The sequence below is a fragment of the Psychrosphaera haliotis genome (genome assembly GCF_039523615.1).
In the GTDB taxonomy this organism is placed as follows: domain Bacteria; phylum Pseudomonadota; class Gammaproteobacteria; order Enterobacterales; family Alteromonadaceae; genus Psychrosphaera; species Psychrosphaera haliotis.
On sequence record NZ_BAAAFQ010000001.1, the window covers coordinates 230,687 to 288,357 of the forward strand.

The following is a 57,671-nucleotide window of genomic DNA, read 5'->3' on the forward strand; positions in this document are numbered from 1 at the left end:
TCAGAAACACGGATGTAACCTTCAACGTCTGTACCTAAAGTAACAGTAGCGCCTTTAGCGTCAACGTCTTTGATTTCACCTTTAACTAGAGAACCTTTTTTGTTGTTTTCTAAGTATTCAGAGAACGGGTCAGAATCCATTTGCTTAACGCCTAATGAAATACGCTCACGCTCTGGGTCTACTTGAAGAACTACAGCTTCAATCTCGTCACCTTTCTTGAATTCGCGTACTGCGTCTTCGCCTGAAACATTCCAAGAAATGTCAGATAAGTGAACAAGACCGTCGATGCCGCCATCAAGACCGATGAAGATACCGAAGTCAGTGATTGACTTGATGTTACCTGAAACGCGGTCACCTTTGTTGTGTGACTTAGCGAATACTTCCCATGGGTTGTCTTTACATTGCTTAAGACCAAGAGAAATACGACGACGTTCTTCATCAATTTCAAGAACTAGTACTTCAACTTCATCACCTAAGCTAACAACTTTAGATGGGTGGATATTTTTGTTAGTCCAGTCCATTTCTGAAACGTGAACAAGACCTTCGATGCCGTCTTCGATTTCAACGAAACAACCGTAGTCTGTAAGGTTAGTAACACGACCTTTAAGACGTGAAGACTCTGGGTAACGACCAGCGATGTCGCCCCAAGGATCTGAACCAAGTTGCTTAAGACCAAGAGAAACACGGTTTTTCTCTTTATCAAACTTAAGAACTTTAACATCGATTTCATCGCCAACTGCAACGATTTCACTTGGGTGCTTAACGCGTTTCCAAGCCATGTCAGTGATGTGAAGTAGACCGTCTAAGCCACCTAAGTCTACGAATGCACCGTAGTCTGTAAGGTTCTTAACGATACCTTTAACTTCTGAACCTTCTTCAAGGTTAGCAAGTAATTGTTCGCGCTCTGCTGAGTTTTCAGTTTCGATAACAGCACGACGAGAAACAACAACGTTGTTGCGCTTCTGGTCTAACTTAATTACTTTAAATTCTAATTCTTTGCCTTCCAAGTGAGACGTGTCACGGATAGGACGAACGTCAACAAGTGAACCAGGTAGGAATGCTCTGATGCCTTCAACTTCAACAGTGAAACCACCTTTAACTTTACCAGAGATAAGACCTTTAACGATCTCTTCTTCTTCACATGCTTTTTCAAGACGAACCCAAGCTTCATAACGCTTAGCTTTTTCACGAGAAAGAATAGTCTCACCGAAGCCATCTTCGATTGAGTCTAGTGCAACGTCAACTTGATCACCAACGGCTACTTCTAGTTCACCAGCGTGGTTTTTAAATTGTGATGCAGGGATAGCAGATTCTGACTTAAGGCCAGCGTCAACTAATACAAGGTCACGTTCGATAGATACGATAGTACCTTTAACGATTGAACCAGGGCGTGTTTCTATAGTTTGAAGGCTTTCTTCAAATAATTGAGCAAAATTTTCTGTCATGATTTATCTTCATTAGTACCAATGTTGCGTTCCTGCGACAAAGGGGTTGGAGTTTAACTTGTTACATCCTGCTAACAAGGCTGTCTAAATTTAAATGTTGAACGTCTTTTCAATAACTTGAATAAGCTGTTCGTATACTTCTTGCGCTGAAACAGTAGTAGAGTCGATGCAAATCGCACCTTCTGCAGCTACCATTGGCGCTACACTTCTGTTCGTATCACGCTCATCACGAGCCTTGATATCGTTCAAAAGGTCGCCGATTTTAACATCGTGGCCTTTTTCTTTCAACTCTTTAAAACGTCTATCTGCACGTTCTTCTGCACTTGCAGTTAAGAACACTTTTACTTCAGCGTCAGGGAAAACAACGGTGCCCATATCTCTTCCGTCGGCAATGAGCCCTGGAAGTTGTTTAAAAGCTCTTTGCCTGCGCAATAAAGCTTCTCTAACCCTAGGTAAAGAAGCAATCTTCGACGCCACGCCACCTACTTCTTCATTTCTAATAGATAAAGTAACTTCTTCACCTTCTAGAATGATCTGTGAACTGTTGTCTGTGGACTGAAATTGAACATCAAGATGTGCAGCCAATGGGATTAAGCTTTCTTCATCACTAGGGTCAACTTGGTGATGAATTGAAGCTAATGCCAGAACTCGGTAGATAGCACCACTGTCAAGGATTTCCCACCCTAACCTTTGGGCTAATAATCGACAGACAGTGCCTTTACCTGCGCCACTAGGACCATCGATTGTGATAACCGGTATAGATTGTTCCATAAATACTCCACTCGCTGAAATTGCGGGCGGTATTATACTCTAATAAAACTGAAATTGAATTAATTTAATTTTAAGCTTTTGCCGTTAATCTTTTTTAATGCATTAACAAGCGGCTAAAACGATCGAAATAGTCGGGAAAAGTCTTACTAGTAACTTTAGGGTCAAGAATAGTTACGCCGCTGCTTGCAAACGTTAATAATGAAAAGCACATAGCGATACGGTGGTCGTCATAGGTTTCTATCTCTGCATGTAAAACATTAGCCGGCGGAGTAACTTTAATGTAGTCATTGCCTTCCTCTACTTCTGCTCCTACTTTCTTAAGCTCCGTGGCCATTGCGTGAAGTCTGTCCGTTTCTTTTACTCGCCAGTTATAAATATTTGATATTGTCGTTGTCCCTTCTGCAAACAACGCTGTTGTTGCAATGGTCATGGCGGCGTCAGGTATATGATTCATGTCTTGATTAACAGCTTTAAGGCTACCGTTTGACTTAACGCTAATGTGATCGTCGAAATATGAAATATCAGCACCCATGTCCGCTAACACTTGTGCAAACTGTATATCGCCTTGAACACTATTTTTACCAATGCCATAAACGTCAACAGGGCCACCTGTTATCGCTCCTGCCGCCAAGAAATAAGATGCTGAAGATGCGTCGCCTTCAACCATAAAATGACCCGGGCTCTTATATTGTTCAGTTCCATCAAGTGAAAAGGTTTGGTAGTTATCATTGCTAAACGTAATACCAAACGACTCTATGATTGACAGCGTAAGCTTTATGTAAGGTTTAGAAACCAATTCGCCTTTTACCGTAATCTTGACTGGCTTTTTGATAAGTGGCGCGGCCATCAATAAAGCAGACAAAAATTGACTAGAAACACTACCATCAATAGTGAGCTCTAGAACTTCACTTGTAACACCTGCAAACGGTTTGATATTTAATGGTGGATAGCCTTCTTCACCACCATATTCAAGATTTGAACAAGTACCTGCCAGTGAGTCAACTAAGTGCCCTATTGGCCTTTCATACATGCGAGGCTCGCCCGTTAACTCTGCAGTCACCTGACTAAACGCCAATACCGCTGCTAAAGGTCGCATCGCCGTGCCTGCATTGCCTAGAAACAATTCTGATTCAGGTGAATTAAATCTTCCGCCTTGGCCATGAACTATGCATGTGGTTTTATCTTCACTTAGCTGTGTTTTAATACCCAGTAGGTTTAAAGCGTTAAGCATATGACGTATATCGTCACTGTCTAATAAGTTGGTAATTTTTGTTGTACCTTCGCAAAGCGCGGCAAGCAACAGTGCTCTATTTGATAAGCTTTTAGAACCAGGTACGGTTACCTTGCCAGTGCAAGATGTTTTAAAATCGAGTGTTAATTTGTTGTTCATTTATATCTTTTACCCTACTACTGGTATTTAGTTTCAAACGCTTGCATAAATCTAGAAAGTGCTTCTACACCCTCGTATGGCATCGCATTATAAATGCTCGCTCGCATACCACCTACGCTTCGGTGACCTTTAAGTGCGACTAAGCCATTTGCCTTTGCTTCTTCCAAAAAGCTTTCATTTAAGGCTTCATTCTTTAAGAAAAACGTAACGTTCATTTTAGATCGGTTATCAAAGTGCACGCGACTTTCATAAAAGCTAGATTCGTCTATTGTTTTATATAACAACTCTGCTTTTTTGGTATTCTCTAGTTCTATTTTTTCCACGCCGCCCTGAGAAAGTAACCAATCAAAAACCAATTTAGATAAATAGATAGCGAATGTAGGCGGTGTGTTAAACATGCTCTCTTTTTCCGCTGTTACTTTGTAATTAAGCAGAGACGGTATATTTGAAGGGCTTCTTTTTAGTAACGCGTTATTAATGATAACGATACCCATGCCCGATGGCCCTATGTTTTTTTGTGCACCTGCATAAATTAAGTCATAGTCTTCAATATTAATTCGTCTTGAAAGAATATTTGACGACATGTCCGCTACGATAACTTGACTGCCATTCACTTTAAGTGCATTCGGCGATTCAAATATTTCTATACCATCAACAGTTTCATTCGGGCAATAATGGAGAAAGTCTGACTTGCTCGGTATAGACCAATCAGACATTGGTTTTACTCTTTTCAAACCATTTTCAACAACTGTACATTGCTGCTCTCTAGCATCTATAAATTTATTAGCCTCATCGACTGCATCTGCTGACCAAGCTCCGGTTGTATAATAACTACCAACATTACCTAGTGTTAAATTCATTGGAACTGCAGCAAATTGCCCCCTGCCACCACCTTGCATAAATAAGATACTATAATTATCAGGTACACTGAGGAGTTGCTTTAAACCCGAAACTGCACTTTTGTATACGTCTATAAACTCGCTACTTCTGTGGCTCATTTCAATAACAGAACAGCCGGTTTCTTGCCAATTAAGAAATTCAGCTTGTGCTTTTTTCATTACGTCTTTTGGTAAAGTTGCAGGTCCCGCGCAGAAATTATATACCGTCATTATTTACTCTGTTTCTATAAGGGTTTAGGGCTTTATTGAACAAATACTCTAACCTTTGAGTTACGGTTTAACAAGCTTAAATGTGTCTAAATTAGAATAACGAAAACTGGCTTTTGTTTAGCTTGTCGTTGCTTTTCGTCTTAGGCTTATTTGTTGTTCGTTTTCTGCTGGCGTGAGTTTTTATGACTCTTTGTTTTTCATTTGGATCGGCGTGTGTTGCTAAATACTCTTTGATTTTAAGTCGAGAGTTTTTTACCAGAATTTCTGGTGATTCACTTTTAGGGTAAATATCTTCTTTTAGCCCTGGGTATAACCATGGTTGTTGTACAAAAGTGTTGGGAACATGGGCTAGCTCAGGAATCCATTTTCTTACAAACTCATTTTTAGGGTCATACTTTTCTGCTTGTTTTACAGGATTGTACATTCTAAATGGGTTAATGCCCGTTACACCTGATTGCATTTGAATTTGAGGGTAATGAATGCCTGGCTCATAATCGATAAACATTTGCGCTAAGTGACTTGCTGGCTTTTGCCAATGTAACCATAAGTGGTAACTGGAAAATGCCGTTAACATGGCTCTCATTCGAAAGTTAATCCAACCGGTATGGTTCAACATCCTCATACACGCGTCTACAAAAGGTACGCCTGTGTTTCCCATTCTCCACGAGTTAAATCTATCTTGGTCAAATTCATTACGGCGCATCAAATCAAAACTTTTGTTTACCGCTTGGAATTCGTGTGATGGTTCAGTTTCAAACTTTTGAATAAAATGACTATGCCAAAATAATCGAGACACAAACCCACTTTTGTTACGGGACCCTAGTTCATCGCTTATTTGCCAGGCTTTTTGCATTACGTCTTTTAAAGACAATACTCCATGGGCCAAATATGGGCTAAGTCTAGAACTCGATCTTACACTTTTTAATGGACTTGAAATACCATATAGATAGTCTTTGACTCGACTCTCTAAAAAACTGTTTAATACTGTGTGCGCAGATTCTATTCCGCCAGTTTGGCAGTCATTTGCAAAAAAGTTGTCATTTCCACAATAGCAGTCTAACAACTCTAAACCCGTGGTTCTGGGTAAAAAAGAATGCCCACTGGGTATTGATAAGGTATTGTCATCAAAAAATTCTATCGCGCTTTCTTGCCATTTGTCCCTATTTAGGTTGCCTCGTATAACTGGTTTCTGTTTAAACTCTTTCCAAACAACGTTGTTTTCTCTTGCCCATTTTTTTACTTCTATGTCTCTTTTAAAAGTCCAACTATTACCTGTTTCTTCATGGCTTAATAATTTATTAATGGCAACATGCTTCATGATGTTTGAAAGGATTTCAGTAACGCTGCCTTTGCGAACCGTTAAGTTAAACTGCCTAGATTCTAAGTTTTTTGCCAGGCTTTTTAATGACTCTTTTATAAAAGTAAACTGCCTAGCGCTCGTATCTTCTAGATTCCAATAGTCTGGTTCTACTACATACAGAACAATAATAGGCAGGCCATCGTTAGCTGCATAATGTAACGCGTTATGGTCGTTTACCCTCAAATCTCGCTTTAACCAAACAATATTCACACTCATTTACGGCAGACACTCTTAATCTTTGAACAGGTAGTTAAAACATACTTTGTTACTTTGTTACTTTTTTAAAATTTAACTTTTAAACCTTTTTCTATTTTTACGTGACTTACGATAAAACTAGTCAAAAAAGAATGGAATTTATGAAAACTATTTTTAAGGACATAATTGGTTTTGTAGCAACAATGAGCTTTTGTTCATACGGAGCAGATTTTTAGTGAAGTACACAGATATAGAAAGAAACACAAATTTAACAGAACATAGATTCGAACAACGGATACTAAAAAGGCCCCTAACTAGGAGCCTTTTCTATATTTTTTTGTAACGAGTATTAACTACTAATTACGCGTCGTCTTCAGCATTATCTTCTGCGTCATCACTTTTATCTTGTGACTCTTCAGCTTCAGACGTTGTTTCTTCAGAAGTGTTTGCCTCACTTACAATTGGAGTGCCGTCTTCATTTAGCGCCTCAACAATAATTGGGTTACCATCTTCATCTAGTTCAACTTCGTCTTCAATTTCTTCAACACGAGCTAGACCAACAACAAGTTCACCTTCAATCGTTCTTATTAGTCGAACACCTTGAGTATTACGACCTACAACTGAAACTTCTTCAACTCGAGTTCGAACTAACGTGCCTTTATCACTAATAATCATGATTTCATGTGTATCAGCAACTTGGGTTGCACCAACAACAAGGCCGTTACGCTCACTAACTTTAATTGAAACAACACCCTGAGTAGCACGGCTCTTCGCTGGATACTCATGTTGTGGCGTTCTCTTACCAAAGCCATTTTCTGTGATCGTTAAAATGTTGTCGTCATGGTTAGGAATAATTAATGAAACAACTTTAGCGTCGTCCGTTAACTTAATACCGCGTACACCTGTTGCTGTACGGCCCATGCCTCTTACTTGGTTTTCATGGAAACGAACCACTTTACCGTTTTGAGAGAACAACATGATTTCGTCTTCACCGTTAGTGATATCTACACCAATCAGCTTGTCACCATCGTTAAGATTTACAGCGATGATACCGTTTGAACGAGGACGAGAGTATTCAGTAAGCGCTGTCTTTTTAACAGTACCATTAGCCGTTGCCATAAAGACAAACTTGCCTTCTTCAAACTCACGCACTGGTAATATAGCAGTGATTTTCTCATCTGGGTCTAACGGTAAGATATTTACAATTGGACGACCACGAGATTGACGACTTGCCAGTGGTAATTGGTAAACCTTCAACCAATACAAACGACCAAAGTCTGAGAAGCAAAGAATAGTGTCATGCGTGTTAGCAATAAGTAGCTTTTCAATGAAATCTTCGTCTTTCATCTTAGTTGCTGACTTACCACGGCCACCACGGCGCTGCGCTTGATAATCCGTTAACGGTTGATATTTTGTGTAACCTTCGTGAGAAAGTGTAACAACTACATCTTCTTCGTTAATCAAATCTTCTAAATTGATGTCATGAGACGCATCTCGAATTTCTGTACAGCGATCATCACCGTAGGTAACTCGGATTAAATCAAGTTCTTCGCGAATTACTTCCATTAAGCGCTCTGGGCTGCCTAAAATCTCTAGTAGTTCTGCGATTAGTTCTAGTAACTCGGCATATTCGCCAAGGATTTTCTCATGTTCTAAACCGGTTAGTTTGTGAAGACGTAGTTCTAATATCGCTTGAGCTTGTTGCTCGGTCATGAAGTATTGACCATCGCGAATACCATACTCATCTTCTAACCATTCAGGACGCGCTGCATCATCACCGGCACGTTCTAACATTGCTGCTACAGAACCTAGGTTCCATCCACGCGCAGTTAAACGCGTTTTTGCTTCCGCAGGTGTAGGCGATGTTTTGATTAATTCTATGATTTCATCAATGTTTGCTAACGCAATCGCTAAAGCTTCAAGAATATGAGCACGGTCTCTGGCTTTACGTAAATCAAATACGGTTCTACGAGTTACAACTTCACGTCTATGCGACAGAAACGCTTCTAGCATTTCTTTTAGGTTGAATATTTTAGGCTGACCGTGGTCTAGCGCTACCATATTCATACCAAATACTGTCTGCATTTGAGTTAAAGCAAATAAGTGATTAAGAATTACTTCTGTCGGTTCACCACGCTTAAGCTCAATAACGATACGCATGCCGTCTTTATCAGACTCATCGCGCAACGCTGAAATGCCTTCAAGTTTTTTGTCTTTAACTAACTCAGCAATTTTTTCAATTAACCGAGCTTTGTTTACTTGGTATGGAATTTCGTCAACAACAATAGTGTCTTTACCCGTTTTCTCATCAGTTTCGATATGAGTTTGAGCACGGATATAAACTTTACCACGGCCAGTACGGTAAGCTTCTTCTATACCTTTACGTCCATTAATGATTGCCCCTGTAGGGAAATCAGGACCTGGTATATGAGTCATTAACTCTTCTAAATCAATATCTTCATTATGCGAAAGTGCTAACGTAGCATCAATAACTTCACGTAATGAATGAGGTGGAATGTTTGTTGCCATACCTACGGCGATACCAGAAGAACCATTTACTAATAAAGCGGGTACTTTAGTTGGTAATACAGCAGGAATATGCTCAGTACCATCATAGTTCGGAACAAAGTCTACAGTTTCTTTCTCAAGGTCAGCTAGAAGTTCATGCGCAATTTTTTCCATACGGACTTCCGTATAACGCATTGCGGCTGCTGAGTCTCCGTCGATAGAACCAAAGTTACCTTGGCCGTCTACTAATGTATAACGAAGGGAAAATGGTTGAGCCATACGTACGATTGTATCGTAAACGGCGCTATCACCATGTGGATGGTATTTACCTATTACATCACCTACTACACGAGCAGATTTTTTGTAAGGTTTGTTCCAGTCATTGCGCAATTCATTCATTGCGAATAATACACGTCGATGTACTGGTTTTAATCCATCACGAACATCTGGTAATGCACGACCTACAATTACGCTCATCGCATAATCTAGGTAACTGGTTTTTAATTCTTCTTCAATATTAATCGGGCTAATATTGTTGGCAAGATCTGTCATAAACGCACTGTTCCCTGCAACTACTTTAATGAAGTTTTATTGTTATAAAGTCAGCTCGCGATTGTAACACAATGACGATTACTGGCTAGTTTAAATTAGTAATTTGTACTACTTCCATTTAAATATCAATCTATAAGTTTATACAAAAACAAAACTTTTCTACTTCAAAGATCCTTTTAGGATCTTTATAATAAATTTTAGATATGCCATCGTACGTCTGTGGCGACTAATTATATGGATCAAAATGAAGTCTGAACAAATTCCTCAAAATGATATTAACGTTGATGACAACGAAATCAACAAGTTTAACTCTATTGCAGCCGCTTGGTGGGATACTGAAGGTGAATTTAAACCTCTTCATTTGTTAAACCCTACTCGCGTTGCCTATATCCAAGAAAAAACCGGCGGCGTCCAACACAATAAAATTTTAGACATAGGTTGTGGTGGTGGAATTTTCGCAGAGCAATTAGCTAAATTGGGCGCAGAAGTAACTGGCATTGATTTAGCTGAAGACTCTTTGAGTGTTGCGAAACTGCACGCATTAGAGTCTGGTATCAATAATGTAGCTTACATAAAAGCTAACTCTGAAGAATACTCAGAAGCAAACGCCAATGCATATGATGTTGTTACGTGTTTGGAAATGTTAGAACACGTCCCTGACCCAGAATCAGTTGTTGCTTCCGCAATTAGAGCCTGTAAGCCCGGTGGTAAAGTCTTCTTTTCTACATTAGATAAATCATTTAAAAGCTATTTACTAGCGATAGTTGCAGCAGAAAAAGTATTAAAAATTGTGCCGGACGGTACGCATGACTTTAATAAGTTTATAAAGCCTGCAGAGTTAGTAGGTTGGGCTGAGAAACATGGTGTTAAAGTGAGAGATGCCGTAGGTATCCATTTTAACCCATTTACAGAACAGTTTAAGATTAAACCAGGTGTTGGTGTTAATTACTTATTGTACTGTGAAAAGTTATAAATGGTGTTGCACGTTTAGCACCAATTTATGAATTTTTTCGAATAAAAAAAAAGAATATATTTTAATTTTAAGCTAGATTTTTTCTGTCGGTAATTGATAGTAAATGTCATAGCGTTAGGGAACACTTACCCATTAAATAAACGCCTATTTTTGCCCCAACATTTAGGGTTGCATTGAAGGTCAACACACCTTATCTTGTGTCACTGTAATATTTCAAACACTATATGATGTGTTTTTATCCAATGGGTAAAAAAGTTGGTTAATGTTAATACAATTAGCTTAAACCGTGCGCATACAATAAAAATAAAGGACAAGCAGGCCAGATGAATACCAGCCTTTCTGTTAGCAAACGAGACGGTTCAAAAGAACTTCTCGACTTAGATAAGATTCACAGAGTTATTACGTGGGCAGCCAAAGGCCTAGATAATGTTTCTGTATCTGAAGTTGAAATTCGTTCACACATTCAATTTTATGATGGTATTAAAACAGAAGACATTCATGAGACGATCATTAAAGCTGCTGCTGATCTAATATCTGAAACTTCTCCAGATTATCAGTACATGTCTGCTCGTTTAGCGGTTTTCCATTTGCGCAAAAAAGCATATGGCCAGTTTGAGCCACCTCGCCTGTTCGACCATGTTAAAAAAATGGTGGGTGATAAGCGTTATGATGAGCACTTATTGTCTGACTTTACAGAAGCCGAATTTGACGCAATGGACCAGTTTATTGTTCACAATCGTGACTTAGACTTTAGCTATGCCGCGGTAAAACAACTTGAAGGTAAGTACTTGGTACAAAACCGAGTAACCGGCGAAATTTATGAAAGCGCACAGTTTCTATATGTCCTTGTAGCAGCGTGCTTATTCGCAAAGTATCCCGCAGATACCCGTTTAGATTACATCAAACGTTTTTATGATGCGGCTTCACAATTTAAAATTTCATTACCTACACCTATAATGTCAGGTGTTCGTACCCCGACTCGTCAATTTAGCTCTTGCGTATTAATTGAAGCTGGCGATAACCTAGACTCTATTAATGCAACATCATCTGCGATTGTTAAATACGTTAGTCAACGTGCAGGTATTGGTATTAACGCAGGCCGTATTAGAGCTTTAGGTAGCTCAATTAGAAATGGCGAAGCATTCCATACTGGTTGTATTCCGTTTTATAAACACTTCCAAACGGCAGTAAAAAGTTGTTCACAAGGTGGTGTTCGTGGCGGCGCTGCAACATTGTTTTACCCTCTTTGGCATTTAGAAGTTGAATCTTTACTGGTTCTTAAAAATAACCGCGGTGTTGAAGAAAACCGTGTTCGCCATCTAGATTATGGTGTGCAGTTCAACAGAACTATGTACTCACGTTTAATTAAAGATGACTACATTACCTTATTCAGTCCTTCTGACGTACCAGGTCTTTATGATGCTTACTTTGAAGATCAAGACAAGTTTGAAGAGCTTTACGTTAAATATGAAAACGATGACAGCATTCGTAAGAAGCGCATAAAAGCCATCGAGTTATTTAGCTTGTTCCTTAATGAACGTGCAAGTACTGGCCGTATCTATCTACAGAACGTTGACCACTGTAATACGCACAGTCCATTTAACCCTAAGTTTGCACCGGTTAGACAAAGCAACCTTTGTTTGGAAATTGCATTGCCAACTAAGCCACTTCAACATATTAATGATGAAGAAGGTGAGATTGCATTATGTACATTGTCGGCCTTTAACCTTGGTGCTATTAAGTCTTTAGATGAGTTAGATGAATTAGCGGAATTAGCAGTAAGAGCTCTAGATAGCCTACTGGATTACCAAGATTACCCAGTAATAGCAGCTAAAAATGCAACTATGGGTCGTCGTACGTTGGGTATAGGCGTAATCAATATGGCCTACTACCTAGCTAAAAATGGTGCAAAATACTCAGATGGTTCAGGTAACAATTTAACGCACAGAACTTTTGAAGCAATTCAATATTACCTATTAAAAGCATCAAATGTGTTAGCGAAAGAGCAAGGCGCGTGTCCTAAGTTTAACGAAACCACCTACTCTCAAGGTATCTTACCAATAGATACTTACAAAAAAGCGGTCGATGAGTTTTGTGATGAACCTTTACATTTAGATTGGGAAGGCTTGCGTGCAGACATGGTTAAGTATGGTTTACGTAACTCTACGCTTTCTGCATTGATGCCTTCTGAAACATCATCTCAAATATCAAATGCGACAAATGGTATTGAGCCACCTCGTGGTTTAATCAGTATAAAAGCAAGTAAAGACGGTATTCTTAAGCAAGTAGTACCAGAAATTGCTACGTTACGTGACCAATATGAATTGTTGTGGAGCCTAGAAAATAACACTGGTTATTTGCAGCTTGTCGGTATTATGCAGAAGTTTATTGACCAAACAATTTCAGCTAATACAAACTATGACCCAAGCAACTACCCTGATCACCGAGTGCCTATGCAGCAGTTATTAAAAGACTTGCTGATGGCTTATAAATATGGCGTAAAAACACTTTACTACCATAACACTCGTGACCAAGCTGGTACGGTAACTGAAGGTGGCAAAACAAAATCGGTAGAGCCTCCAACAACAGTTGTAATTGAAGACGATGAAGACTGTGAAGGCGGTGCGTGCAAAATTTAATTGCACGCCATTCATAACCTAATTTAAGTAGAGTAAAGATAATGCGTTATACCACTTTTAATCAACACGATGTTAATCCGTTAGAGCAACCAATGTTCTTTGGCGAAACTGTAAACGTTGCTCGTTATGATCAACAACGTCACTCAATTTTTGAAAAACTCATAGAAAAACAATTATCATTTTTTTGGAGACCAGAAGAAATTGATGTAAGTCGCGACCGCGCAGACTTCCAGTCAATGACGGAAAGTGAAAAGCATATTTTTATCTCTAATTTAAAGTATCAAACTTTATTGGACTCTATTCAAGGTCGTAGCCCTAACGTTGCTTTGCTACCAATTACCTCTCTACCAGAGTTAGAAACTTGGATTGAAACTTGGTCATTCAGTGAAACTATTCACTCACGTTCGTATACGCATATTTTACGTAACTTATTTAATGACCCTAGTCCAATTTTTGATGACATTGTTAGAAACGAAGAGATTCTTAAACGTGCATCAGATATTTCACAATATTACGACGACCTTATTTTCCATACGCAACTTTTCCAAACACTTGGCGAAGGCAAGCATACTGTTGAAGGTGTTGAATATACGGTAACAATGCGTGAGCTTAAGAAAAAGCTGTACTTGGCAGTAAACTCAATCAATGCTTTAGAAGCAATTCGCTTCTACGTAAGTTTTGCTTGTACTTTTGCTTTCGCAGAACGTGAGATTATGGAAGGTAACTCTAAAATTATCCGCCTAATCGCCCGTGATGAAAATCTTCATTTAACTTCTACGCAGCACATCATTAATTTGTGGGCTGACGGTCAAGATGATCCAGAAATGCAAGAAATTAGCATGGAATGTTTTGCTGAAGCACAAGAAATTTTCTTAAAAGCTGTTGAACAAGAAAAAGAATGGGCGACCTACTTGTTTAAAGACGGTTCTATGATTGGTCTTAATGAAGAAATTCTTTGCCAATATGTAGAGTATATTGCTAACCATAGAATGGCGGCAATTGGTATGCCTACTATGTTTGATGTAAAGAGCAACCCTCTTCCGTGGATGAACAAATACTTAGAGTCTGACAACGTTCAAGTTGCACCGCAAGAAGCTGAAATTAGCTCGTACCTTGTTGGTCAAATAGATTCTGAAGTTAATGCCGCAGCATTTGATGGATTTGAACTGTAATTGTTTAGACAATTACTTTTCAACCTATGGCCAAAGTTAACGTAATACAAAGTGAAAAATCATTAGCTAAGTTCGAGTTTCAAGACTCAGAAGCTAGTTTGTTAGATTCACTGCAACACAATGGTGTAGAGATGCTTTATCATTGCCGAGAAGGTTTTTGTGGGGCATGTCGTTGTAAAATTAAAAGTGGCTCTGTTACCTACTTAAATGAGCCACTTGCCTTTGTAAGAAAAGGCGAAATATTAACTTGCTGTAGTAAACCTGCAGGCGATATAGAAATAGAGCTTTTATAAGCTCTATTTTTGTATGTAAGGCAATGCTTTTGTTGGTTTTATTGAAAACTCAACATGTTCTATATTATTTTCAAAACTACTTTTGGTGATCGTACAGCCTAAATCGTTACATTCACCTTTTGCTCCACTTACTATTTCCATACTACTGCCTTCAGGAGCTAAAAACGTAGCTCCAATGACTTCTGGTGCAAGGAATGACAACATACCAGTTTGCTTTTCAAGCGCGGCATCAAACGTATCGATAAGATCAATAATCTCATTCGCCTTTATGTTTGTGGAAAACAAACTGATACTTTCTATTCGCATATCTAAACCACAGTTATCATCATTTACTTTTTCGATTACAACTTGGGCTTTATCTAAATCGTACTGCTTGTCAAAAGGCAAAATAACTTCACCTGACTCATAGAAATACACTTTCTTTGATTTAAGTTTAGTTTTTAGCTGAACCGACTTGATGCCACAAGGTTTGCCAGTAGTCATTTCTTTTAAATAAAAAGCTAACTTAACATTTTGAAATTCAGGCTTGTCCAATTTCTCTATACGATCAAAAAAACCATCGTAACTTAATGACATAACATTTTCAGTAGCAAAAACAGAACTGCATACTAGGGTCGGTATAACCAACCCAAAGAGTTTTAATATTTTCATCAATTAATCTATATACTTATTATTTACTCGGATCATAGTTTGAATTTCTTCAACGTAAGCTTCTCTTCTAATGGAGTATTTTAACAAACCAGTTGCTAAAACTTGAGGGTCTAACTCTTCTTGTTCAGCACGCAACTCTTCTCTAACATCTCTAAGCATTACATAAGCATGACCAGTATTTAGGTTATTAAAATAACTTCTTATAGATGCGATTGGGTGATGGAACATTCTAACTTCATAAGTTTCACCAGCTGGGCGTCCTGTAGGAACAACGCCACAACCTTTTTTAAAACACCATTGCCCAAATAGATTATTTGCTTCAAGCGCAAACCTAGACGTGCCCCAGGCACTTTCATTTGCGGCCTGCATTAAAACTAAAGCGACAGGCAATGTATCTGCCCTTCTTAATACTTTTGTTTTTAATTCTTCAAACGGAACATCATTTTTTAAACTGTAACGTTTTAGTATTTTATTAAAACGCTGCTTTTCGTTTTTTGCAGTGGGTATTGCTGTTAAATTTGAAATAAAATCGCGCTGTTGTTCAACTTCAGAATTTACTTGCTCTACTAATGGTTGTAAATACGAAAAAAACGCTCTTTTCTTTTCCTTTACATCGTTATATTCCGCGAAGTTAGGTAGGAATTCATTTGCGTAGGTAACCGTTTGCTCTTCTTCTGTCATTACTTCTTGATCAAACGTTGTTGTTTGTTTACTAACAAATGGGTACGCTCCAAATAGAAGGACGATAATGATAGCTAGAGCACTAGTTGCTTTTGATGATACTGATTGGTTTTGCATAAACACCTGATTTAAAACGGTTGAATTAATAATGATTTTAGCACAGCGGTTAAACGCGTTATACCTTAACTTTGTCCCAGTATATATCTTGCTTACTAATCTGAGCGATTAAACTATTAAGATCAGAAAATAAGGTTACGCCTTTGTTTTTAGTTGAGATACAACTGGCAATAAAATTATGGCAGTTATTACGCTGTAAATCGTAGTCCTTGTAAGTATAGATTCGGCTAATAGCTCGTTCTACAATTCCGTCGATAATAATTGATTTTCCATTTCTGTTGTTTGCTACATAAATATTGTTACCAGAACGTTCTTTTAAAAAACGAGAAGCAGAAACCGATTTAGTTAAGCCAGTATTACTAAACTCTATAATCGTGTCTTCATCTATCCAAACACCCGTATGGTCCAATACCCCAAATACTTCACAGCATACAATGCTTCCTTCTTCTGGGTTAAACGTATTGGCCCTTTGACAATATTCTGACGGAGACTTTACTAGCTTATTTGAGTTGCAAAGGCTGTTTGAAGATTCTCGGTTACGACGAAGCTCTAGATTTCGATAGTATTGCTTAGTACTTTGATTACTCACTACAGCCCCGAGTACCAAACCTGCAACAATAATGGGTAACGGCATAATGTACCTATATTATAAATGTTAAATTATCTTATTTAATTTTAGACTAAAAATTGACTAAATCATGTTACGTATTGAAACAAAATGTAAGTAAGGTAATCGACTTGTTTTTAATAGCTGTTATGCTAGACACAAGTAAATTAGTTAGAAGTAAACATATGGAAACCAGTCATTTTTTTGCAAATATCTCTAGGCTAAAGCTTATTTTTAGATGGCCGCTTATGCGAACAGTAACCGCTGAAAATGTTCAAGAACATAGCCATCAAGTCGCCACCGTTGCTCACATGTTAGCAGTCATCAAGAATAAAAAGTTTGGTGGTCGCCTTGATGTAAATCAGGTTGCTATTGTTGCTCTTTATCATGATGCCAGTGAAGTTTTGACGGGAGACCTTCCTAGTCCTATTAAGTACCATAATGAAGAAATAGCAAGAGCCTATAAAAAAATTGAGAATATAGCAGAGCAGTCACTTTTAGACATGCTACCAGAGGAATTCAAAGAAGACTTTGCTGATGTTATCGACCATCATAAAATACCAGAAGACATTGCCTTAATTGTTAAGTCTGCAGATGTAGTCTGTGGTTATATAAAAGCCATAGAAGAAATTGCAGCGGGCAATCACGAATTTGAAAAGGCGAAAAAGAATATCGAAAAATCTTTAGAAAAATATCAAACTGAAGAGTTACAGTATTTTATGAAGGTGTTTTTGCCAAGTTTTTCGCTTAGTTTTGATGAAATATCACGTCCGCTATAACGTACTTTTAAAATTGAAGCAGAGAGAATTCATATGGAACTATCCCAGCGCCGTTCAAATCTATCAACAAAACGGCCAAATGATCATAGGGAGCCTTATCAACGAGATAAGGCTAGAATTCTTCACTCTGCAGCTTTTAGGCGACTTCAAGCGAAAACTCAGATATTAGGAGTAGGCCAAGACGATTTCTATAGAACCCGACTAACACATTCTCTAGAAGTTGCACAAATTGGTACAGGTTTATTGGCGCAATTAAGGCAAAGCCATCAAGTTACCAACAACCCAATATTTCAAAAGCTTCTCCCTCCTGACTCTTTAATTGAATCATTATGTTTAGCCCATGATATTGGCCATCCACCTTTTGGTCACGGAGGAGAAGTAGCACTAAATTATATGATGCATAACTTTGGCGGGTTTGAAGCCAACGGGCAAACATTGCGAATCGTCTCAAAACTGGAACCATACACTGAATCACATGGTATGGATTTAACACGACGAACATTTTTAGGCCTAATAAAATATCCGCAATTTATAAGGGCAAATCCTAAGTATATTGCGTCACAAACTAATCACGAATTTATAAATGCAAAACAGTGGAAACCAACAAAAGGCTTATTCGAAGTAGATAAAGATGTTTATTCTTGGGTAATGGAAACCGCAACTACAAACGACGCTAAGCTATTTACCAGTTCAGTTAGCGAAGACAATCAATCAAATACACCATATATTAAATCAAAAACAAATTATAAATCTTTTGACGCTTCTATAATGGAGTTGGCAGATGATATAGCCTATGCCGTCCATGATCTTGAAGACGCAATAGTTTTAAACAACGTGACAGAGTCTGTTTGGCGCTCACAAGTTTTAGTTTCATTTAAAGCTTTAGATAATAAATGGGCCAAAACGCACTCAGAACAACTAACTGTAATGTTATTTAGTTCAAAACACTTTGAACGTAAAAATGCAATTGGCGCTTTAGTTAACCATCTAATTACTAACATCGCCATTACAGAACAACATAGCGGTTTTGAGCATCCCATTTTACGTTACAACGTAAAACTAGAGAGTTCAGCAGAATCCGTTCTTAACCTCTTAAAAGACTTTGTATACCAGAACGTTATTTTGTCAGCTCCACTACAACAAGCAGAGTTTCGAGGTCAACAAATGTTAGTGTCTCTATTTAAAGCGATTCAATCAGATCCCTTTAGATTGTTACCTACAGACTTATCACTTGTTTATCAAAATGCCGGGTCACTCGACCTTCAAAACCGGCTTATTTGTGACTTTTTAGCGAACATGTCAGACGTTCAAGCTACCCGTTTGTACAATACAATGTTTGTAGGTTAAACAATAATGCAGCCCAATATGTAACCCAACACGTAACATTACAAAACAACTTTCATTTTGTTCGCTTTTAATTTAGTATTCCTTTTATAATCTGAGATTGGTTAAAAAGGAGTCTGTTATGAACGAAGAGTACAAACAAGAGCCTACTTGGCTACCCTACTACCTGCTTAAGTAACAATTAGTAACCTTTAAACAGCCATGTTAAATGGCTTTTTTTTTGCTTTGCAATTATAGTTACGTCATAAATTATTTTTTGTTACATAGCCTATACAAGCGATTATATGACTGACAAATCAATTTCAGAAGTAATTAAACTTCGCGAAATCAATACTCGTATTGAGACAAACCTTAGTAGCACTTTTAAAGTAATTGACCGATTTGGTGTTATTTTGAAGGGCAATCACAAAGAGCTTGATCATAAACTCGCTGAATTACGCAAAGGCATAAAAAAAGCGGAAGATTCTTCTGAATTAGAACCTTTTATTACCGCTACAAACCAATCACTAAAATCATTCGAAGCAGAGTTTGCAAATAGCCTCAGAGAACTCAAATCTGATGTATTGGAAATTGGAGAATCCCTTCAGTCTACAAAGGGAATGGATTCTACCGTTCGTAGAAATTTAAGGATGATTTTAAATAAAATAAAGTCCACCGACTCTAATATTATTACGGAAATCCAGCCTAATATAGCCAATTTAATGAAGTTACTGGTAGCGGTAAAATTTAGTGATGTTACCAACGACGACGCTCCAAGTAACCAGCCCAACAATATCGCCGAAACGTTCAATTCCAATATGATGGAAAGCCTAGTCTCTGGGTTAATCAAACTGTCTAAAAGTGATGTGATAAAACCAAGTTTAGATACGTTCAGTGACCGCATAAAAATAGCCGATAGCGATGACCAAAAGCTAGATATTTGCCTAAGCTTTTTCGAAGACGTGGTTGGACGCTTTAGTGAAGAGTTTTCGCAGACACAACGCTTAATTTTAAATATAAATAAAGCACTTGCTGATGTTCACGCTACGCTTCTCGATTCCCTAAAAAGCTCTAAAAACTATGACAAACAACTAAAGTCATTAAATAGCCAAATCGATAAGCAAATCAAGGAACTCTCTGATAGCACGAACTCTGCAACTTCATTAAGTGAACTGCAGGTTGTGATAGATAAGAAGTTATCTGTTATAAACACTTCAATCCGCAAACGCGACGATATAGAACAAGAACGGTCTGATAAATTACAGTCGGCATTAAATGCCATGGAAGCAAAGCTAGGTGGATTAGAGCAGCGGACTGACTACTATAGAAATAAATGGCTCGAAGAAAAGGTAAGGAACGGAATTGATACTTTAACCAGTTTACCTAATCGCGGCGCCTACGATAATCGTATTCAAGAGGAATATCAACGTTGGTTACGACAGCCTCAGCCATTGTCTATAGCGGTTATTGATATAGACCACTTTAAGAAAATAAATGACAACTATGGTCATAGTGTAGGCGATAAAACGTTAAAAATTGTTGCCAATACTCTCAAAAAAAGCCTTCGTAAAACTGATTTTTTAGCGAGATATGGTGGTGAAGAGTTTGTGGTAATTATGGTTAACAGCGATCCAAGTAAAGTGGCAGGACCTTTAGAAAGTTTAAGAAAGGCAGTTGAAAAAATTCCTTTTAAAGTTAAAGATACACCATTAAACATTACAATATCCATTGGATTTACCGCATTTTTAGCGGCTGATAATGTACACACCGCTTTTGACCGAGCGGACAAAGCCCTTTACGAAGCCAAACATACTGGCAGAAATAGGGTTTGTTATAAAAAATAGGAGTAGTTATGCGGATAGTATTAAGCCCGCTCGATGGAATGAATTTATTGTCTCAAGTCGAAGTGAAACAACTAGAAAAGTCGTCAAATAGTGACTTATACAAGCTTTTTAGGAGTTGTGCACTCGCAGTATTAAATGTAGGTAGCGAAACTGACGACAGTGCAGAGATCTATAACAAATATAAAGACTTTGATATTCATCTGATTTCAAAAGAACGTGGAATAAAAATAGAGTTAATCAACCCACCTATGTCAGCGTTCGTAGATGGTAAATTAATTGTAGGTATACAAGAACACTTACAAGCTGTAATACGCGACATATTATTTAATGCTAATAAATACCAGCATCAACCGTCGTTAAACATTTCTGAGAGTAAGCAAATTACAAATAATGTTTTTGATATGCTTAGGAATGCGAGAGTTGTTCAACCTATTGACGCGCCAAATTTAGTTGTATGCTGGGGTGGCCACTCAATAGGGCCAGAAGAATATGACTATACGAAGGAAGTTGGTTACCAACTTGGCCTACGAGGATTAAACATTTGTACCGGTTGCGGCCCAGGTGCTATGAAAGGACCGATGAAAGGTGCGGCGTTAGCACACTCAAAACAACGGATAAAAAGTGGCCGATACCTGGGTTTAACTGAACCTTCAATTATTGCGGCAGAAGCGCCAAACCCAATAGTTAATGAATTGGTTATACTGCCTGACATAGAAAAGAGGCTTGAAGCCTTTGTTCGAGTTGCACATTCAATTGTCATTTTCCCAGGTGGTGCAGGTACAGCTGAAGAGTTGCTCTATATCTTAGGTCTTATGCTGAACCCAGAAAACGAACAGCAAATTCTGCCTATAATTTTGACCGGTCCTAAATCTTCAATTGCTTACTTTGAAGAGATTGCTGAGTTTGTTGAAAGTGTATTGGGTGAAAAAGCAAGAAGTTTACTTACTATAGTAACCAATGACGCAATAGAAGTTGCCACTTTAGTAAAAGCACAAATGGAGCCTTTGCGTATACACAGGAAAACCATAGGCGATGCATATCAATTTAATTGGACGTTAAAAATACCGGAACCTTTCCAGCAAAGTTTTGACCCAACCCACCAGAATATGGCTAAATTAAACTTACATTTAGACCAACCGGTGGAGGACCTAGCGGCAAACCTTCGCCGAGCTTTCTCTGGTATTGTTGCAGGAAATATTAAGCAAGAAGGCTTGTTAGCAGTAAAAGAGCATGGTCCGTTCGAACTATCCGGCGATACTGGGCTAATGAACAAGATGGACAACCTTTTAGAGGCATTTGTAAAACAAGGTCGAATGAAGTTGCCCGGCTCAGTATATGAACCATGCTATAAAATAAAAACTTAATACAAAAACATTTACAAAGTTAACTTTGACAATACAACAGCCTTTATCGTTATAATGATAAAGGCTTTTTAATATAAACAGGTTAGGCAATGAGTAAGAAAGTAGTTAAATATTCGCTAATTGGGTTTGGTTTATATGCCGTGTTAGCTGCGGGTGTATTAACGTTTTATGAAGATAACCCAGATCAAATGAGATGGGATGACAGGCAAGCATACAATAAAAAGTATATAAATGAGTTGTCTATAGACGAGCCTATATTTAAAGAGCGTATAATACAGTCGTTGGGCTCTCCTGATATTACAGAGGCAAAAATACTAAATGGCGAAACATTTCAAGTTATGTTCTATCGTACTAAACATGAAAAATCTGATGGCATAACGACTAAAGATGAATGTACGCCACTTTTATTTAAAGATGGCAAGCTCATTGCTTGGGGTATATCAGCCTTTGAACAATTTGACTCGATTAGAATTTGAACCAAGAACTCGCTTTTAATAATGACAATACTAAGTCAGACGCAATAAACCACTTTATTGCGTTGGCTGGTAAATGCGCCACTGATTTTAGAACTCAGGACATTAGCACACTAAAAGTATCCATTGGTCACTTTATTGACGCAACGCAAGAAGTTCTAACGCATACACCTGGCGCCTCTCTACTTTTATTAAATGTTAGAGATAAAAAACAAAGTTACTTAACAAATCTTATTATTAAGACGGTATTGATTGCCAATGTTCTAGCTCATCAAGGCAGTTATTCTCTGGTGACGAAACAGAAGCTAGTTACCACAACATTACTAATCATTTATACCATGTCTCCTTATTTTCTTAAGGTAAAAGCTGACCATAGTTTATTCACTCAATATAAGAGTATTTTTAAAAATGCGGCTAAAATCACTTTTAAACAAGTCAAAAATGAATACATAGATGAACCTGATATTCTTCGGATACTTTCGCAAATAGCGAATATCAATGAGTTTAAAAATAAAAACCAAGTATGCCAAACAATCGTTATTCTATCTTTGAACTCAGCTATTTACACCTGCCCTTTTTACCTAAGCAAACCGTTATCGGCAGATGCAGCACTAGCTAAGTCTTTGGTGCAGCTTAATTTAATTTGTCCAAAGCCATTTACGGCAAGTTATGTTGGAATGTTTAGCCAATGTATATCTCTTTTGTCATTTGGCAAGTTGTGTGTTTCTGCTGACAACAATTTTTTAGTATCTGTAAACTATAAAGTTAATAATAAAAATGACATTTCAGAGGTTCCTTGTATAAGTTACGGGAAAGTTGAAGAACGTAATGTATTTGTCGCCCCCATGGTATTGTGTACAAACAAAATAAGATTTATTTTACCGCAACAGGCTCTAAGTTATAAAACGTCACTCAGCCATTTATCAGTAGAAGTTATTGAAAGCTTTATAGGTTTAGCACCAAATAATAATGAATTAAACGCTAGGTATTTACCTCCGGAGTACTTAGACAAAACTTCAAAAGCACTGCTATCGGAAACGACCTTATTAATTGCCGACTACCTTTCTCAAGATACTCAAAAGTCTAAGTTAGTGATGGACTATGCCAAAGGCGTTACACGCACTCACCAGCCTGTTTCTAACATTCGACATGCTATTGCCCTTTTAGGAATGATTCGTATATACCCAGTAGTTTGTATTTCTGAAATGAAATTACTTCAACAAAAAAACTTAGCCTTTGGTGAGTATGAAGTTATCAACAAAGAAAATGTGTTTGCTGGTATCGCAAATGGCTTAAGCAAACTGATAAGTTTTTCTATTCCTGAATATCAAGAACTGGTATCTAGAGTTATATTTCAAGGTTTGATGATTATTCCAAAGAGTCGCTACGCCGCTAGCATTGCCACTTTACTAGGGCCGAATGAAAACGAGTTTTACACCCTAAACGACGCGTTTGGTAAGGCAAGAATAGTTGATTGGGCACGTTGCAGTAAAAAGTTAGCTATTGACTGGAAGTTACCAAAGGCCTACGTTGCTACTCTGAATAGCTTCTTTGAAGTAAAGTCAAAACTCGTAGATTATAAAGCTGTCCCTAAACAAATTAGAGTAAACGTAAGCGGGTTAGTTATAACTGAGTGGACACTTTTAAACTGGTTAAAAGGTAATAACCGCCCTAGTTCTTTGGATGATATTTCAGGCGCATTATCAGTTTTGAATATAAGCAACAGCGAGTTTCTAACTATTTATCAGCAACTCATCGACAATAACCAACCTTGCTCTAGCTTGTGTTAAGCCTTATCAATATTACCCTTTAATGTAAAAACTAGTGTTGTCCATCCTCCTAACAACAAAACGCCTCCTATTGGCGTAATAGCACCTAACACGCTAATTTCAGTTATCGCTAAAAGGTAGAGAGAACCTGAGAAAAGTAGACTTCCGAATAAAAATAACTTTGAAGCTACTCTCGCAGCCTTAGAGTCTTTTAATAGCGATGTGAATAGCAAAACTATTGCATGATACATTTGATATTCTACCGCGGTCTGCCAAATTCCTAGCTGGTAGTTACTTAACATTCCCTTAAGTCCATGGGCTCCAAAAGCGCCCAAAGAAACAGCAAGAAAACCCAGTACAATCGCGCTAATGAAAGCAAACTTAGAGTTAATATTATTCATTTAGCTGACCAGTTACAAATTGTTCTATTTTACTAACAGCTAACTGCATGTTGCTTAATTCAGTATATCCAGAAGCCTTTCTTGGTTTAAAACTATGATCACCATCAGGAATAGCAAAGGTTTGCATGTTCTTTGGCAGATTTAATGATTGAATTAACTCGGTCCCACCAAAAGAATCTCTTTCTCCCTGCAGGATCAATGTTGGTTTGACAATTTTAGGAAAATGGCCGATTCGTTCTTCAAGCTTCTCTGGTTTACCAGGTGGTATGAATGGATATCCCAAAACAATTAAGCCGTCAAATAAGTTTCCAACGTCTGCTGCTAATAAACTAGCCATTCGCCCTCCCATACTTTTGCCTATTAAAAACAAAGGCAGTTTAGGTGCAATACTTGTCTTTACCATTTCGATTTCTAGTTGAAAGTATTCTAATAACTGTGGGGCTCGATTAGGTGGACGTCTTTTTTCCGTTTCATAGACTGTTTGCATGTAAGGAAAATTAAAAGTAACGACATTAAACCCAAGTTTTGCCAATGACATAGCGTAATCAACAATAAAAGTGTGTTTATTTCCAGCTCCCGCACCATGTGCAAACAGCAAGGTCGCTTTAGCCTCATCATTTAAATAGGTAGTTCTTTTGTATCCGTGTTCTATTACGTTAATCAAATGCTAACCCCTGGGATTCTTTTTTTACCTTATTCAACAACCACTGCCTAAATATTTTTATTTTAGGGCTATCAATTTGTGAATCCCTGCACGCTAGGTAGTAAGCTCGTTCACTAATCAATGCTTGAGTAAATGGCACCACTAACCTTCCTGATTCAATATCCGGCTGTGCTAACACACTATGCGCTAACGCTATTCCTTGGCCATGAATAGCGGCTTGCAGCACCATAGAGGAGTGGGAAAAAATAGGGCCCTGATTAACGTTAATATCCCTTAATCCTACGGACTTAATGTAATCTTTCCAATTATTGCGTGCAGTATCGTGAAGTAACGTAAAGTTTTTTAAATCTTCTAGATTCTTTAAGCCATTATTTTGGGCTAGCAATAACGGCGAGCATACTGGGATTAGGTATTCAGTATGCAGTTTGTCGGCATTTATGCCATTCCACTGACCTTTGCCATAATAAATAGCTACATCAACGTCATCTGTTAGTGAGTTTTCGTCATGATCCTGAGCTTTAATGCGAACATCTATATCAGGATTGTGTTTAGAAAAATCACTAAGTCTTGGTACTAACCATTGAATCGCAAAACTAGGTGTCATTGCAATACTAACAGAGCCTTTTGCCCCACGGCTTAGTAGCCGCTCGGTTGCATCATAAAGATTAATAAAAATGTCTTTAATATCTAAGTAGTAACTTTGTCCCTCTTCCGTAAGCAATAAAGAGCGATTACGCCTCATAAAAAGTTTAATACTTAGATGATCTTCTAATAATTTTATTTGATGACTAATTGCCGCTTGTGTAACAAATAGCTCTTCAGCTGCTTTTGTAAAGCTGAGGTTTCTAGCCGCGGCTTCAAAAGCTTTAAGGGAATTTAGAGGGGGTAATCTTCTAGCCATTTTTTTATTTTTTATCATTAGAAATATTAAAGTGAGTTTACCATTTCATTTACTAAAGGCTACTGAAATATTAAGTACAGGTATTCAAATATACATACCATTAGTTAGTAACAATCCTTCTTTATTGTGAAAAGTAATATTATATGACGTATTTGCATTTCTCTTATACGTTTAAAAAGCCTATCTTTAAGGTCAACATAATTTTACAAACGTTCCGGACATTATGGATAATATTGATATAGATAACTCTCAAAGCATAGGTAATACACCGCTCGTAAAACTAAACCGAGTCACGACAGGAAATGTATATGCCAAAATAGAATCGCGTAACCCTTCTTTTAGCGTTAAGTGTCGAATCGGTGCAAATATGATTTGGGACGCTGAGAAAAAAGGTTTGTTGACGGAAGGTAAAGAGTTAATTGAACCGACTTCAGGTAATACCGGAATTGCATTAGCCTTTGTTGCTGCATCTAGAGGCTATAAGCTTACGTTAACGATGCCTGAAACCATGAGTTTGGAGCGACGCAAACTACTTAAATCACTTGGTGCCAAACTTGTGCTCACTGAAGGACCAAAAGGTATGGGCGGTGCAATCGCCAAAGCAAATGAAATTGTTGCTCAGGAACCTGATAAGTTTGTATTATTGCAGCAATTTGAAAACCCTGCGAATCCACAAATACACTTTGAAACAACGGGACCAGAGATATGGAATGCGACACAAGGCAAGATTGATATATTTGTTGCTGGTGTCGGTACTGGCGGAACGATCACTGGTGTTTCTCGTTATATCAAAAACGAAAAGAATAAGAATATACAGTCAATTGCGGTGGAACCAACCCACTCTCCCGTAATAAGTCAGCAATTAGCAGGACAAGAGTTAACACCTGGACCACATAAGATTCAGGGTATAGGCGCTGGTTTTATTCCTAAAAACTTAGACTTAAGTCTTATAGATTCAGTGGAACAAGTTTCTAATGAAGAAACTATGGAAATGGCACATAGACTAATGAAAGAAGAAGGAATTTTAGCTGGTATTTCTTCTGGTGCTGCTGTTGTTGCTGCCAAAAGACTTGCTGAACGACCTGAAAACAAAAATAAGAATATTGTTGTTATTCTACCTAGTGCATCGGAGCGCTATTTAAGCTCACCTTTATTTGATGGTGAATTTGAAGAACAAGAACTAACTCAATAGCCAGTAAGACTTTATTTAATAAGCTTTTGTAGTACACTTGTTGTTGTCCCGTTTCAATTGGATAACAACAAGTGCTGAAAAAAAGCTTATTACTATATTTGATATTATTACTGCCGTTAGTAGGTTGTGAAGAAAAAAGTGACAACATCCCTGCATTTGCAAATCCCAATGCTCCAGAATATAGAGCTCTTACATTTTTCGATGCGATTTATAATAACGCCGATATGGAACTTGCGCTTAAATATTCTACCAAACAGCATGCTCGAATTATTAAGTCCTATGGAAGCGTAAAGGGTTACTCTAGATACGTGTTGAATCTACAGTTTGATCCTGGCGTCGACTTAAAAATAGACAGAACATTAAGCCAAGTAGAAACCACTTCACAAAAAACAACGTCTGTTAATATTTTGTTTTCTGGCTTCTATCATGGCAATAAGATTAATGACTTAAGAGAAGTCAAATTTGAAAAAGTGAAGGGCCAATGGCTAATATCAAAGATAGCCGGTGACCCATACGCAAGAAGATAATTAGAGCCCTTCGGACGTCCCTTCTCTTCTTGGGTCAGCTGCACCTTGCCAACCACCTTCAACTTTTAGTATTCCGTGTATACCAGAGGTTAAGTTAAGCATTCTAACTTTATGGCCTTTGGCTTCTAGCTTTGGTTTTATTTCTAATAACTCAGCCCTATTTTCTAATGATGTGTAACTATTTCGATTAGAAATTCGTGGTAAGTCCACAACCTGCTTCATATCCATTTTATAATCAAGCAGTCCAATTAAAGCGTAACCTACATAGTTGATAATTCGGCTGCCGCCTGGCGAACCAATTAACGCAAAAACTTTATTGTCTTTTAGCACAATCACGGGTGTCATTGAGCTTCTAGGTCGTTTGCCTGCTTCAACACGGTTTGCAACCAACTTACCATTAACACTCGGTTTCAATGAAAAATCCGTTAGCTGATTGTTTAGTAGAAACCCACCTGACATAACGTTTGAGCCAAAGCCCATTTCAATACTTGTCGTCATAGATATAGCATTTCCGAACGAATCAACTATTGAGAGGTGACTCGTATTAGGTTGCTCAATACTTACATTAGATGCTATTAGGTTATCATTGAAACGGCCCGGTTTAGCTTTTCCCATATCCTTTTTATCGTCTATCAAGTTTGAACGCTTTTCTAAATAGTCACTAGCTAACATCTTAGACACGGGAACATCAACGAAGTCACTATCCGCTATATATCTATTTCTATCTGCAAAAGCTAGCTTTGCTGCTTGCGTGTACCTATGAATTGTTTCTGCACTATCTACTGGAAACTCTGTTAAATTATAACGCTCTAAAAGTTTCAATATTTGTAATACAGTAATGCCACCAGAACTTGGGGGTCCCATGCTACACACTTTATATACGTCACTTGCTTGGTATTCGACACAAACAGGCTCCCTTTCTATGGATGTGTAGTTCTTAAGATCGCTTAAAGACAATAAGCCAGGCGAAATCTCACTACTTTGTACCGCTGTAACAATCTCTTTGGCTATTGTTCCAGTGTAAAATTCTTCAACGCCATTTTCAGCCAATTTTCTAAGCGTTTTGGCGAAAGGCAAGTTTTTGAGTAACACGCCCTCTTCAATAGCCTTTCCATTCGGATAAAAGTATTCCTTGGCTGGTGAAAGTAATTTTAAACCTGGGTTCATTTCCATCTTTACGAGCGACGCTAATCGAGGGCTAACCATAAAACCCTTTTCGGCTAATTCAATAGCGGGCTGAAATAGCGAAGCCCATGGTAACTTACCTTTTTTATTATGAGCATCTGACAACATTCTCATGACACCCGGCGTACCAACAGACTTACCACCAATAACAGCATCAATCCACTTTACTGGCTTTCCATTTTTATCTAAGAATAGAGCTGGAGTAGCGTTTTGTGGTGCAGTTTCTCTACCATCAAAAGTAGTAACTTTTGATGTTTTTGCATCAAAAGTTAGTAAAAATGCACCACCACCAATTCCTGAAGATTGGGGCTCTACTAGTGATAACACTAACTGAGCAGCAATTGCCGCATCAGTAGCAGTGCCGCCCATTTTTAACATTTTTAAAGCAGCGTCAACGGCGTGGGGGTTAGCTGCACTCACCATCGCATTTTTACTCAAACTTGCTTTTGTATAATTAAGACCTGTAAATGCCTCTGGAACAGCTCTAGAAGGCTCGTCTGCAAAAACAGAGCTTGCAAACATTAAAGGAATAAGACTAAATAAGCGCATAACAATCTCGAGTAATCATAAGAAAACATGATAGTAACAAAACCAGATCAAATTCTCATGGAGTTTTCCATCAGCCGACCTAAAAACAAGAGGAGCTAACGTTGCTAGGGTTTCCAACTCAACTGAAATATATAATAGGCCCTGTTTCTGTCGCTTTTTTCATAATTATTGCCTCTCTTATCCCAGATACTTTTTTGGAAACGCTATATTTAGAACCCAACAAAGTTTTCGGTGGTGAATTATGGAGAATAATCACTGGACAATTTTTGCATTCAAACAATGCTCATATGTGGATGAACATAGCGGGCCTTGCATTAGTTTGGGCCTTGCATGGCGACCATTATCGTATTCATCATTTTTGGGTATTAAGTATTATAGGAATGTTATTGGTTGGTTTATTGGTAACATTCTTTAGTGAGTACGGCATTTACACAGGTTTTTCCGGTGTTTTACATTTTCTTCTAGCTTATGGCGCAATGATAGATATCAAAAACAAAGATAAAACAGGTTATCTGTTAATTATGGGCCTTTTAGCTAAAGTTGCCTATGAGAATGTTTTTGGTGCGGCGCAAAGCACAGAACAACTTATTGAAGCTAGTGTAGCGGTTGATGCGCACGCATTTGGTTTAGTAACCGGTTTCTTGTTGTTTCTAATAATAAAAAAGCCTCTATATATAAAATAGAGGCCTTTATAGTATTTCAATTTAATTTAAAGCTTAGATACCTAAATCAAAGGTTATTCTCAAACAACTTATATATTCGCCTATATTCATCCAACCAACTTGATGGCTGAACAAAGCCATGTGGCTCTACAGGGTAAATAGCGGTTTCAAAATTCTCTTTCTCCAACTCTATAAACCTCTGAACTAGTCGCACTACATCTACAAAAAAGACATTGTTATCAACCATTGGCGCATTAATCAACAGTGGTTTTGTTAATCCTTCTGCAAAATAGATTGGTGAGCTTTTTCTATAAGCGATCATATCGTCTTCAGGTCGATTTAATATATTGGAAGTATAGCCATCATTATAATGAGCCCAATCAGATACCGGTCTTAACGCTGCGCCTGCTTGAAATAGGTCAGGTTGCGTGAACAACGCCATGAAAGTCATAAAGCCGCCGTAAGAGCCTCCGTATGTACCTACTCTATTTCTATCAACGTTCGCATTTGAAACGAGCCAGTTGACGCCGTCTGACAGATCTTCAATCTCAGGAGTACCCATTTGACGATAGATAGCAGTTCGCCAATCACGTCCATAACCTTTAGACGCTCTATAGTCCATGTCCATAACAACATAACCTTGCTGGGCAAGCATATTGTGGAACATAAACTCTCTGAAGTAGCCAGACCAGCCTTTGTGGCTATTTTGCAAATAACCAGCACCGTGATTGAATATTACCGCTTTCCTTGGCTCGCCTTTTTTATAATCTTTAGGGTAATAAACTCTTGCATAAATTGGCTTGTCGGTGTTTGTAGAAGGGACTGCTACAATTTCTGGTGCAGTCCAAGGCATCGCTTTAAACTCTTCTGAAACTGTATTGGTCAGTCTAGTAGATTCACCTGATTTGACTGTATATGTGTATAAGTCACTAGGTCTTAGTAAATTTGAATGACTAACCAACAACTTAGTTTCATCCGGACTTAAAGAAAACGTATTTTCTCCAGTTTTATCGGTGATGGCAGTTGGACTCAAAACCTTATTAACAGAACTTTTCAGCTTATAAACATGATACTCACCCGGGTGATTTACGTTCGCCCTAAATATAAACTGTGAATCGTTTTTAGTTAAAACAGGGGTTGAAACCTCATACTCACCATCAGTTAACTGTTTAGTTTGTTTTGAATCGATATCTTTAGTGTAAAGGTGAGAATATCCTGTTTCTTCCGACAAATAGTAAAGTTTTTCACTGTTGTTAAACCAGCCAAAATCATTAAACGTATAGTTTATCCATGCGTCGTCATGCAATTGATGTTGGTTTACAAACTTATGTTCATTGAGATCTACAGTTGATAACCAGCGGTCTTTGTTGTCCCAAGCCTCAAGCATAATAGCCACTTGTTTACTGCTCTTGTGCCATTGTATTGCTGATTGTGACCATGACCAATCTACTATTAGGTTAATTGTTCTCGGTTTGCTTTCTGACTTATACTCTTTGCCTTCTGCCGCATAGTTTTCTGCTCTAACGTCAGCTAAGACATCTTTATCAAAATCTGGCAGCGAATTTATCGCTAGCTCATATTTCTCTCCTTTGGCGATATCAACTAACCAAAACTCTTGTTGAACAGGTTTAGCATCGGCTACTCTTCTGCGTACTTTTTCAATTTCGATACGACCATCTTGAGCGATATAGTTAGGCATAACATCCGTATCATCGCGCCAAGATGATTTTTTTTGCACAACAACGATTATCTTCTCAGCATCTGGAGATACCTTCGCTGCTGAGAGAACGTTACCCTTTCCAAAATAAAAGTGCTTTTTATGAGCAAATTTATTCTGTGCTTTAAGGGCCTCATTCGACTCATATCTTTCAATGTTATCTTTGTGCTTATTTGCTACATAATTTATAAGTGAGTGTTGCTCAGACGCTATAAGATCAGCTGGACCTTTAGGCGCTTCGGGCTTGTCACTCATTGACAGCTTAAAGACTTCATTTACTTTTCTATTCTTAATATTATAAGAAATAAATCGATTAGCTTCCCAATAACCAAGCAAGTTATCTTTTACAAACTGTGGTGAAGACTCGTAGTCACTCGTATTCGTAACTTGAGTTACTTTACTAGTTTTTACATCCCATAAAAAAATATCACCTTTAAAAACATAAGCTGCAAACTGGCCATCAAGACTGTAAGTTGTTTGTGACAACTTAGTTTTGTGAGCTTCATCAAAGCCGATTTCTTTAAAACTCTTTGGATTCAAACTGTCCAAACGAATTTGTTTATTCACAGCGGATAATTTTACGTCTTGATTAAACGTAACGTGTCTAGAGTCCGGTAGCCATTTAGGCGATGTTGGTGTTGTTGCAATCCAACTAGGATCAGACATTATTTTTTCTAACGATATTTCCGTATCGCTAGCGGCATAAGAATTAGCGCTAATTACGAATAATGCGCTTAGAACATTAACGGCTAGCCTCGATGTACTAACCTTTATATTAAGTTTTGACATAGTGAATTCCATTTTATTTAGTGTTTGTCACTGACCACGTACTAAGTTTACCTACCAGTTTAGTAATTGCAGTAGAAGCTGCGAAACCGAATCGCTCTGCAATATTGTGCTTCACTTTGTACTCAATTTTATAAACATCATATTTATCGACAGCTTCTAGTAGAAGGTCATCGCTTGTCATGACTCTATCAACTAAGTTTAGTGTCAGAGCTTGGCTACCATACCAATGTTCGCCTGTTGCAACTTTATCAATATCGACAGAAGGACGGTTATCGGCGACAAACTCTTTAAATAGTACATGTGTTTCTTCAAGCTCTTCTTTAAATTTTGTTCTAGCCGTGTCGGTATTTTCACCAAGTACCGTTAAAGTACGTTTAAACTCGCCGGCAGTATGTTGCTCAATTTCTACATCATATTTCTTTAACAACTTGTTAATATTTGGTAATTGAGCAACAACGCCTATAGAACCTATGATGGCAAATGGTGCTGCAACAATTTCATCTGCCACACAGGCCATCATGTAACCACCAGAAGCAGCGACCTTATCTACAGCTACCGTTGTATGAATATTCTTGGATTTTAATCTAGCTATTTGCGATGAAGCTAAGCCATACCCATGAACAACACCACCTGGGCTTTCAAGGTTTAGTACAACTCGATCGCCTTCTTCAGCTATCGATACAATCGCTGTTATCTCTTCTCGTAAAGACTCAGTTGCGCTTGCTTCTACATCGCCGTCAAACTCTAAAACAAATAACCGCGACTTTTCTAAATCTTCGGTGCTACTTTTAGATTTTTTCTTATTTTCTTTTTTCTTGCTTTTATCTTCTGCTTTTTGTTTTTTATCAAAGGCTTTAATTTGTTCTTTAGATAATAGTGCTTTCTTTAGATCTTTTACGTCTTCTTGATACTCTTCTGACAAGTATTCAATGTTTAATTCGCCCTTTTTACTATTTTTTGGCTTAATAGCAGCGCCCGCTATAAAACCTAAAACCAATCCAATCGCGACAACTATTGTTGCTGTTTTCGCAATAAACAAACCGTACTCATATAAAAATTCCAACTTTAACTCCTGATGGGCTTAACAATTTAACAATTTAACAATTTAACAATTTAACAATTTAACAATTTAACAATTTAACAAAAAGTGTACTTCATTTGATCCAGCAGTCACAAACAAAAAAACCAGCCGAAGCTGGTTTTTAATTAACTAACCGAAAATACTATGGAGCTGGAGCTTCACAAGCGTTCTCTTCTAGTCCTTCAATAATACCTGCACCAATAGCTGTAGATGAGATATTTATAAGTTTACCGTTAGAACCAAAGAATGTACCAGCCATAATCAATGTTTCAGCATTCACAGCTGAATATAGTGATGGGTAAGGCATTGGTAACGCAGTTGCCGGGCTAAGGATAGTGCTATGTGCGCCATACTTAAATTCAACAATGCTTTGGAAACCAGTTTCTGACATACCACAGTTAGTCACTTTAGTAAGCTCTAGAGACTTTTCTAAACCGCTTGTTCCTGCAATAAAGTTAGTTGAAACTGAGTTTGGAACAACTAAGTCAGATGGGTTTAAACCTAAACCAGCTGTTTCAGAACCTTCGTCACCAACCATTTCATAAACTAAAACTGGAGTGCCTGTTTGCTTCAATAAACCAGCATAGTTAGTAGGGTCGCCCGCGTCTAATACAGCTTGAGCTGCAAAAGAGAAAGAGGCAAAACCAGCTTGCATTGCGGCTTGTTGTTCTTCCGTAGCGCTAGCTTGTAATGCTTGGTATGCACAAACTAGAGCAACATTTTGGTCAACTACATTGTAGTTTGCATCAAGCGCTGGACCACATTGCTCAGGATTAGCTGCGACAATCGCACCAAACGCTGCAGGCTCTAAATTAGCCGCTAAAGCTGCTGTTAGCTCGTTGCCAAGTCCATAAATAACTGACGCTTGAACAAGTGGGCCAAATGCTTTTGACTCAACTAAGAAGTTTGCAACACCACCACCTGGGTTAGACAAAACTGAACTGTTAATTTTGTATAGTCCGTCTAGTGCCTCATTACCCGTCGGTGTGTTCGCAACAGCTGTGAAATCAACACCAGTAATAGCACCTAACGAGTGACCAAGATAATGTACATTACTTGTATCTATAACATTTACATCAGGAGCCATTGGATTTGTAAAGTCTGCTAGGCCATTGATTGCTAGACGAAGTTTAAGTCCATCAGCAACTGATTGACGCACATTGTCACGCGCTGATAACAAGCTTTGAAGATTTAGATATGCCGTAGGGTTGTTGCCTGGCACGCCAGATGAAGCATTAACAACGATAGGGTCCATGCCTTCAACTTCTACTACGAAACCACGTTCCCCGTGCAGAGGATGGTCTATAGCCACAGTTACAAAGCCCATAGCTGAAAGAATACCCGTTGCCGCTAGCATGTCTTCTTTTTTTGACGTTATGCCATGCTGAAGGATAACCACTGGCCAACCTGCTTCAGGCTTAACTAAAGGATCCATTAGGCCAAATGCTGGTCTAACCATATTAGCGTTGTCTATATTTGGTACCGTAATTTGTACCGGCACTTCCTTCATGCTTTGTACAGCTGGAATAGGGTTATATTTTGTCAAATGACGTGCAGTATCCACACCAAAATCAGCTAAACCAAGTTGTACACACATTTCGTGGTTATCACCTGCGCCAGCTGCTAATGCCGCTTTTTGCTCGTCAGACAAACCGCTTAACGTTGCACCGCTATCACACATTGCTTTCCAGCGAGTAGTTAGTGCATCAACACCGTCTTCTAAATAGTATGGTAACTCTACCGAAGAACCAAATAAGTTTGCTGTGTTGTAAACCATATAAGCTTGTGACATTGGGTCTGCAGGAATCGCGCCTGCTTGAGCTAACGCCATGGCAACCGTAACTGGTGCTTGTATTGGGTTGCCTTCACCGTCAACACCTACCGTAGCCATTGCTTGTGCCATTGGCATAACAACTGAAGTTGGATCCGCCGCTGCCATCGCGCCAAATGTTTGGCCATTTAACTTTTTAACAACTTGTAACGGATCTGCTGCAGGTAAACCGGCTGATTGAACCGTAAATGCTTGAGTATAAACGATAGAAGCACCGTCAGCACCTAAATCACCTTCAAGCACGTCTTCAAAGTTGTTGATCATTGTTTGAAGTAAACGAATACCAGCTTGCGTTGAATTTAGCTGGTCAGCTGTAAGGCTAGGTAACACGATTGGAGACGTGTTTATATCTGCTTTAATGCTTGAATAAGTGCTAGACGGTAGTAATGAATTACCATTGCTGTCCATTACTTTGTCAGTTAATACTGCAACATAGCTCGCGCCGCCTTCAAAAGGCTTGAGTGGTACGACAGCAATTGAACCACCGCTTAACGTCGCAACAAAATCAACACCAAATGTTAATTTTTCTTCACCTTTACATAACAGACCTGACTTAGCTGGATCCATGCAATCTGCATCAGTCAAGCTAGGAAATTTTTCTACTTTATATAGTTCTACTGCACCAGGAACCATAAGGCTAGCAGGGTCAATAGTTACATCGCTTGCAGACGAATAATCTAATGCAATAGTAAATGAGTTCTGCGTTCCCCAACCATCTAGAGCACCAATAGCTGACTGTGGATTTGAAAAGTCAACTTCTTCGCCAGCAGCTTTTGAGGCTGTTTCAGAAGGCATTTCAAGTGTACCGTCAGTAGAACCACTAAATAGTAAGTCATTTGGTACTGAAATTTCACCAGCGGAAGGATTAAATACCACGCTGATACGAGGTGTTGTTGCTTTAGCTACTGCAGCAGCTTGCAATTCTGAGCGTTGTGACGCCGTGTCTGTTTGTACATCTGCAAGTGTTGTATCGTCACAGGCGGTAAGCCCGAGCGCACTTGTAATGGCTAAACTAAGTACTAATTTTTTCATTTCTCTCCCCAGAGTCCTAGTTATTATTTTTATTGACGTTATTCCGTCTTTTTTAATTTGGGACAATATTAACAGCTTAGACCAGTCAAAGTTACATTAGATAAATACATTTAGCTAGTCTTAGGTTCAAAATCAATACAAAAAATTGTTTCTGCTAATGAATTTTAAAGCGATGCCCTGTAACATACGGTTATTATAATAATTGTTGATTAGCTTGAATATGAAAAATTTGCAACTTCCTGAAGATAAAACTATTTTAAAAGACAAAGTTATTTTAGTTACCGGCGCAGGCGATGGTATCGGACGACAGGCAGCCCTTACCTTCGCTAAATACGGAGCTACTGTAATCCTATTAGGAAAGACAGTTAAAAAATTGGAATCTATTTACGACGAAATTGTTGAATTAGGTGCACCACAGCCAGCCATCATTCCATTGGATATGAAAGGTGCCACAGTAAAAAACTATCAAGATATGGCTTTAACGATTATTGACCAATTTGGTCGTTTAGATGGTCTATTGAATAACGCCTCAATATTAAATTCGTTAAATCCAATCGAACACATTAATGAAGAAACTTTTGATAAGGTAATGAAGGTTAATTTTAAAGCTACGTTTTTCCTTACTCAATCACTTATTCCAGCACTAAAACTTTCGAAATCACCAAGCGTTTTATTTACTTCAAGTAGCGTTGGTAAGCAGGGTCGAGCATTTTGGGGAGAATATGCGTTTTCTAAGTTTGCCACAGAAGGCTTAATGCAAACTATGGCTGACGAATACGAACACATTGGAATGAGAGTTAACGCAATAAACCCAGGAGCGACTAAAACTAGAATGCGTGCCAAAGCCTACCCTGGCGAAGATGCTAATAAGTTAAAAACTCCTGAGCAAATTATGCCAGCCTATGTGCACCTAATGTCAGATGAATCCATTGGTATTTGTGGACAATCTATTGACCTTTAAGTCTTGTCGGGATTTCAATTACAAATTGTGATCCCTTCCCTAACTCACTTTTAACTTCAATCTTGCCCTGCAAAGCCTCGGTTACAATATTAAAAACAATACTCAAGCCTAGGCCACTTCCACCTTGTCCTCTTTTTGTCGTGTAAAAAGGGTCAAAAATTTTTTTAATATTATCTTCTGCGATACCGACACCATCATCTTCAATTGAAATAGTGACACTATCGTCATCATTACTACAGATAACATTAACGACGCCGCTATCATTTTTTTCATAGCCATGGATTAAAGCATTAATCAATAAATTAGAGATTACTTGTGAAAATGCTCCTGGCCTCGTAGATACATTTATACCCTGAGGGCAAGTAAGTTTAAGTTGGATATTCGTTGGCTTATACTTTGGTTTTACCGTATCAAACACTTTGTTGAGGTAATCATGTAAGTTTAACTCTCTTACATCAAAGTTATTTTGATCGACCGCGACTTCTTTAAAGTTTTTAATAAGAGTTGAAGCCACATTAAGTTGTTCAGTCATCAGAATTAAAAGGTTTCGGTTGTCTAGAATATATTGGTCGAAACTACTAGCCGTTAAGGAGCCAGAATTCTTATGTGTTTCTAAAGTATTTAGCTGTGATATTGCTTGGCTTACTCCTGTAACAGCTACGCCAAGCGGTGTATTAATCTCATGAGCTACACCTGCAACTAATTCCCCTAAAGATGCCATTTTTTCTGCTTTGACCAGCTCATTCTTGGCGTCGTGTAGATCCTCTAAAGCACCAAGTAACTGCGTATTAGCTTCTTGAAACTCTCTTGTTCTTTCATCAACAGCTAACTCTAGGTTTTCCGTTAACCTTTTTAATTGTGCTGTACGTTCCTCAACTATACCTTCAAGATCTTCATTCATTCGCCATAAACTTTGCGCCATTTTTCTAATATTCACTGATAGTGTCACTATTTCTGTTGGGTCTCGGTCCTTAAACTCGATCTCAACCCCCTTCTGGCCTTCTGCAACTTCTCCAACCTTTTTATTTAGCACGGTAATGGGATTTGTTATCTGTTTACTAAACCACATACCTATCAGTAGCGTTGCTATGAGTACTAATACAAAAGCAGTAAAAAGCTGTTTGTAAAACCGGTCAATTGCTGAGAAAACTTCATTACTATTTATGTTCACTTCTACTGCGACTTTTCGACCCGGAATTAATTTATCTATCGTAATAAAAGGTAATCGCTGAGCTACAAAACTATTTAAAAAACCATCATAGGACACTTTTTTTATAGTTACTTTAGGGTTGATATCAGCAACAAGGTTAAGCTCTTTAAGCTCAGCCCATTGATTGCTTGAATTTATTACAAACACCTGAGAAGAGCCTTTCTCACCAAAACCCGTATTGTCGTAAAATGTTTCTATTGAACTTGTAACATCAAGGACTATTTTCAATACACCCTGAAGTTTGCCACCATATATAATGGGTTCCGCAGTATGAATATAAGTTTTACCAATTTTAGTTTTACTTATTTTAAAAAAACTATATTGATTTGGTTCATCTTCATTAATTAAGTTAATGCTTTTGCTTATGTTATTGAGTTCACCCAATGATGCCAATAAGGAGCCATCAGCTGAGAATGCTTCGATTTTTACCAATACGCTTGATGATGCCATGTAGTCATTTAATATTTGCCTTATAGCTACAAAGTCCTGCGGTTTATTGGACACAACATAGTTAGTTATTTTTGATGAAAGTAAGGAGTTATCAGAAATAGACGGTCCAATTTCTAGTAATCCGCCTAATGATTGTTCAACTTTAATTTCTTGGCCACGCACAAGGGACTCTAATCGTTCATTCAAGTTTTCATTGATATAACTTTTACTAAAGTTAACGGTAAGAGAAATAAGGATAATAAGCGCCGCTAAGGCAGTACCCATAACTAAGATTAAAGTACGTGTAAAAATTGACAATTCGCTATTCCTCTTCTATTTGTTTACTTTAGTTGTGGATTTCTTTTAATCCTTCACTAAACGTAGCACATCATTAGTTTTAATTTAGAAGGGAAAGGAATATATGACAACAAACGGTTTGAATTCGTCTTTTATGTTTGCTCCAGAAGAAGATACTGGAATAGCAGAAAAGTCAGTAAACCTTGCCCCTTGGATTGTCATTATTGTTGATGATGAACCTAGCATCCATCAAATCACCGAAATAGCGTTAGGCCAGTTTACTTTTGCGGAACGTCCTCTCGAGTTTTTACATGCATATACAGGTAAGGAAGCTAGAGAGATTATTGGCTCAAGAAACGATATTTCTTTAGTTTTACTAGATGTAGTGATGGAAACAGATGACGCCGGTTTACAAACCGTTAATTATATTAGAAATGAATTAAACAATCATAATATTAGAATTATTCTTCGAACTGGTCAGCCAGGACAAGCGCCAGAGCTAGAAGTCATCGAAAAGTATGATATCAACGGCTATAACGAAAAAACTGAACTCACAGCAAATAAACTACACTCAGTGCTATACACAGCGCTGCGTTCCTACCGTGATATTGTTGCTTTAGATAAACATCGTCATGGCTTAGAAAAAGTAATTGATGCCACTGCGTCCATTTTAGAAAAGAATTCGATTAAAGAGTTTGCACAAGGTGCACTTGAGCAGTTAGCAGCAATTCTATACCTAGAAGAGGATATGGTATTAGTTGAATATGATGCCCTAATGGCTACTCGTTCAAAACAAGATATTAATATATTAGCCTCTCTTACTTCTGGCTTGGATAAAAGTGACGATTCAAACCTTAACTTTTTAAATTCTAATATTGATAGTGATGATAACGATTTTGCAAAACATTCGCTAATAACCGATAAAGATCAGGTGATATTTACAAACAAATACGGTGACAAGCGCCTAGTCTTGTCAATAAAAGGCCGCACCATTATCTCTGATATCGACTACTCATTAATAGAGCTATTCTGTAAAAACGTGGCAATTGCTTTAGAAAACATTGAGCTTTACGAAGAAGTTTCTGATACCCAAAAAGATATTATTTACTCGGTTTGTGAATTAGCAGAATCTCGCTCAAAAGAGACAGGTAACCACGTTCGTAGAGTCGCTATGTACTCTAGGGTCATGGCTGAAAAATATGGCCTTGAGCATGACCAATGTGAGGAGCTATTTTTTGCATCCCCACTGCATGATGTTGGCAAAGTTGCGATTCCGGACAACATATTAAATAAACCAGGACCCTTAGATAAAGACGAGTGGGAAATAATGAAGACTCATGCTGAGGTTGGTTACAACAGCCTAGCTCATCTTAAAAAGCCAATTTTTCAGGCCGGCGCGACCATTGCTGGTGAACATCATGAAAATTGGGATGGTTCAGGTTACCCTAATGGACTTTCCGGAGAGAATATCCACATTTATGGACGAATCACAGCAGTTGCAGATGTTTTTGACGCCTTAATGAGTAAGCGTTGTTATAAACCAGCTTGGGATCAAGCTACTGTAAACAGTTTTATTGTTGAGCAAAAAGGAATAAAATTTGAGCCCAAATTGGTAGATATCTTTTTAGAGCACTATCAGGAGTTTGTTGACATATTTGAGGCTTATAAAGACCCAGAATAAATAAGGGCCTATGAAGGCCCTTAACGGTAGCTACCTGAAGTAATATCTATTAGAAACAATTACTTTTTGTTTTTAGCTTGGCGTACTTTATGTTTCTTCACCGCTCGTTTAATTCTAGCATGAGCAACACGTCTGGTCTGAGCCGTTTCCTTTTGAATGTTCGGGTTAAACTCCCTTAATTCTCGGTCAAGACCTACCTTTTTTCGTAGTTGGTTCAAGTCATCTAAACCTAGCTCTTTCCAGCCACCTTGAATAAGGCGACGGTCTAATTTAACTTCAGAGTACCTAACTCTTACAAGTCGAGAAACAGTAAGCTCCTGTGATGCCCATAAACGACGAACTTCTCTATTTCGCCCTTCTTTTAGACTAACACTAAACCACTTATTTGAGCTTTCATCATCAGAGTTACGTTCCGCTTTAACTCTATCAAACTTTGCCATGCCATCTTCAAGCTCAACACCTTTTGTTAGGTTTTGAAGCTTTTCATTGGTCACATCACCAAAAACACGAACAGAATATTCACGTTCTATTTCGTAACTCGGATGCATTAGTCTATTGGCGAGTTCACCGTCATTTGTAAACAATAATAGACCTGACGTGTTTACATCTAAACGACCAATACCTATCCAACGGCTATTTTTCAGCTGCGGCAATCGATCGTATACAGTTGGCCTGCCTTCAGGATCTTTTCTTGTACACATCTCACCTTCAGGTTTGTTGTACATGATAACTCGACATATCTCGTCTTCTTGAGACCTAATATCTACAATATGCCCATCAACTCTTATAGTCTCTGTTCCCTCAACTCTATCGCCAAGCTTTGCAACATTACCGTTTACACTAACTCTGTTTGCACTTATATATGCTTCCATTTCGCGACGTGAACCTACGCCACAACGCGCAAGTACTTTCTGTAATTTTTCACTCATTATTATTTAATTCTCTACTATTTATTCTTTCTCAGGCAGTGAGGCTTCACTACCGCTAAATTCTTTCTCGAGGCGACTTGAGATCAACTCGATAGATTCTGGTTCCATTAACGTGGGTAACTCAGACAAAGACTTCAAACCAAAATAATCTAGGAATGCCTTGTCTGTACCGTAAAGCGCTGGGCGGCCAGGAACTTCCTTATGCCCTACTACTTTTATCCACTCTCTTTCACTTAGTGTTTTTATAATATTTGAACTTACCGATACACCGCGAACATCTTCTATTTCACCGCGTGTAATAGGTTGATGGTAAGCTATCAACGCTAACGTTTCTAACAACGCTCGACTATATTTTGTTGGCTTATCCTGCCACAAACGATTTATCCAAGGACCAAACTCATTTTTAGTTTGAAAGCAAAATCCGCTAGCAAGTTCAACTAGTTGTATAGGTCGGTTCTTGTAGTCTTTTTTTATTGAATCTAATGCAGCTTCAATTTCAAGCTTCTTAACAAATTCATCGCCAAATACTAAGCTTTGTATTTTAGAAATTGAAATTGGCTTTGAGTAGCTAAACACAGTTGCTTCAACTATAGACTTTAATTGACTTTTTGACAGCGTATCTACTTTTAAGTCACTCAATTTCGGCCCCTTTGTATTTTACATGCAAAACACCAAAAGCCGAAGCTTGAACCACATCTAACATCGATTCTTTTACTAATTCTAGTATCGCTAGAAAAGTAACAACAACGCCTGCTTTCCCTTCAGATACTAAAAACAAGTTTTCAAACGGAACAAATTTATTATTTTCTCTTAATTTGTGAAGAATTTGTGTCATACGTTCTCGGGTCGATAGCGTTTCTTTGGATATTTCGTGATGTTTAAATGCAGAAGCTCTTTTTAGTATATCTTGAAATGCTATCACTAATTCCTGTAAATCTATTTCAGGCTGATTCGCAGCAATGGCATCGGTTATTGGTGCATCAATTGAAACAATAAAAGCTTCCCTACCTAATCTGGGCAGTTCATCTAAATTTTCGGCTGCTTTTTTTATGACTTCATACTGCTGAAGCCTTTTTATAAGCTCCGCTCTAGGGTCATGTTCTTCATCTTCTAATAAGTCATGCTTAGGTAACAGTAATCTAGATTTTATCTCTGCTAGAAGCGCCGCCATCACGAGATATTCAGCGGCTAATTCTAGTTTTAGGCTGCGCATAACATCTACATATTTCATGTATTGTTTGGTTATCTCAAATATTGGCAAATCAACAATATCAAACTTCTGTTTTTTTATTAGATACAGTAAAAAATCCAGTGGACCTTCAAATGCATCTAAAAAAACTTCCAATGCATCTGGTGGTATAAAAAGATCCTGTGGACGTTCAATGACAATCTCGCCCCTAACTAATGCAAGCGGCAAGTCTTGCTGAATCATGTTTGTTGTATCGTTAACATTTACCATTACTATTCAAAAAGACTTACGTCTCCTTCGCCACGCCTAATGATTTCGGCTTCGCCTTCAGAGAAATCTATTATAGATGTTGGAGTTTCAATTAGATAACCACCATGAATGATAAGGTCCACTTGCTTTTCTATTCTAAACCTAATTTCATCCGGGTCAGATTCCGAAAAGTCTTCACCTGGTAAAAGTAATGAGGTTGACATAATTGGTTCACCCAACTCTTCTAACATCGCTAGTGCTATTTTATTGTCAGGGATCCTAATACCAATCGTTTTTCGCTTTTCATTTAAAACTCGTTTAGGCACTTCTTTTGTACCCTTAAAGATAAATGTATATGGGCCTGGAGAATGGGCTCTAATGGCTCTAAATGCTTGATTATCTACTCGAGCAAAATTCGCAATTTCTGAAAAATCCTTACAAACTAGTGTAAAGTTATGGTTCTTATCTATTTTTCTGATTTGAACAATTCTATCCATCGCTTTTTTATCGCCCAGTGCACAGCCGATAGCGTATCCAGAATCTGTTGGATAAACGACTACGCCGCCTTGGCGAATAATTTGCACAGCCTGGCTAATCAGACGTCCTTGAGGGTTCTCTGGATGAATGTGGAAAAACTGGCTCATATTAATTCCTTACCAATTATATTTATTTTTTAACTGCATTATGCTGCGTTCCAATTGTCATGTGTCCATACGGGTCGACATGTTTCGCTCAGGTGCAGTCCTCTGCCCAACTCTGTCCAGCGCGTTGGACCATGAAAGTCGGAGCCTTGTGAACTATATAAGTTATGTTCCGTCGCCAACGATGAAATAAACTTGCGTTGGTCTGGGCTCATTTGAGTTAACCCTACTTCTAGTGCATCTCCGCCAGCCGAGGCAAACTCAGCTACTAGTTTTCTTAACCATTTATTCGACAAATCATAGCGTATTGGATGAGCAATAACAGAAAGACCTTCAGCCTCTTTAATTAGGCGAACTGCGTCTTCGACTTCCATCCATTCAGGAGTGACATAGGCCCCTTTCCCTTTACCTAAATACTTTTTGAAAGCTTGCTCAAAACTAGCTACAGCACCCAATTTAATTAGCGCTTTAGCGAAATGAGTTCGGCTTATAACACCATCACCAGCGTATTCTTTAGCTAACTCAAACGTATTTTGGATCCCTTTTTTAGCTAATTTAGCCGCTATTTTTAAAGCTCGGCCATTACGCTGTTCTTGTTGCTGTTTTAAAGAGGACACTAAATTTCCATTTTTAGTATCAATACACAGACCAACAATATGAATTTCAAAACCATGCCATTTCGTCGAAATTTCAACACCGTTAATAATCTTAACAGCATAGTTTTTATCATTAATTTCTTGCTTTGCTCGAGCTATACCATCAATACAATCGTGATCCGTAATTGCTAAAACATCAACCTGTTTATTACTTGCTCTAAATACCAATTCTTCTGGTGTTAGTACACCATCTGAGCAGGTTGTATGGCTGTGGAGGTCATACTTAGTATTTGGGTTTAAATTTGTCTCTATTTTCATCAGCACATTATGCCACAGTGGTGATTGCTCTACCATTGATTAAAATTATCATTGACATAATCTTTAAAACGCGTTTTTATATGCGGGTCTTAAATTTAAAAAGCAGAATCAAACAGATGATAAACTTACATTCAACTCGCAGCTGGCATTGGTGGTGGATTCCTAATTAACGCGGGTGGATGATCTGTATCTGACTATTGAGATACGAATTTGAAAAAGAAAACCCGCTTCGTGCGGGTTTTTTTGTACCCGTAATTCGGGATAAAATAAAGGGCAAACTGAAACATGTTATTTAGTCAAATCAAAACCGAACTCGGTGAAGCAACAAGCATATGTATGCCTTGTGATTACATTGCATCGCCTACACAAGCATTTGAAACGCTTACTGACAATAGCGACTATAGTTTGCTATTGGAATCAGCAGAAATAGACAGCAAAGATAATCTTAAAAGCCTTATGCTAATTGATGCCGCCGTCGTTTTTGAATGTTTTGGTAATAAGGTGGTGGCAACAGCTAAATCTGAGAATGGTGATGCAGTATTAGATTATTTGGTAGAAATTTTCACCGATAAAAGTCTACCTATTTCGTCTCATTGCGATATAAGAAGAGGCGTTTTAAAAATTGAGTTTTCATTCTTGGGTGTACAGCCTGACATTGATGAAAGTACTCGATTAAAACAGTTTAATGCTTTTCAGGTGTTGCGCTCAGTTATTCAAGATATTAAACATAACTCAGACGATGTATTTTCCGTATTTTTAGGCGGTGTTTTTGCTTACGATATGATCGCAAACTTTGAGACTTTACCAGACGTGCCCCTTGGAACTAATACTTGCCCGGATTATTCCTTTTATTTAGCAGAAACCATGCTAGTTATAGACCATCAAAAACGTTCCACTGACCTAATAGGAAATGTTTTTAGTGGTGAAAAGGTTTATCAAACTTGTTTCGCAATTGGTAAACGACTAGAAATGCTGAAAAAAAGTATAAATAATTTGCAGAATAAAACTAGTGTCGTAACTACATTCAGTAATATCGATTTTTCTTTAGCTATACCAAACATTTCAGACTCAGACTTTAAAAGTACAGTTACCAACCTTAAAGAAAATATAATTCAAGGGGATGTGTTTCAAGTTGTACCATCTAGAGGTTTCGCTTTAGATTGTAAAAGTGCAATAAATGCTTACAAGCAGCTTAAAGCCGACAATCCTAGCCCTTATATGTTTTATCTGAAACATCCTGAGTTTGAACTGTTCGGTGCTTCACCTGAGTCAGCCCTTAAATATGACGCGACTTCAAAGCAAGTAGAAGTCTACCCTATCGCAGGTACACGAATTCGAGGCTTTAGGAATGACGGTTCCATTGACCAAGACTTAGACTCAAGGATTGAATTGGACTTACGAAACGATAAAAAAGAAGTTTCTGAGCATATAATGTTGGTCGATTTAGCTAGAAATGACGTAGCTAGAATAAGTAAAACAGGCAGCCGATACGTTAAGGACTTTTTAAAGGTCGACCGATACTCTTACGTTATGCATTTAGTGTCGAGGGTTATTGGTGAATTAGAAGACGATTTAGATGCTTTGCACGCTTATCAAGCATGTATGAATATGGGCACTTTAGTTGGCGCACCAAAAATAAAAGCTTCGCAATTAATAAGAGATGTAGAAAAAGAAAGGCGTGGCAGTTATGGCGGTGCAGTAGGTTATCTAAACGGTCGAGGAGACATGGATACCTGTATCGTTATTAGAAGTGCATTTGTTAAGAATGGGCAGGCCTATGTTCAAGCTGGAGCAGGTGTTGTATTTGATTCAGACCCAGACTCTGAAGTTGAAGAAACGAGTAACAAAGCGAGAGCCGTTATTAAAGCTGTATTAAACGCAAATCAACAAGAATTAGAAGGGAATGCATAACGTGGCAGATATAATTTTTATCGACAATCAAGATTCCTTTACCTACAACCTTGTTGATGAGTTGGAAAAGCTAAATCATAACGTAATCGTATATAGAAATTCTGTAAACGTTGACGTTCTCAAACGTAAGCTAGAGGCGCTAATTAGTGAAAACAGTGAATGTATATTGTTTTTCTCGCCAGGGCCCGGAACCCCTTCTAATTCTCCAATAATGAGTACTATGCTAAGAGCATTTTTAGGTAAGTTGCCAATTATTGGCGTTTGTCTAGGTCATCAGGCAATAGCAGAACATTTTGGTGGTACCGTTGGGTTAGCTGGAGAAACAGTGCACGGAAAATCATCAATAATAGAATGTAATAATCACCCTATTTTCAACGGACTTCCTAATAACCTTACGGTAGCTAGGTATCATAGTTTAGTTGCAACAACCGTACCCTCAAACTTAGAGGTGATCGGTCACTACAAAGAAATGCCGATGGCATTTATAGATGAGAAAAATCAAATTTTAGGTTTTCAGTTCCACCCTGAGTCTATTTTAACGACGTTAGGCTCAAAACTGTTAGAACAAAGTATTAACTATTTAATAAAGGAAAGTTGTAAATAATATGAATACTGTACAGCTAGACCTCATTCACTTAGCAATGACAAACCGTTCTTTAACAAAAGAGCAAACGTACAAACTTTTTACTGATGTTGTTAATGGAGAAATGGAAGATATTCCATTAGCCGCTTTATTAAGTGCATTAAAAGTCCGTGGCGAAACGCCAGAAGAGATAGCTGGTGCGGCGATGGCACTCGCAGATAACGCAATACCTTTTCCTGATTTAGATTTTGAAACTATAGATAACTGCGGTACGGGTGGTGACGGAACGAATACCATTAACATCAGTACTTTGTGTGCAATCGTTGCAGCGAGTATGGGCCTAAAAATGGCAAAACATGGCAATAGAAAAGTATCTTCTAGCTCTGGTTCTGCTGATGTGTTGTCAGAGTTAGGTGTTCCACTTGATATGACTCCAGAAGTAGCGAAAAAGTGCCTAGTAGAATCTAATCTAACGTTTCTTATGGCGCCGCATTACCACCGCGGGATTAAGCATGCAATGCCAGTAAGAAATACGCTTCGTACGAGAACTATATTCAATGCATTGGGGCCACTGGTTAACCCTGCCAAAGCCAAAACCTGCATTATAGGCGTGTACGACGCAGACCTTTGTCGCCCAATGGCTGAGTCTTTAAAACTATTAGGTAAAGATAGAGCTTGGGTCGTTCATGGTGCTGGTATGGATGAAATTGCCGTTCATGACAAAACAAAAGTAGTGCAGTTACTCGATGGAGAAATCTCTGAGTTTTATGTTTCACCTGAAGACTTTGGACAAATACGATATACCATTAAAGACCTTGTAGGTGGAGATCCTGCACACAATGCCCGAATTATTAGAAAGGTTCTTGCCGGAGAAGGTGAAGCTGCCCACAACGCTGCTGTCATCCTGAATACAGCCCCGTTATTAGTATTAACAGGCCAAGCTGAGTCCTTAATGGAAGCCGCTAAAATGGTTGAACAAAAACTGTTGTCTGGTAGTGCCTTAGATACTTTAGAGCGTTTCGTAACTATCGCAAAAAACGGATAAAAAAAGCGCATGAATGTATTAGAGAAAATAGTTTTAGATAAACGCGACGAGCTCGTTGGCAGAAAAAACACAATGCCACTCTTTGCTTTTAAAGATGGCTTAGAGCCTTCGACACGAAATTTTTATAGCGCTATAAAACAAGACAAAACAAAGAATAATCGTGGTTTTATTCTAGAAGTTAAAAAAGCAAGCCCTTCTAAAGGTCTAATCCGAGAAGATTTTGACCTTGAGGAGATATGCAGTGCATATAAAAATTATGCTAGCTGCGTGTCTGTTTTAACAGATGAAAAGTACTTTCAAGGTGACTTTGAACGTTTACCAAAAGTCCGCGAATTGATGCAACAACCGATACTTTGTAAAGACTTTTTTGTTGATGAGTACCAAGTTTATTTAGCTCGTTTATATGGTGCAGATGCAATATTACTGATGCTCTCTGTGCTTAATGATGAAGAATACCGCAGCTTGGCAGATATAGCTCTTTCTTTGGAAATGGACATTTTAACTGAAGTTTCAAACGCTGAAGAAATGGACAGGGCAATAAATCTTAACGCGAATATTGTTGGCATTAATAATCGTAATCTGAGAGACCTAAGTACGGATTTAAATCAAACTATTGTATTAACAGAACAGTTTCTATTAGGCACCGATAATGAGCGCCAAGCAAATACGTTATTAATTTCAGAGTCTGGAATTTATACACATCAGCAAGTAGCTCAGCTTTCAACGCTAGTAGACGGCTTTTTAGTAGGCAGTTCATTGATGGCGGAGAAAGATCTAGATAAAGCCTGTTCAAAATTAACTTGTGGTGAACACAAAGTGTGTGGTTTAACGAAGTCAGAGCACGTTATTGAAGCGGTACAAGCAGGTGCAGAGTTCACAGGCTTAATTTTTGCGGAGCAAAGTAAGCGAAAACTTGAACTATCAAAAGCGAAACAAATCGTTGATGAAGTTAGGGCATCAAACAATGCTATTAAAACTAAATATGTCGCGGTTGTTCAAAATCAAAGCATCGAGTTTGTTCAAGATTTAATAAATGAATTGCCACTATTTGCTGTGCAACTACATGGAAACGAGTCTGGAGATTACATAAAACAAGTTCGAGCCTTGGGTACTAATTGTGAAATTTGGAAGGCTTGTTCAATTGGTGCTAGCGAAGACTTGCCAGTTCATTGGCCTAATGTGGACAGAATTGTATTAGACGCGAAGAGCATAAATGGCGAACTTGGCGGTACAGGGCAAACATTTGAATGGAGCAAGCTAGCTCCGCTATTTTCAAAGTTTGATGGACCAAAAATCATGCTTGCTGGCGGTATTAGTATTTCGAATTTAGATTCCGCTCTTTCGCAACCAGTCATAGGTTTAGATTTAAACTCTGGGGTAGAAAGTTCACCTGGCGTTAAATCAACCAAAAAGTTAAACAACGTATTTAATAAAATCATGAGTCGTACAGCGTCTCTTAAGGACCAACATGAATCAGAATAAAAAAACATTACCTGCCTATTTTGGTGACTTTGGCGGTATGTTCGTGCCAGAACTGTTTGTTCCGGCCTTAGAACAATTAGAGCAAGCTTATATTGAAGCTATGGATGACGACGCTTTTCATAGGGAGTTTAATGCTTTACTGAAAGACTATGCAGGTCGCCCTACTCCATTAACGTTATGTCGTAACCTGACTGAAGGCACAAAAACCAAAATATATCTAAAACGAGAAGATTTGTTACATGGCGGCGCGCACAAAACTAACCAAGTGTTAGGACAAGCACTGCTAACTAAACGAATGGGTAAAACTCGCGTCATTGCGGAAACGGGTGCTGGACAGCATGGCGTAGCAACGGCTCTTGCTTGTGCACTGCTAGGATTAGAAGCTCGTATTTATATGGGCGCTAAAGATATTGATCGCCAACAGCCGAATGTTTTTAGAATGAAGTTGATGGGCGCAGAAGTCATTCCAGTTACATCAGGTTCGGGCACCTTAAAAGACGCTGTAAATGAAGCTATGAGAGATTGGGCTTCAACTTATGAAGAAAGTCATTATTTACTAGGTACAGCTGCAGGTCCTCATCCTTTCCCAACGATTGTTAGAGACTTCCAAAAAATGATTGGAGAAGAGTCTAAACAACAAATTTTAGCAGCTGAAGGAAAGCTACCTGACATGGTACTTGCTTGTGTTGGAGGTGGTTCAAACGCAATTGGTATGTTTAATGACTTTATTAAAGAAGAAGCCGTTAAACTAGTTGGGGTCGAGCCAGGTGGTAAAGGCCTTGATAGCGGCCTTCACGGTGCCGCGTTAGCCGTCATAGATAAGGGAATTGACTCTACTGGTATTTTGCACGGTGCCTATACCCATATAATGCAAAACCCTGATGGCCAAATAGAAGAGTCTTACTCTATTTCTGCTGGTTTAGATTATCCTGCTGTTGGCCCTCAACATGCGCATTTAAAAGCTATTGGTCGAGCTGATTACGTAGCTATTAATGATGATGAAGCGCTTGACGCGTTCCAAGTACTAGCTAAAAAAGAAGGTATTATACCAGCCGTAGAGTCTTCTCATGCTTTAGCGTATGCACTAAAACTAGCCAAAGAGTCTCCGGAGAAAGAACAAGTATTATTGGTTAACCTTTCTGGTCGTGGTGATAAAGATTTAGCCCACGTACATGCGGTATTATCGGAACAAAACAAACAGAACACGGAGAGTAAATAATGAGCCGTTATGATCAGATGTTTCAACGCTTAAAAACGGAAAATGCAGGTGCATTTATACCTTTTGTAACTATTGGTGATCCTAGTTTAGATAGAAGTTATGCAATTATTCGTCAACTTATACTATCCGGCGCTGATGCTCTAGAGCTTGGCTTGCCGTTTTCAGACCCAATCGCTGATGGACCAACTATCCAACAAGCTAATATTAGAGCGCTTGAAAGTGACGTCACAACTCAAGATTGTTTAGACGTTATTGCGCGCATTCGACAAGAGTTTCCGGATACACCTATCGGCTTGCTGCTTTATAGTAATCTAATAATGGCAAAGGGTTTACCAACTTTTTATCAAGATTGTGCTAATTCTGGAGTTGACTCTGTACTAGTGGCAGATGTGCCAGTTCGAGAAAGCCAGCCATTTAGAAATGCTGCAAAACAAGCAGGTATTGAGCCTGTGTTTATTGTACCACCTCATGTTACAGACGAGACTCTGCGTGCCGTTGCGTCTTATTCTAGAGGTTATACTTACTTATTGAGTAGAGCGGGAGTAACTGGAGCAGAAACAAAAGCCAATATGCCTCCAGAGGTTATGATAAATAAACTGCTTGAGTATAGAGCTGCACCACCTGTACTTGGCTTTGGGATATCCTCACCTACACAAGTAGAGCAAGCAATATCCGCAGGTGCATCAGGCGCTATTTCAGGCTCTGCAATTGTTAATATAATTGAGCAGAACCTGCATGATCAAAACGTTTTGCTAGAAAAGTTAGGCAAGTTTGTTACTGAGATGAAAGCGGCAACGATAAGGAACTAGCCTTAACTAATTCCTATATATTTATGAACCTGCACTGATAAACGCCAATTTTTATCTTTGCAGGTTTCTATTGCCAGTTTTGTTGCTGATGTCTTTTGACTGATAGGTTGCAAGTAAATCAGAGCATCGTCAGAAATTGGTGCCACCGCAATAAGCTCTTCCAATTCTTCAACGTGCTTTTGTCTAGCTATTGGGTGCTTAATCTCATTTGCCCTAGCCATACAACTTTCTAATACTTTATAGCCTCCGGCCATGTTTATTTTTGGCGAAACCGTTACCCATGTTTTTTCCGGTACTTTTATTTCAAATGTGCCACTTGTCTCTATCTGAGTTGAGTACCCATTTTCGTGTAAAACATTACATAACGGATTAAGGTCATACATAGCGGGTTCACCACCAGTAATAACAACATGCTTAGCCCTATAACCTTCGTTTTTGATAAATGACAGTAATTCCTCGGCGCTAGCTGCGGCCCACTCCTCAGTTTCATCTGTTTTTGCTAAAACGTCCTTCAGCTGAATACCAACGCCTTCATTAATAGGCCATGTATGTTTCGTATCACACCATGAACATCCAACTGGGCAACCTTGTAATCTGATAAAGATCGAAGCCGTGCCTGTGTATTGTCCTTCACCTTGAATAGTTTCAAAAAACTCATTTATATTATACGTTGTCATAGGAAACCTAATAAAACACGCGAGCATATCCTATAGTTTAGGGATACGACCTTTTGATTTTGCGTGGAATGCTTTAAAATTGAATTATTAAGCATTATAACAAAACTTAACCAATAATTGTTTGGTTCTAATTAGGAATTTTTATGACTGAAAAAGTCGTCGTTATCTTTTCTGGTGGTATGGATTCATATACCGTTTTAAACAAAGCTATAAAAGATGGTTTTGACGTTTATGCACTTACTTTTGACTATGGTCAACGCCATGTAAAAGAGGTTCAATACGCTAAAAGAGCTTGTGAACAATTGAATATTCAACACAAAATTGTGGACATTAGCGCCATAAACTCAATTATTGCCGGCTCATCGTTGACAGATGATATAGACGTACCAGATGGACACTATGAGTCTGACAGCATGAAACAAACCGTTGTGCCAAATAGGAACATGATTTTACTTTCTCTTGCCATTGGTTACGCAGTCAGCCTTGAGGCTACAAAAGTCTATTACGGCGCCCATTCTGGTGATCATGCAATTTACCCTGATTGTAGACCAGAATTTGTTGAGAAAATGCAAAACGTGGCGGCCATCGCTAATTACGAACCTGTTGATATTGCTGTTCCTTACATTAACAACGACAAAATTGAAATTTTAGCCGACGGTATAGGAATGGGCTTAGACTATTCACAAACTTGGACTTGTTACAATGGCAGAGAAAAAGCATGTGGTACCTGCGGTGCCTGCCAGGAACGTTTGGAAGCGTTTAATAAAAATGGTCTAACAGACCCTTTGGAATATGAAGCTTAGTACCAACAAGGATTATCAAATAGATGCGTCTACTTTAGAGTTTTTAGACGCTTCTATCTTTGAGATAATTTCAAAAGGTGTGACGTCTGAATATGATCTTATTAAAACTCTTCAGGCTGAGCCATATCAATTGTTTTCCTCAAAGTCTTTGTCTAAAACTCTAACACTTTTCCATACACATTTTTTTGTTTTTAATTCTCTTTTCAGACTCAAGCAACAAGGTGAAGCCACTGGCGAATTCAGCCTTCATATCGAGGCAAGTGCCATAAAGTTGTACCCTGAAAACACAAAAATAAACGACTCACGACACGAAAACCTAGCTAAATACTACTTAGACTGGAAAAACATAGAGGCCAGTCAGGAGCAAGTAGAATTACTAATATCTAGTTTTTGGGATGAATATGAGCGATATAACAACATAGTTACCATTAACGCTAATAATGAGACTCCTAAAAAACACCTTTAATCAAATAGCCCACTATTTTTAAAAACTATTAATAAGGTCTTCCATTAAGATGCTAATTTCTTAAACGATTCCTTTTGCATTTTAATTGATATTTAATTTACTTTTCGTTTTTCAAAAGCCAATTATTTAAAATTTTAACCTGCCCACATTTCTGTGCAGCATAAGTCAACCTAAGCGCGTTTGACAATATCGTACTGTCGTCCCAACCAGTCTGCTGTCGTATATCTTCTAGGCATTCTTGAGCTTGCTCCGTCAAGTAACCTCTAGCTTCTTTTTTTCCATCTTGCGCCTTTTTATCTCTATAGCGCTTTTGTTTTTCAGCGTTTGTAAGTGGCATTTCATTTACCTAGTTGTAGAAACATTATTTATTTCACTGCTCAGAGTTGTTTAGCGTACAAGTGTACGCTAAATTAGCATTTCGATTACTCAGGTGGATATAAGTAAAAACAATATGGTACAGAAAAACAGCTACGATAAAAACGATTTAATTGCATGTGGTAACGGTGACTTGTTCGGACCAGGCAATAGCAGATTACCTTCAGACAATATGTTGATGATGGACAGAATCGTTTCTATAACAGAAGACGGTGGAGAGCATGGCAAAGGACAAATTTTAGCTGAACTTGATATAACACCTGACTTGTGGTTTTTTGATTGTCATTTTAAAGGCGACCCAGTCATGCCAGGTTGTTTAGGCTTAGATGCGATGTGGCAACTGGTAGGCTTTTTCTTAGGCTGGTCTGGTGGGCCTGGACTTGGAAGAGCACTAGGTGTGGGCGAAGTTAAATTTACTGGTCAAATTCTTCCTACCGCTAAAAAAGTAACTTACAAAATAGACTTGAAGCGCGTAATAAAAAGAAAATTATTTATGGGTCTTGCTGACGGTACCGTTTCTGTAGATGGAAAAGTTATCTACGAAGCAAAAGATTTAAAAGTAGGACTTTTCACCGATACGTCTTCGTTTTAGATTTAGATTTAGATTTAGATTTAGATTTAGATTTAGATAACAGGATAATAAAAAAGCTCGTCGTAACGAGCTTTTTTTGTGGCTACTAATAACTATTTAAACAAACCGTAGTTTTTGTCACCTAAGGCTTCTCGATACCCTCCAAGCCACTGAGATTTTGATTCTTGAGATTGATATGGACAAGCTTCTTTTGAGCGTCCTGTAATACCTGCTTTATAACCTTGCGAATGAGCTCTGTCTAAGCGATCACGTTTTTGTCTTTTCATAGGCATAACCTCTATATTTTGTTTATTGTTATAGAAACCTTAAACGAGTGTCTATTGATATTCGTTTAAAGCTTATGTATATGAATAGTAAATTACGGAAATATGATCAACAGTTAATTTGCCACAAAACTGTAATATATAAAAAAGCCCATGGGATACATGGGCTTGGAGTTTAGATTAAAGAGTTATAAAAAACGTCTTCTAATAACTGCAAATATTGATAAGAAAGAAATCATCCACAGACTATTCGAAAAGCCTTTTCTTTCGTACTTTACAACTTCATCAGCACAAGATTCAATTTCTCCGCCAGCTATTGGCTCTAATAATACTGCCACAGGTACCTGAACCATAATATCGTTACCATCATCATCAACCTCTACATTTCCTAGAGCATCAATCGACTGAACCGTTTTTAACGCCGTTGCTACAATTTCATTATTATTATTAATATCAACAGCATCAATAATCTCTAAAGTCGCGTCGCAAGATGTAAAATCATTTAGATCATTAAAGGTATTAGTATTAGTATCATAAATATAACCATGTTTTCGGCGAGTAGAAGCGTTACTAATCTCATACTCACCATTACCAACGACAAAACCATTATCATTAATTGCATTAGCGGTTGCTCGACTACCAATATAGAAAACAGTTGGTAATGTTAACTTATCCATATCTAAATCATAAACGAACATTGAGTCATTAAATTGGCCATCAAAATACTTTTGAACTTTACCTACAACGATATTGGAGTTATTAATATCAATCGCATAACCTGCGTCAAAATTATCATTATCTTGAAGAATCTTCTGCACTTCACCGTCTTTAAATACAAGAGGCATACTAGTCGAACTAATTGTGGTTGTAGAATTGCCAATTGGGACGTCACCATAACCAACAGCGATACCTTGATCATTTACAGATGTAGCTACAGATTTATAATTCCTGGTTTGAGTTTCTGATGGAACAAAAGCTAAACCATAATTTACTTGGTCCACCACTTGGTTATCACTATCAACTTTCCAAACGGTAGCTCGCAACTCATATATGTCTTCTAGTGACGTATAAGACCATTGACAAACATTTGCTGGGAATGACTCTCCGGTACAATTGTCAGCAATTTCCTGTTCATAGATGGAGTACATAGCAACAGACTCATAGCCAGACACATAACCCGTGTCCGATATATTACTAGCAAATGACTTGCCGCCATAAGTACTATAACTAGGCTCTATTAAGGTAACATTTTCACCATCTGTAACAACAGCACGCTCATCATGCTCACGTACAAAAAGATCGTAAGTGGTATTCCCGCTATCAGATTCAAATGTATAGGTCTCCATGGAATATGGAGCCGTAACCGTTCCGACTGCGATGCTAGAGTTATTTATTGCTTTGAGTTGTTCAATATTACTACGTGTGTATTCACCCAAAACAGGATCAATTACGTCAACCACATTCAAAATACCCTGTTCAATATTTTGACCATAATATGCAGTTTTATCATCACCTATTTTCTGGTAGTTCGAGTTATACCTGTAAGTACTTGAAGAACCAAGCTGTGTTACTAAACAATCAGCCGATGCAGCGTCAAAAGCTTCACTGTCCAACTCCTCTTGTGTTACACCACAATTAAGCAAAAGCGTAGAAGAGCTATTCAACAAATAATCGTTAAAGTAAAACGGATAGTTAATACCTTCTCTTGCTAAACTAAGCACATCGCCTACATCATTATTCGCAACACCAAAAGACTGCTTGTGATTTGGCGTAACTGATAATTCAGTAACCTTATACTTTACTGCCAAAGCTGATGAGCTAACTAGTAAAGATGCTATCGCTATTGCAGTTTTGGAAAATTTCACCTTGTTCAAAATAAATACTACCTATGGATTCTGTTGTTTTTCTTCTAGCTCTTCCCAGCGGGCGAAGGCAATTTCCATCTTCGACTCAAGTTTTGCTAATTGGTTCAATGCTTTTTGAGTTTGTTCACTATCACTTCTAAAAAAGTCTGGATCGTTCACCACTGCTTGAGCTGTTTCTAATTCTTGTTCTAAGCTTTCTAAAATCTTCGGCAATGATTCTAACTCGCGAGTCTCATTGTATGAAAGCTTTTTCTTTTCTGAAACTTTCGTCTCTTTCTTCACTATACTAGGTTGAGATTTTTTTTCAGCATCAGAGTTTTTTGTTTTGTCCGTAGAGGCTATACGAGTTAAGTAATCTCTGTAATCTGCATATCCACCAAATACTTTGTTTATATACCCTTCACCCTCAAAAGCCCAAATAGTCGTGGCGGTATTATCAATAAATTCTCTATCATGACTTACTAGTAATACGGTACCTTGGTAGTTTGCCACTAATTCCTCTAAAAGTTCTAGCGTTTCCACATCTAGGTCGTTT

51 protein-coding genes (2 of these 51 running past the window's edge) are annotated in these 57,671 nt (G+C 38.2%); 24 read left to right on the top strand and 27 right to left on the bottom strand.

Annotated elements, in window-relative coordinates:
- The 6 genes from rpsA to gyrA form a co-directional block, all read right to left on the bottom strand.
- On the bottom strand, positions 1–1,445 hold the 5' portion of the coding sequence (rpsA, locus tag ABD009_RS01005; RefSeq protein ID WP_343822179.1) for a 30S ribosomal protein S1. It extends 223 nt beyond the left edge of the window; the window shows 1,445 of its 1,668 coding nt (coding positions 1–1,445); it begins with the start codon at positions 1,443–1,445; its stop codon lies beyond the left edge, outside the window.
- Between the two features lie 90 nt (positions 1,446–1,535).
- Positions 1,536–2,216 carry a (d)CMP kinase gene (gene cmk / locus ABD009_RS01010; protein ID WP_155694813.1) on the bottom strand — a complete coding sequence of 227 codons (681 nt, stop codon included), beginning with the start codon at positions 2,214–2,216 and terminating at the stop codon, positions 1,536–1,538.
- A 94-nt stretch (positions 2,217–2,310) separates the two neighbouring features.
- Complete coding sequence (gene aroA / locus ABD009_RS01015) at positions 2,311–3,606, bottom strand: 3-phosphoshikimate 1-carboxyvinyltransferase (RefSeq protein WP_343822182.1); 1,296 nt, start codon at positions 3,604–3,606, stop codon at positions 2,311–2,313.
- Positions 3,607–3,623: 17 nt separating this feature from the next.
- Complete coding sequence (serC, locus tag ABD009_RS01020) at positions 3,624–4,715, bottom strand: 3-phosphoserine/phosphohydroxythreonine transaminase (RefSeq protein ID WP_343822184.1); 1,092 nt, start codon at positions 4,713–4,715, stop codon at positions 3,624–3,626.
- Between the two features lie 91 nt (positions 4,716–4,806).
- Entirely contained in the window at positions 4,807–6,291 is a 1,485-nt protein-coding gene (locus ABD009_RS01025; RefSeq protein WP_343822186.1) for an FAD-binding domain-containing protein, read from the bottom strand.
- Between the two features lie 339 nt (positions 6,292–6,630).
- Positions 6,631–9,330 (bottom strand): DNA topoisomerase (ATP-hydrolyzing) subunit A, encoded by a 2,700-nt coding sequence (gyrA, locus tag ABD009_RS01030; RefSeq protein ID WP_343822188.1) that lies wholly within the window; start codon positions 9,328–9,330, stop codon positions 6,631–6,633.
- Positions 9,331–9,574: 244 nt separating this feature from the next.
- Between gyrA and ubiG the strand changes: the two genes are divergently transcribed.
- From ubiG to yfaE, 4 genes are all read left to right on the top strand, one after another.
- Positions 9,575–10,303 carry a bifunctional 2-polyprenyl-6-hydroxyphenol methylase/3-demethylubiquinol 3-O-methyltransferase UbiG gene (ubiG, locus tag ABD009_RS01035; protein WP_343822189.1) on the top strand — a complete coding sequence of 243 codons (729 nt, stop codon included), beginning with the start codon at positions 9,575–9,577 and terminating at the stop codon, positions 10,301–10,303.
- A 323-nt stretch (positions 10,304–10,626) separates the two neighbouring features.
- Positions 10,627–12,942, top strand: a complete 2,316-nt coding sequence (gene nrdA, locus ABD009_RS01040; protein WP_343822190.1) for a class 1a ribonucleoside-diphosphate reductase subunit alpha — start codon at positions 10,627–10,629, stop codon at positions 12,940–12,942.
- Positions 12,943–12,983: 41 nt separating this feature from the next.
- Positions 12,984–14,114 (top strand): class Ia ribonucleoside-diphosphate reductase subunit beta, encoded by a 1,131-nt coding sequence (gene nrdB / locus ABD009_RS01045; RefSeq protein WP_343822191.1) that lies wholly within the window; start codon positions 12,984–12,986, stop codon positions 14,112–14,114.
- 26 nt (positions 14,115–14,140) lie between these two features.
- Positions 14,141–14,407 (top strand): class I ribonucleotide reductase maintenance protein YfaE, encoded by a 267-nt coding sequence (yfaE, locus tag ABD009_RS01050; protein WP_155694798.1) that lies wholly within the window; start codon positions 14,141–14,143, stop codon positions 14,405–14,407.
- A 3-nt stretch (positions 14,408–14,410) separates the two neighbouring features.
- Here yfaE and ABD009_RS01055 read toward each other — a convergent pair whose 3' ends face one another.
- From ABD009_RS01055 to ABD009_RS01065, 3 genes are read right to left on the bottom strand one after another with little or no spacing between them, the layout of a single operon-like run.
- On the bottom strand, positions 14,411–15,058 hold the full coding sequence (locus ABD009_RS01055; protein ID WP_343822192.1) for a DUF2987 domain-containing protein: 648 nt from the start codon (positions 15,056–15,058) through the stop codon (positions 14,411–14,413).
- Between the two features lie 3 nt (positions 15,059–15,061).
- A complete protein-coding gene (locus tag ABD009_RS01060) occupies positions 15,062–15,856 on the bottom strand; it encodes a glucosaminidase domain-containing protein (protein ID WP_343822193.1) in 795 nt (264 codons plus the stop codon).
- Positions 15,857–15,914: 58 nt separating this feature from the next.
- Positions 15,915–16,490, bottom strand: a complete 576-nt coding sequence (locus ABD009_RS01065) for a hypothetical protein (protein ID WP_343822194.1) — start codon at positions 16,488–16,490, stop codon at positions 15,915–15,917.
- Between the two features lie 158 nt (positions 16,491–16,648).
- Here ABD009_RS01065 and yfbR point away from each other — a divergent pair, with 158 nt between their 5' ends.
- The 6 genes from yfbR to ABD009_RS01095 all read left to right on the top strand — a co-directional run bounded on the left by yfbR (position 16,649) and on the right by ABD009_RS01095 (position 24,036).
- A complete protein-coding gene (yfbR, locus tag ABD009_RS01070; protein ID WP_343822195.1) occupies positions 16,649–17,242 on the top strand; it encodes a 5'-deoxynucleotidase in 594 nt (197 codons plus the stop codon).
- Between the two features lie 33 nt (positions 17,243–17,275).
- The gene (locus ABD009_RS01075; protein ID WP_343822196.1) at positions 17,276–18,589 is read left to right on the top strand and encodes an anti-phage deoxyguanosine triphosphatase; all 1,314 of its coding nucleotides are present in this window, start codon (positions 17,276–17,278) and stop codon (positions 18,587–18,589) included.
- A gap of 281 nt (positions 18,590–18,870) precedes the next feature.
- Positions 18,871–20,409, top strand: a complete 1,539-nt coding sequence (locus tag ABD009_RS01080; protein WP_343822197.1) for a diguanylate cyclase — start codon at positions 18,871–18,873, stop codon at positions 20,407–20,409.
- Positions 20,410–20,417: 8 nt separating this feature from the next.
- Complete coding sequence (gene ppnN / locus ABD009_RS01085) at positions 20,418–21,773, top strand: nucleotide 5'-monophosphate nucleosidase PpnN (protein WP_343822198.1); 1,356 nt, start codon at positions 20,418–20,420, stop codon at positions 21,771–21,773.
- Positions 21,774–21,862: 89 nt separating this feature from the next.
- Positions 21,863–22,249, top strand: coding sequence for a DUF3192 domain-containing protein (locus ABD009_RS01090; protein WP_343822199.1), 387 nt, complete (start codon positions 21,863–21,865; stop codon positions 22,247–22,249).
- A complete protein-coding gene (locus ABD009_RS01095; RefSeq protein ID WP_343822200.1) occupies positions 22,246–24,036 on the top strand; it encodes a hypothetical protein in 1,791 nt (596 codons plus the stop codon). The genes ABD009_RS01090 and ABD009_RS01095 overlap by 4 nt, the downstream gene beginning before the upstream one ends.
- On the opposite strand, the gene ABD009_RS01100 is transcribed toward ABD009_RS01095, so the two are convergent.
- The 3 genes from ABD009_RS01100 to ABD009_RS01110 are packed head-to-tail and all read right to left on the bottom strand — an operon-like array spanning position 24,033 to position 25,981.
- Positions 24,033–24,416, bottom strand: coding sequence for a DUF423 domain-containing protein (locus tag ABD009_RS01100; protein ID WP_343822201.1), 384 nt, complete (start codon positions 24,414–24,416; stop codon positions 24,033–24,035). The genes ABD009_RS01095 and ABD009_RS01100 overlap by 4 nt on opposite strands.
- Positions 24,409–25,080 carry an alpha/beta family hydrolase gene (locus ABD009_RS01105; protein WP_343822202.1) on the bottom strand — a complete coding sequence of 224 codons (672 nt, stop codon included), beginning with the start codon at positions 25,078–25,080 and terminating at the stop codon, positions 24,409–24,411. Before ABD009_RS01105 ends, ABD009_RS01100 begins: the two co-directional genes overlap by 8 nt.
- A complete protein-coding gene (locus ABD009_RS01110) occupies positions 25,073–25,981 on the bottom strand; it encodes a transcriptional regulator GcvA (RefSeq protein ID WP_343822203.1) in 909 nt (302 codons plus the stop codon). Before ABD009_RS01110 ends, ABD009_RS01105 begins: the two co-directional genes overlap by 8 nt.
- Positions 25,982–26,204: 223 nt before the next feature.
- On the opposite strand from ABD009_RS01110, the gene cysK reads away from it, so the two are divergent.
- Positions 26,205–27,173 (top strand): cysteine synthase A, encoded by a 969-nt coding sequence (cysK, locus tag ABD009_RS01115; protein ID WP_343822204.1) that lies wholly within the window; start codon positions 26,205–26,207, stop codon positions 27,171–27,173.
- A gap of 71 nt (positions 27,174–27,244) precedes the next feature.
- On the top strand, positions 27,245–27,700 hold the full coding sequence (locus ABD009_RS01120; RefSeq protein ID WP_155694778.1) for a hypothetical protein: 456 nt from the start codon (positions 27,245–27,247) through the stop codon (positions 27,698–27,700).
- Here ABD009_RS01120 and ggt read toward each other — a convergent pair whose 3' ends face one another.
- Positions 27,701–29,434, bottom strand: a complete 1,734-nt coding sequence (gene ggt, locus ABD009_RS01125; protein WP_343822205.1) for a gamma-glutamyltransferase — start codon at positions 29,432–29,434, stop codon at positions 27,701–27,703.
- 194 nt (positions 29,435–29,628) lie between these two features.
- On the opposite strand from ggt, the gene rrtA reads away from it, so the two are divergent.
- Positions 29,629–30,117, top strand: coding sequence for a rhombosortase (rrtA, locus tag ABD009_RS01130; protein WP_343822435.1), 489 nt, complete (start codon positions 29,629–29,631; stop codon positions 30,115–30,117).
- Positions 30,118–30,163: 46 nt separating this feature from the next.
- On the opposite strand, the gene ABD009_RS01135 is transcribed toward rrtA, so the two are convergent.
- The 3 genes from ABD009_RS01135 to ABD009_RS01145 all read right to left on the bottom strand — a co-directional run bounded on the left by ABD009_RS01135 (position 30,164) and on the right by ABD009_RS01145 (position 36,546).
- Entirely contained in the window at positions 30,164–32,602 is a 2,439-nt protein-coding gene (locus ABD009_RS01135; RefSeq protein ID WP_343822206.1) for a S9 family peptidase, read from the bottom strand.
- Positions 32,603–32,615: 13 nt separating this feature from the next.
- Positions 32,616–33,665, bottom strand: a complete 1,050-nt coding sequence (gene sohB / locus ABD009_RS01140; protein WP_343822207.1) for a protease SohB — start codon at positions 33,663–33,665, stop codon at positions 32,616–32,618.
- A gap of 160 nt (positions 33,666–33,825) precedes the next feature.
- Positions 33,826–36,546 carry a VolA/Pla-1 family phospholipase gene (locus ABD009_RS01145; protein WP_343822208.1) on the bottom strand — a complete coding sequence of 907 codons (2,721 nt, stop codon included), beginning with the start codon at positions 36,544–36,546 and terminating at the stop codon, positions 33,826–33,828.
- A gap of 220 nt (positions 36,547–36,766) precedes the next feature.
- Here ABD009_RS01145 and ABD009_RS01150 point away from each other — a divergent pair, with 220 nt between their 5' ends.
- The gene (locus ABD009_RS01150; RefSeq protein WP_343822209.1) at positions 36,767–37,507 is read left to right on the top strand and encodes a YciK family oxidoreductase; all 741 of its coding nucleotides are present in this window, start codon (positions 36,767–36,769) and stop codon (positions 37,505–37,507) included.
- On the opposite strand, the gene ABD009_RS01155 is transcribed toward ABD009_RS01150, so the two are convergent.
- The gene (locus tag ABD009_RS01155) at positions 37,494–39,329 is read right to left on the bottom strand and encodes a sensor histidine kinase (protein WP_343822210.1); all 1,836 of its coding nucleotides are present in this window, start codon (positions 39,327–39,329) and stop codon (positions 37,494–37,496) included. The genes ABD009_RS01150 and ABD009_RS01155 overlap by 14 nt on opposite strands.
- Before the next feature lie 238 nt (positions 39,330–39,567).
- On the opposite strand from ABD009_RS01155, the gene ABD009_RS01160 reads away from it, so the two are divergent.
- Complete coding sequence (locus ABD009_RS01160) at positions 39,568–41,124, top strand: HD domain-containing phosphohydrolase (protein ID WP_343822211.1); 1,557 nt, start codon at positions 39,568–39,570, stop codon at positions 41,122–41,124.
- A gap of 59 nt (positions 41,125–41,183) precedes the next feature.
- Here ABD009_RS01160 and rluB read toward each other — a convergent pair whose 3' ends face one another.
- The 5 genes from rluB to ABD009_RS01185 are packed head-to-tail and all read right to left on the bottom strand — an operon-like array spanning position 41,184 to position 45,046.
- On the bottom strand, positions 41,184–42,053 hold the full coding sequence (gene rluB / locus ABD009_RS01165) for a 23S rRNA pseudouridine(2605) synthase RluB (RefSeq protein WP_155694765.1): 870 nt from the start codon (positions 42,051–42,053) through the stop codon (positions 41,184–41,186).
- A 21-nt stretch (positions 42,054–42,074) separates the two neighbouring features.
- A complete protein-coding gene (gene scpB, locus ABD009_RS01170; RefSeq protein WP_343822212.1) occupies positions 42,075–42,692 on the bottom strand; it encodes an SMC-Scp complex subunit ScpB in 618 nt (205 codons plus the stop codon).
- A complete protein-coding gene (locus tag ABD009_RS01175; protein ID WP_343822213.1) occupies positions 42,685–43,512 on the bottom strand; it encodes a segregation and condensation protein A in 828 nt (275 codons plus the stop codon). The genes scpB and ABD009_RS01175 overlap by 8 nt, the downstream gene beginning before the upstream one ends.
- Before the next feature lie 2 nt (positions 43,513–43,514).
- Positions 43,515–44,135 carry an L-threonylcarbamoyladenylate synthase gene (locus ABD009_RS01180; protein ID WP_343822214.1) on the bottom strand — a complete coding sequence of 207 codons (621 nt, stop codon included), beginning with the start codon at positions 44,133–44,135 and terminating at the stop codon, positions 43,515–43,517.
- A 38-nt stretch (positions 44,136–44,173) separates the two neighbouring features.
- On the bottom strand, positions 44,174–45,046 hold the full coding sequence (locus ABD009_RS01185; RefSeq protein ID WP_343822436.1) for a PHP domain-containing protein: 873 nt from the start codon (positions 45,044–45,046) through the stop codon (positions 44,174–44,176).
- A gap of 285 nt (positions 45,047–45,331) precedes the next feature.
- Here ABD009_RS01185 and ABD009_RS01190 point away from each other — a divergent pair, with 285 nt between their 5' ends.
- The 6 genes from ABD009_RS01190 to trpA are packed head-to-tail and all read left to right on the top strand — an operon-like array spanning position 45,332 to position 52,095.
- On the top strand, positions 45,332–46,957 hold the full coding sequence (locus ABD009_RS01190; protein ID WP_343822215.1) for an anthranilate synthase component 1: 1,626 nt from the start codon (positions 45,332–45,334) through the stop codon (positions 46,955–46,957).
- Positions 46,950–47,561, top strand: coding sequence for an aminodeoxychorismate/anthranilate synthase component II (locus ABD009_RS01195; RefSeq protein ID WP_425543051.1), 612 nt, complete (start codon positions 46,950–46,952; stop codon positions 47,559–47,561). Before ABD009_RS01190 ends, ABD009_RS01195 begins: the two co-directional genes overlap by 8 nt.
- Before the next feature lies 1 nt (position 47,562).
- Positions 47,563–48,585 carry an anthranilate phosphoribosyltransferase gene (gene trpD / locus ABD009_RS01200; RefSeq protein WP_343822217.1) on the top strand — a complete coding sequence of 341 codons (1,023 nt, stop codon included), beginning with the start codon at positions 47,563–47,565 and terminating at the stop codon, positions 48,583–48,585.
- A gap of 9 nt (positions 48,586–48,594) precedes the next feature.
- The gene (gene trpCF, locus ABD009_RS01205) at positions 48,595–50,067 is read left to right on the top strand and encodes a bifunctional indole-3-glycerol-phosphate synthase TrpC/phosphoribosylanthranilate isomerase TrpF (RefSeq protein ID WP_343822218.1); all 1,473 of its coding nucleotides are present in this window, start codon (positions 48,595–48,597) and stop codon (positions 50,065–50,067) included.
- Positions 50,054–51,286, top strand: coding sequence for a tryptophan synthase subunit beta (gene trpB / locus ABD009_RS01210; protein WP_343822219.1), 1,233 nt, complete (start codon positions 50,054–50,056; stop codon positions 51,284–51,286). Before trpCF ends, trpB begins: the two co-directional genes overlap by 14 nt.
- Positions 51,286–52,095: a tryptophan synthase subunit alpha gene (gene trpA, locus ABD009_RS01215; RefSeq protein WP_343822220.1), complete on the top strand. Its 810-nt coding sequence runs from the start codon at positions 51,286–51,288 to the stop codon at positions 52,093–52,095. Before trpB ends, trpA begins: the two co-directional genes overlap by 1 nt.
- A gap of 2 nt (positions 52,096–52,097) precedes the next feature.
- Here the strand turns inward: trpA and queE are convergent, their stop codons facing one another.
- Positions 52,098–52,772, bottom strand: coding sequence for a 7-carboxy-7-deazaguanine synthase QueE (queE, locus tag ABD009_RS01220; RefSeq protein WP_343822221.1), 675 nt, complete (start codon positions 52,770–52,772; stop codon positions 52,098–52,100).
- A gap of 143 nt (positions 52,773–52,915) precedes the next feature.
- On the opposite strand from queE, the gene queC reads away from it, so the two are divergent.
- Together queC and ABD009_RS01230 are read left to right on the top strand one after the other, a co-directional pair.
- The gene (gene queC, locus ABD009_RS01225) at positions 52,916–53,575 is read left to right on the top strand and encodes a 7-cyano-7-deazaguanine synthase QueC (RefSeq protein ID WP_343822222.1); all 660 of its coding nucleotides are present in this window, start codon (positions 52,916–52,918) and stop codon (positions 53,573–53,575) included.
- Complete coding sequence (locus tag ABD009_RS01230) at positions 53,565–54,041, top strand: DNA-J related domain-containing protein (protein WP_343822223.1); 477 nt, start codon at positions 53,565–53,567, stop codon at positions 54,039–54,041. Before queC ends, ABD009_RS01230 begins: the two co-directional genes overlap by 11 nt.
- 97 nt (positions 54,042–54,138) lie before the next feature.
- Here the strand turns inward: ABD009_RS01230 and ABD009_RS01235 are convergent, their stop codons facing one another.
- Positions 54,139–54,378, bottom strand: a complete 240-nt coding sequence (locus ABD009_RS01235) for a hypothetical protein (protein WP_343822224.1) — start codon at positions 54,376–54,378, stop codon at positions 54,139–54,141.
- Between the two features lie 114 nt (positions 54,379–54,492).
- Here ABD009_RS01235 and fabA point away from each other — a divergent pair, with 114 nt between their 5' ends.
- On the top strand, positions 54,493–55,008 hold the full coding sequence (gene fabA / locus ABD009_RS01240; protein WP_155694742.1) for a bifunctional 3-hydroxydecanoyl-ACP dehydratase/trans-2-decenoyl-ACP isomerase: 516 nt from the start codon (positions 54,493–54,495) through the stop codon (positions 55,006–55,008).
- A 92-nt stretch (positions 55,009–55,100) separates the two neighbouring features.
- Here fabA and rmf read toward each other — a convergent pair whose 3' ends face one another.
- The 3 genes from rmf to uup form a co-directional block, all read right to left on the bottom strand.
- Entirely contained in the window at positions 55,101–55,274 is a 174-nt protein-coding gene (rmf, locus tag ABD009_RS01245) for a ribosome modulation factor (protein ID WP_155694740.1), read from the bottom strand.
- Between the two features lie 185 nt (positions 55,275–55,459).
- Entirely contained in the window at positions 55,460–57,136 is a 1,677-nt protein-coding gene (locus ABD009_RS01250) for a DUF3466 family protein (protein ID WP_343822437.1), read from the bottom strand.
- Positions 57,137–57,157: 21 nt separating this feature from the next.
- On the bottom strand, positions 57,158–57,671 hold the final stretch of the coding sequence (gene uup, locus ABD009_RS01255) for an ATP-binding cassette ATPase Uup (RefSeq protein WP_343822225.1). 1,397 nt of this gene lie beyond the right edge of the window; the window shows 514 of its 1,911 coding nt (coding positions 1,398–1,911); its start codon lies off the right edge, out of view — the gene reads right to left on this strand; its stop codon occupies positions 57,158–57,160.

Bases quoted from the DNA above. Each gene is read 5' to 3' on its own strand.
- cmk (WP_155694813.1), bottom strand. From the start codon at position 2,216: ATGGAACAATCTATACCGGTTATCACAATCGATGGTCCTAGTGGCGCA.
- ABD009_RS01080 (WP_343822197.1), top strand. From the start codon at position 18,871: ATGACTGACAAATCAATTTCAGAAGTAATTAAACTTCGCGAAATCAAT.
- ubiG (WP_343822189.1), top strand. From the start codon at position 9,575: ATGAAGTCTGAACAAATTCCTCAAAATGATATTAACGTTGATGACAAC.
- fabA (WP_155694742.1), top strand. From the start codon at position 54,493: ATGGTACAGAAAAACAGCTACGATAAAAACGATTTAATTGCATGTGGT.
- ABD009_RS01075 (WP_343822196.1), top strand. From the start codon at position 17,276: ATGGAACTATCCCAGCGCCGTTCAAATCTATCAACAAAACGGCCAAAT.
- trpD (WP_343822217.1), top strand. From the start codon at position 47,563: ATGAATACTGTACAGCTAGACCTCATTCACTTAGCAATGACAAACCGT.
- queC (WP_343822222.1), top strand. From the start codon at position 52,916: ATGACTGAAAAAGTCGTCGTTATCTTTTCTGGTGGTATGGATTCATAT.
- queE (WP_343822221.1), bottom strand. From the start codon at position 52,772: ATGACAACGTATAATATAAATGAGTTTTTTGAAACTATTCAAGGTGAA.
- gyrA (WP_343822188.1), bottom strand. From the start codon at position 9,330: ATGACAGATCTTGCCAACAATATTAGCCCGATTAATATTGAAGAAGAA.
- nrdA (WP_343822190.1), top strand. From the start codon at position 10,627: ATGAATACCAGCCTTTCTGTTAGCAAACGAGACGGTTCAAAAGAACTT.
- ggt (WP_343822205.1), bottom strand. From the start codon at position 29,434: ATGCGCTTATTTAGTCTTATTCCTTTAATGTTTGCAAGCTCTGTTTTT.
- ABD009_RS01190 (WP_343822215.1), top strand. From the start codon at position 45,332: ATGTTATTTAGTCAAATCAAAACCGAACTCGGTGAAGCAACAAGCATA.
- nrdB (WP_343822191.1), top strand. From the start codon at position 12,984: ATGCGTTATACCACTTTTAATCAACACGATGTTAATCCGTTAGAGCAA.
- ABD009_RS01090 (WP_343822199.1), top strand. From the start codon at position 21,863: ATGAGTAAGAAAGTAGTTAAATATTCGCTAATTGGGTTTGGTTTATAT.
- ABD009_RS01150 (WP_343822209.1), top strand. From the start codon at position 36,767: ATGAAAAATTTGCAACTTCCTGAAGATAAAACTATTTTAAAAGACAAA.
- ABD009_RS01160 (WP_343822211.1), top strand. From the start codon at position 39,568: ATGACAACAAACGGTTTGAATTCGTCTTTTATGTTTGCTCCAGAAGAA.
- ABD009_RS01230 (WP_343822223.1), top strand. From the start codon at position 53,565: ATGAAGCTTAGTACCAACAAGGATTATCAAATAGATGCGTCTACTTTA.
- ppnN (WP_343822198.1), top strand. From the start codon at position 20,418: ATGCGGATAGTATTAAGCCCGCTCGATGGAATGAATTTATTGTCTCAA.
- trpCF (WP_343822218.1), top strand. From the start codon at position 48,595: ATGAATGTATTAGAGAAAATAGTTTTAGATAAACGCGACGAGCTCGTT.
- yfaE (WP_155694798.1), top strand. From the start codon at position 14,141: ATGGCCAAAGTTAACGTAATACAAAGTGAAAAATCATTAGCTAAGTTC.
- ABD009_RS01175 (WP_343822213.1), bottom strand. From the start codon at position 43,512: ATGGTAAATGTTAACGATACAACAAACATGATTCAGCAAGACTTGCCG.
- serC (WP_343822184.1), bottom strand. From the start codon at position 4,715: ATGACGGTATATAATTTCTGCGCGGGACCTGCAACTTTACCAAAAGAC.
- ABD009_RS01195 (WP_425543051.1), top strand. From the start codon at position 46,950: ATGCATAACGTGGCAGATATAATTTTTATCGACAATCAAGATTCCTTT.
- cysK (WP_343822204.1), top strand. From the start codon at position 26,205: ATGGATAATATTGATATAGATAACTCTCAAAGCATAGGTAATACACCG.
- yfbR (WP_343822195.1), top strand. From the start codon at position 16,649: ATGGAAACCAGTCATTTTTTTGCAAATATCTCTAGGCTAAAGCTTATT.
- ABD009_RS01065 (WP_343822194.1), bottom strand. From the start codon at position 16,490: ATGCCGTTACCCATTATTGTTGCAGGTTTGGTACTCGGGGCTGTAGTG.
- ABD009_RS01060 (WP_343822193.1), bottom strand. From the start codon at position 15,856: ATGCAAAACCAATCAGTATCATCAAAAGCAACTAGTGCTCTAGCTATC.
- ABD009_RS01025 (WP_343822186.1), bottom strand. From the start codon at position 6,291: ATGAGTGTGAATATTGTTTGGTTAAAGCGAGATTTGAGGGTAAACGAC.
- ABD009_RS01100 (WP_343822201.1), bottom strand. From the start codon at position 24,416: ATGAATAATATTAACTCTAAGTTTGCTTTCATTAGCGCGATTGTACTG.
- ABD009_RS01180 (WP_343822214.1), bottom strand. From the start codon at position 44,135: ATGAGCCAGTTTTTCCACATTCATCCAGAGAACCCTCAAGGACGTCTG.
- ABD009_RS01110 (WP_343822203.1), bottom strand. From the start codon at position 25,981: ATGGCTAGAAGATTACCCCCTCTAAATTCCCTTAAAGCTTTTGAAGCC.
- trpB (WP_343822219.1), top strand. From the start codon at position 50,054: ATGAATCAGAATAAAAAAACATTACCTGCCTATTTTGGTGACTTTGGC.
- ABD009_RS01235 (WP_343822224.1), bottom strand. From the start codon at position 54,378: ATGCCACTTACAAACGCTGAAAAACAAAAGCGCTATAGAGATAAAAAG.
- ABD009_RS01145 (WP_343822208.1), bottom strand. From the start codon at position 36,546: ATGAAAAAATTAGTACTTAGTTTAGCCATTACAAGTGCGCTCGGGCTT.
- ABD009_RS01055 (WP_343822192.1), bottom strand. From the start codon at position 15,058: ATGAAAATATTAAAACTCTTTGGGTTGGTTATACCGACCCTAGTATGC.
- trpA (WP_343822220.1), top strand. From the start codon at position 51,286: ATGAGCCGTTATGATCAGATGTTTCAACGCTTAAAAACGGAAAATGCA.
- ABD009_RS01135 (WP_343822206.1), bottom strand. From the start codon at position 32,602: ATGTCAAAACTTAATATAAAGGTTAGTACATCGAGGCTAGCCGTTAAT.
- aroA (WP_343822182.1), bottom strand. From the start codon at position 3,606: ATGAACAACAAATTAACACTCGATTTTAAAACATCTTGCACTGGCAAG.
- rluB (WP_155694765.1), bottom strand. From the start codon at position 42,053: ATGAGTGAAAAATTACAGAAAGTACTTGCGCGTTGTGGCGTAGGTTCA.
- rmf (WP_155694740.1), bottom strand. From the start codon at position 55,274: ATGAAAAGACAAAAACGTGATCGCTTAGACAGAGCTCATTCGCAAGGT.
- ABD009_RS01185 (WP_343822436.1), bottom strand. From the start codon at position 45,046: ATGAAAATAGAGACAAATTTAAACCCAAATACTAAGTATGACCTCCAC.